Source organism: Parafilimonas terrae (assembly GCF_900115755.1).
In the GTDB taxonomy this organism is placed as follows: Bacteria; Bacteroidota; Bacteroidia; order Chitinophagales; family Chitinophagaceae; genus Parafilimonas; species Parafilimonas terrae.
Genome location: NZ_FOXQ01000019.1, coordinates 1 through 49,361, shown reverse-complemented (window position 1 = coordinate 49,361; position 49,361 = coordinate 1). Strand labels below are relative to the sequence as shown.

51 protein-coding genes are annotated in these 49,361 nt (G+C 39.1%); 29 read left to right on the top strand and 22 right to left on the bottom strand.

The features are described from left to right. Positions 1-278: 278 nt before the first annotated feature. On the bottom strand, positions 279-764 hold the full coding sequence (locus tag BM015_RS20550; protein ID WP_090663112.1) for a hypothetical protein: 486 nt from the start codon (positions 762-764) through the stop codon (positions 279-281). A gap of 4 nt (positions 765-768) precedes the next feature. Further along, positions 769-1,749 (bottom strand): hypothetical protein, encoded by a 981-nt coding sequence (locus BM015_RS20545; RefSeq protein WP_090663111.1) that lies wholly within the window; start codon positions 1,747-1,749, stop codon positions 769-771. A 455-nt stretch (positions 1,750-2,204) separates the two neighbouring features. Between BM015_RS20545 and BM015_RS20535 the strand changes: the two genes are divergently transcribed. From BM015_RS20535 to BM015_RS20520, 4 genes are read left to right on the top strand one after another with little or no spacing between them, the layout of a single operon-like run. Beyond that, positions 2,205-2,540 carry an ArsR/SmtB family transcription factor gene (locus BM015_RS20535; protein WP_090663108.1) on the top strand — a complete coding sequence of 112 codons (336 nt, stop codon included), beginning with the start codon at positions 2,205-2,207 and terminating at the stop codon, positions 2,538-2,540. After that, positions 2,537-2,878 (top strand): hypothetical protein, encoded by a 342-nt coding sequence (locus BM015_RS20530; protein ID WP_090663106.1) that lies wholly within the window; start codon positions 2,537-2,539, stop codon positions 2,876-2,878. Before BM015_RS20535 ends, BM015_RS20530 begins: the two co-directional genes overlap by 4 nt. Before the next feature lie 52 nt (positions 2,879-2,930). Then, entirely contained in the window at positions 2,931-3,776 is an 846-nt protein-coding gene (locus BM015_RS20525; protein WP_090663104.1) for an arsenite methyltransferase, read from the top strand. Positions 3,777-3,781: 5 nt separating this feature from the next. Next, positions 3,782-4,216: an arsenate reductase ArsC gene (locus tag BM015_RS20520; protein WP_090663102.1), complete on the top strand. Its 435-nt coding sequence runs from the start codon at positions 3,782-3,784 to the stop codon at positions 4,214-4,216. A 132-nt stretch (positions 4,217-4,348) separates the two neighbouring features. Here BM015_RS20520 and BM015_RS20515 read toward each other — a convergent pair whose 3' ends face one another. Continuing rightward, positions 4,349-5,344, bottom strand: coding sequence for a GlxA family transcriptional regulator (locus BM015_RS20515; RefSeq protein WP_090663100.1), 996 nt, complete (start codon positions 5,342-5,344; stop codon positions 4,349-4,351). Between the two features lie 130 nt (positions 5,345-5,474). On the opposite strand from BM015_RS20515, the gene BM015_RS20510 reads away from it, so the two are divergent. The 4 genes from BM015_RS20510 to BM015_RS20495 all read left to right on the top strand — a co-directional run bounded on the left by BM015_RS20510 (position 5,475) and on the right by BM015_RS20495 (position 7,361). Further along, positions 5,475-5,924 (top strand): SRPBCC family protein, encoded by a 450-nt coding sequence (locus BM015_RS20510; RefSeq protein ID WP_090663098.1) that lies wholly within the window; start codon positions 5,475-5,477, stop codon positions 5,922-5,924. Positions 5,925-5,979: 55 nt separating this feature from the next. Then, entirely contained in the window at positions 5,980-6,447 is a 468-nt protein-coding gene (locus BM015_RS20505) for a VOC family protein (RefSeq protein WP_090663096.1), read from the top strand. An 18-nt stretch (positions 6,448-6,465) separates the two neighbouring features. Continuing rightward, on the top strand, positions 6,466-6,885 hold the full coding sequence (locus BM015_RS20500; RefSeq protein WP_090663094.1) for a VOC family protein: 420 nt from the start codon (positions 6,466-6,468) through the stop codon (positions 6,883-6,885). A gap of 71 nt (positions 6,886-6,956) precedes the next feature. Continuing rightward, a complete protein-coding gene (locus tag BM015_RS20495; RefSeq protein ID WP_090663093.1) occupies positions 6,957-7,361 on the top strand; it encodes a VOC family protein in 405 nt (134 codons plus the stop codon). A gap of 358 nt (positions 7,362-7,719) precedes the next feature. Here the strand turns inward: BM015_RS20495 and BM015_RS20490 are convergent, their stop codons facing one another. Both BM015_RS20490 and BM015_RS20485 read right to left on the bottom strand, forming a co-directional pair. Further along, positions 7,720-7,935, bottom strand: coding sequence for a hypothetical protein (locus BM015_RS20490; RefSeq protein ID WP_090663091.1), 216 nt, complete (start codon positions 7,933-7,935; stop codon positions 7,720-7,722). Positions 7,936-8,042: 107 nt separating this feature from the next. Continuing rightward, positions 8,043-8,912, bottom strand: a complete 870-nt coding sequence (locus tag BM015_RS20485) for an SDR family oxidoreductase (RefSeq protein ID WP_090663120.1) — start codon at positions 8,910-8,912, stop codon at positions 8,043-8,045. Between the two features lie 324 nt (positions 8,913-9,236). Between BM015_RS20485 and BM015_RS20475 the strand changes: the two genes are divergently transcribed. Beyond that, the gene (locus BM015_RS20475) at positions 9,237-9,779 is read left to right on the top strand and encodes a CinA family protein (protein ID WP_090663087.1); all 543 of its coding nucleotides are present in this window, start codon (positions 9,237-9,239) and stop codon (positions 9,777-9,779) included. 162 nt (positions 9,780-9,941) lie between these two features. On the opposite strand, the gene BM015_RS20470 is transcribed toward BM015_RS20475, so the two are convergent. The 4 genes from BM015_RS20470 to BM015_RS20455 form a co-directional block, all read right to left on the bottom strand. After that, a complete protein-coding gene (locus BM015_RS20470) occupies positions 9,942-10,334 on the bottom strand; it encodes an HIT family protein (RefSeq protein WP_090663084.1) in 393 nt (130 codons plus the stop codon). 73 nt (positions 10,335-10,407) lie between these two features. Further along, a complete protein-coding gene (greA, locus tag BM015_RS20465; RefSeq protein WP_090663083.1) occupies positions 10,408-10,881 on the bottom strand; it encodes a transcription elongation factor GreA in 474 nt (157 codons plus the stop codon). Between the two features lie 388 nt (positions 10,882-11,269). Continuing rightward, positions 11,270-11,515, bottom strand: coding sequence for an Ada metal-binding domain-containing protein (locus tag BM015_RS20460; protein ID WP_090663081.1), 246 nt, complete (start codon positions 11,513-11,515; stop codon positions 11,270-11,272). Beyond that, positions 11,508-12,362, bottom strand: coding sequence for a bifunctional helix-turn-helix domain-containing protein/methylated-DNA--[protein]-cysteine S-methyltransferase (locus BM015_RS20455; protein WP_090663119.1), 855 nt, complete (start codon positions 12,360-12,362; stop codon positions 11,508-11,510). The genes BM015_RS20460 and BM015_RS20455 overlap by 8 nt, the downstream gene beginning before the upstream one ends. A gap of 308 nt (positions 12,363-12,670) precedes the next feature. On the opposite strand from BM015_RS20455, the gene BM015_RS20450 reads away from it, so the two are divergent. The 4 genes from BM015_RS20450 to BM015_RS20435 all read left to right on the top strand — a co-directional run bounded on the left by BM015_RS20450 (position 12,671) and on the right by BM015_RS20435 (position 17,669). Beyond that, the gene (locus tag BM015_RS20450; RefSeq protein ID WP_090663079.1) at positions 12,671-13,513 is read left to right on the top strand and encodes a type 1 glutamine amidotransferase; all 843 of its coding nucleotides are present in this window, start codon (positions 12,671-12,673) and stop codon (positions 13,511-13,513) included. Positions 13,514-13,615: 102 nt separating this feature from the next. Continuing rightward, entirely contained in the window at positions 13,616-16,171 is a 2,556-nt protein-coding gene (locus BM015_RS20445) for a ligase-associated DNA damage response DEXH box helicase (RefSeq protein ID WP_090663076.1), read from the top strand. Between the two features lie 170 nt (positions 16,172-16,341). After that, positions 16,342-17,202 carry a TraB/GumN family protein gene (locus tag BM015_RS20440; RefSeq protein ID WP_090663074.1) on the top strand — a complete coding sequence of 287 codons (861 nt, stop codon included), beginning with the start codon at positions 16,342-16,344 and terminating at the stop codon, positions 17,200-17,202. 179 nt (positions 17,203-17,381) lie between these two features. After that, complete coding sequence (locus tag BM015_RS20435) at positions 17,382-17,669, top strand: YXWGXW repeat-containing protein (protein ID WP_090663070.1); 288 nt, start codon at positions 17,382-17,384, stop codon at positions 17,667-17,669. Between the two features lie 65 nt (positions 17,670-17,734). Here the strand turns inward: BM015_RS20435 and BM015_RS20430 are convergent, their stop codons facing one another. From BM015_RS20430 to uxuA, 7 genes are all read right to left on the bottom strand, one after another. Further along, the gene (locus BM015_RS20430; protein ID WP_090663068.1) at positions 17,735-18,142 is read right to left on the bottom strand and encodes a hypothetical protein; all 408 of its coding nucleotides are present in this window, start codon (positions 18,140-18,142) and stop codon (positions 17,735-17,737) included. Positions 18,143-18,219: 77 nt separating this feature from the next. After that, positions 18,220-18,372: a hypothetical protein gene (locus BM015_RS21665; RefSeq protein WP_177191980.1), complete on the bottom strand. Its 153-nt coding sequence runs from the start codon at positions 18,370-18,372 to the stop codon at positions 18,220-18,222. 67 nt (positions 18,373-18,439) lie between these two features. After that, positions 18,440-19,408: a YihY/virulence factor BrkB family protein gene (locus BM015_RS20425; protein ID WP_090663066.1), complete on the bottom strand. Its 969-nt coding sequence runs from the start codon at positions 19,406-19,408 to the stop codon at positions 18,440-18,442. After that, the gene (gene mltG, locus BM015_RS20420; RefSeq protein WP_143075932.1) at positions 19,405-20,460 is read right to left on the bottom strand and encodes an endolytic transglycosylase MltG; all 1,056 of its coding nucleotides are present in this window, start codon (positions 20,458-20,460) and stop codon (positions 19,405-19,407) included. The genes BM015_RS20425 and mltG overlap by 4 nt, the downstream gene beginning before the upstream one ends. 108 nt (positions 20,461-20,568) lie before the next feature. Next, positions 20,569-22,713, bottom strand: a complete 2,145-nt coding sequence (gene pnp, locus BM015_RS20415) for a polyribonucleotide nucleotidyltransferase (RefSeq protein ID WP_090663117.1) — start codon at positions 22,711-22,713, stop codon at positions 20,569-20,571. 149 nt (positions 22,714-22,862) lie between these two features. Then, positions 22,863-23,135: a 30S ribosomal protein S15 gene (rpsO, locus tag BM015_RS20410; protein ID WP_090663063.1), complete on the bottom strand. Its 273-nt coding sequence runs from the start codon at positions 23,133-23,135 to the stop codon at positions 22,863-22,865. Between the two features lie 124 nt (positions 23,136-23,259). Continuing rightward, positions 23,260-24,429, bottom strand: coding sequence for a mannonate dehydratase (gene uxuA, locus BM015_RS20405; protein WP_218148588.1), 1,170 nt, complete (start codon positions 24,427-24,429; stop codon positions 23,260-23,262). A gap of 215 nt (positions 24,430-24,644) precedes the next feature. Between uxuA and BM015_RS20400 the strand changes: the two genes are divergently transcribed. Next, on the top strand, positions 24,645-27,122 hold the full coding sequence (locus tag BM015_RS20400; RefSeq protein ID WP_090663060.1) for a YfhO family protein: 2,478 nt from the start codon (positions 24,645-24,647) through the stop codon (positions 27,120-27,122). 71 nt (positions 27,123-27,193) lie between these two features. Here the strand turns inward: BM015_RS20400 and BM015_RS20395 are convergent, their stop codons facing one another. From BM015_RS20395 to rplU, 3 genes are all read right to left on the bottom strand, one after another. Then, positions 27,194-27,388 carry a hypothetical protein gene (locus BM015_RS20395; RefSeq protein ID WP_090663058.1) on the bottom strand — a complete coding sequence of 65 codons (195 nt, stop codon included), beginning with the start codon at positions 27,386-27,388 and terminating at the stop codon, positions 27,194-27,196. Between the two features lie 141 nt (positions 27,389-27,529). Next, complete coding sequence (gene rpmA, locus BM015_RS20390) at positions 27,530-27,790, bottom strand: 50S ribosomal protein L27 (RefSeq protein ID WP_090663055.1); 261 nt, start codon at positions 27,788-27,790, stop codon at positions 27,530-27,532. A gap of 80 nt (positions 27,791-27,870) precedes the next feature. Continuing rightward, complete coding sequence (rplU, locus tag BM015_RS20385) at positions 27,871-28,176, bottom strand: 50S ribosomal protein L21 (RefSeq protein ID WP_090663053.1); 306 nt, start codon at positions 28,174-28,176, stop codon at positions 27,871-27,873. A gap of 206 nt (positions 28,177-28,382) precedes the next feature. Between rplU and BM015_RS20380 the strand changes: the two genes are divergently transcribed. From BM015_RS20380 to rseP, 3 genes are all read left to right on the top strand, one after another. Beyond that, positions 28,383-29,813, top strand: coding sequence for a GH3 auxin-responsive promoter family protein (locus BM015_RS20380; protein ID WP_245751526.1), 1,431 nt, complete (start codon positions 28,383-28,385; stop codon positions 29,811-29,813). Between the two features lie 102 nt (positions 29,814-29,915). Beyond that, positions 29,916-31,070 carry a 1-deoxy-D-xylulose-5-phosphate reductoisomerase gene (locus BM015_RS20375; protein ID WP_090663049.1) on the top strand — a complete coding sequence of 385 codons (1,155 nt, stop codon included), beginning with the start codon at positions 29,916-29,918 and terminating at the stop codon, positions 31,068-31,070. Between the two features lie 260 nt (positions 31,071-31,330). Continuing rightward, complete coding sequence (rseP, locus tag BM015_RS20370; protein WP_090663047.1) at positions 31,331-32,683, top strand: RIP metalloprotease RseP; 1,353 nt, start codon at positions 31,331-31,333, stop codon at positions 32,681-32,683. A 37-nt stretch (positions 32,684-32,720) separates the two neighbouring features. Here rseP and BM015_RS20365 read toward each other — a convergent pair whose 3' ends face one another. Further along, complete coding sequence (locus tag BM015_RS20365; protein ID WP_090663115.1) at positions 32,721-35,066, bottom strand: glycoside hydrolase family 9 protein; 2,346 nt, start codon at positions 35,064-35,066, stop codon at positions 32,721-32,723. A 67-nt stretch (positions 35,067-35,133) separates the two neighbouring features. Further along, on the bottom strand, positions 35,134-38,109 hold the full coding sequence (locus tag BM015_RS20360; RefSeq protein ID WP_177191979.1) for a glycosyl hydrolase family 28-related protein: 2,976 nt from the start codon (positions 38,107-38,109) through the stop codon (positions 35,134-35,136). 229 nt (positions 38,110-38,338) lie between these two features. Between BM015_RS20360 and BM015_RS20355 the strand changes: the two genes are divergently transcribed. The 12 genes from BM015_RS20355 (at position 38,339) to BM015_RS20300 (ending at position 48,424) form a co-directional block, all read left to right on the top strand. Continuing rightward, positions 38,339-40,066, top strand: coding sequence for a phospho-sugar mutase (locus tag BM015_RS20355; RefSeq protein ID WP_090663045.1), 1,728 nt, complete (start codon positions 38,339-38,341; stop codon positions 40,064-40,066). Between the two features lie 465 nt (positions 40,067-40,531). Next, entirely contained in the window at positions 40,532-41,071 is a 540-nt protein-coding gene (locus BM015_RS20350; protein WP_090663043.1) for an RNA methyltransferase, read from the top strand. A 27-nt stretch (positions 41,072-41,098) separates the two neighbouring features. Further along, positions 41,099-42,184 carry an acyltransferase family protein gene (locus tag BM015_RS20345; RefSeq protein WP_090663041.1) on the top strand — a complete coding sequence of 362 codons (1,086 nt, stop codon included), beginning with the start codon at positions 41,099-41,101 and terminating at the stop codon, positions 42,182-42,184. An 88-nt stretch (positions 42,185-42,272) separates the two neighbouring features. Beyond that, positions 42,273-42,821 (top strand): Uma2 family endonuclease, encoded by a 549-nt coding sequence (locus BM015_RS20340; RefSeq protein ID WP_090663038.1) that lies wholly within the window; start codon positions 42,273-42,275, stop codon positions 42,819-42,821. 49 nt (positions 42,822-42,870) lie between these two features. Next, positions 42,871-43,758, top strand: coding sequence for a UbiA-like polyprenyltransferase (locus BM015_RS20335; RefSeq protein ID WP_090663036.1), 888 nt, complete (start codon positions 42,871-42,873; stop codon positions 43,756-43,758). 29 nt (positions 43,759-43,787) lie between these two features. After that, positions 43,788-44,204: a Holliday junction resolvase RuvX gene (gene ruvX / locus BM015_RS20330; protein WP_090663034.1), complete on the top strand. Its 417-nt coding sequence runs from the start codon at positions 43,788-43,790 to the stop codon at positions 44,202-44,204. Positions 44,205-44,222: 18 nt separating this feature from the next. Further along, entirely contained in the window at positions 44,223-44,405 is a 183-nt protein-coding gene (locus BM015_RS20325; RefSeq protein ID WP_090663032.1) for a hypothetical protein, read from the top strand. After that, on the top strand, positions 44,392-44,730 hold the full coding sequence (locus BM015_RS20320; protein WP_090663030.1) for a PIN domain-containing protein: 339 nt from the start codon (positions 44,392-44,394) through the stop codon (positions 44,728-44,730). Before BM015_RS20325 ends, BM015_RS20320 begins: the two co-directional genes overlap by 14 nt. Continuing rightward, complete coding sequence (gene def / locus BM015_RS20315; protein WP_090663028.1) at positions 44,727-45,305, top strand: peptide deformylase; 579 nt, start codon at positions 44,727-44,729, stop codon at positions 45,303-45,305. Before BM015_RS20320 ends, def begins: the two co-directional genes overlap by 4 nt. A gap of 79 nt (positions 45,306-45,384) precedes the next feature. Further along, complete coding sequence (locus BM015_RS20310) at positions 45,385-46,353, top strand: hypothetical protein (RefSeq protein WP_090663026.1); 969 nt, start codon at positions 45,385-45,387, stop codon at positions 46,351-46,353. A 57-nt stretch (positions 46,354-46,410) separates the two neighbouring features. Beyond that, the gene (gene trpA / locus BM015_RS20305) at positions 46,411-47,181 is read left to right on the top strand and encodes a tryptophan synthase subunit alpha (RefSeq protein ID WP_090663025.1); all 771 of its coding nucleotides are present in this window, start codon (positions 46,411-46,413) and stop codon (positions 47,179-47,181) included. A gap of 145 nt (positions 47,182-47,326) precedes the next feature. Further along, positions 47,327-48,424 (top strand): TlpA disulfide reductase family protein, encoded by a 1,098-nt coding sequence (locus BM015_RS20300; protein WP_090663023.1) that lies wholly within the window; start codon positions 47,327-47,329, stop codon positions 48,422-48,424. A gap of 248 nt (positions 48,425-48,672) precedes the next feature. On the opposite strand, the gene BM015_RS20295 is transcribed toward BM015_RS20300, so the two are convergent. After that, positions 48,673-49,110: an IPExxxVDY family protein gene (locus BM015_RS20295; RefSeq protein WP_090663021.1), complete on the bottom strand. Its 438-nt coding sequence runs from the start codon at positions 49,108-49,110 to the stop codon at positions 48,673-48,675. Positions 49,111-49,361 lie beyond the last annotated feature (251 nt).

Here is a 49,361-nt window from a genome sequence, read left to right as displayed (position 1 = left end):
AGTTGTCAAAGATGGTTTATTTAAAATATTGGTTTTGTAATCGTTTCCACTTTTTTTGCCACTGATATAAATTAAAAGCGCTACTAAGATTATAATTATGCCGCCGCTTGAATCTTTGGTCAGGTTACCTATTTCATCATAAAGATAATTGTTGGCGTTCTGGTTATCAATATTGGTTGCATAACCGTTTACGGTAAAGGCACAAGGAACCCTTTGCTCATTGCCTGCCCTGCATACCTTGCGCCGGCTTCCTCCTTTTTATGAGCATACTTGGACTATTAGGGGCTTAATACTTGTTTATATTTATTAATATTCGCAATCTCATTAATACTTTTAACTGAAACTGAAGGATAGATTGCATATGACTTTGCATCAACTAGTATAATGTTTAAAGAATCATCTTCATCATAAATTGTATCAAATCTTAAGTTTAAACTATCTAAACTTTTCGCTGCTTTTAAGATTAATTTATTGACAGTGGTGTTTTTATCCCAATCTTTATTTGAAACAATTTGACACACTTGAAAAGAATCATTTTTAGATAAAGAAAATGCTAGATAGTAATTACCTGCTTCCTGATTTTTATAACCAATATAATATCCATCATTTTTTTTTAAACTTATGGTTGATACAGGAAGTTGTTTATCTCCAAAATTTGCTATGATTTTTTTAATGTCATCTTCACTTTTATTAATACCACAGACACACTCTCTAAACGTTGCAAACAAAAATATAATCAAGGTTAACTTAATAGTAGAAGACATAATTTTAGTAATTGTTTGTATTAATAGTTTGGTCTTGCCATTTTGAACCTTTATTTATTGAAAGATTATACTGTTGAGAATATCGTCCTTGTGAGGTTGAAAATTTATCCAACTGAACTCTTTGAACTGATTGAAAAGTTGATAAAGTAAGTGCCTTTTTACCAAATTTATATCCAACAATAATTGCATGGCTATCAAACACATCATCAACACCTGTTCTTTGCAAAAGGTCTCCATCATGCAGTGCAGAGCTAAGACTTTCAAAATTGCTTATGACAGAACCGTAAAAAACATTCCCAATGTAATCCGATTCTGTCAAACCTACTCCTTCTAAATAGGTATATGTAAATGAACGGAGTTGTTTAGATTTAATATCATATTTACTACCGTTATTAAAATACTTAAGTTTATCAAAATCTAATGGAGATAGCCATCTGCCCTTTAACGTGGACACGGCTTCTTGACGTAAAGATTCAAGCGTTTGAATATTAATCGTCGCGATAGCGTTATTAAAAAAAGGCGAGTTGTTATTAATAGCTATTACTGATGCTGGAAGTCTGGAAATTCTCGCTCCATTTAAATAACCATAAGCCTGGTCTGTAGAAATTGAGTATTTATTATTAAAGTCACTTGAAAAAATTGAATATCTACGTTCGGTTGGATTGCCATTTGCATCGTTTGCTCCTGTTTTTTCAATCGAATATGCAGAAAATAAAGCCAACATATTATTTGCATCAAATCCTTTTTGCCCCTTCCTTTTGCCATTAACATCAAATACCCTCGATTTCACATCAAGTGTGTAATCACCATTTCTATCAGTAAATGAAATAGGATTATTCCCAAAAGCCGCATATGGACTTTCATAATATTTTTTAACTGGGTCCGTATTCCATCTTCTTCCTATCCTTGCATCATACTGCCAGAACTCTGCAGTATAACTATTACCGTTTGACTCTATCTCCGTAGATTTTTCCTGCCCGTTCATTCCATACCTGTAAGACAAAGAACTTGTAGCCGTGTACGTCCTCATTGGCATCTGCATACCGCCGGAATGCTATTCAAAGAACTTGTTTTGCTTATCTAAAATACAGAAAAAAAGCGTATGTTTTGCCTGTTAACCATCAATTTAATCCGATTGAAAAAATAGTAGAGCTCTACCAGCAAAAAATAGAACTCTACGAACGCATGCTCAAAGAAAAAAATGAACTTATTGAGAAGCTGATGAAGGAAAGACAATAAAAAGCTGCTGATGATTTCAACGGCTTCCTATCTTTTATCCATTTCGTGTCACCCTCATACTTTTAAAGCTTACAGCAATTAATAGCCACTTCAATATTATTAAAATATTTTAGCCTCCTTATACAACTGTACATCGAATGCCCGTTTTATTAAATTTTTAGCAATCACTTTTTATATCGTAATATTGCGATTTATAATATTATGGGCGCAGGTAAACACGAAGAATTTTCAGTAAAACACAATCGCATCTCAAAATATGCAAAAGCATTGGCACATCCGGCAAGGGTTGCTATTTTACAGTTTCTTAGTAAAAAAAAATCCTGCATGTGTGGAGATATTGTTGAAGAATTACCACTATCACAAAGTACCGTTTCGCAACATTTGAAAGAATTAAAAGAGGCAGGATTAATAAAAGGTGAAACAGAAGGCGTGAAAGTTTGTTACTGCATCAATGAAAAGGAATGGAAGGCAGCCCAATTGTGCTTCAACACGTTATTTAATAATTATAAGGAAACCCTTGAAAATTGTTGTTTATGAAAAACAATGAGTTGAATTTCATTACTTCTGAAAAGGCTGCTCCTCCACTAACCTGTACGTTAAGCTGCCGGAAGCTTAAAAAACGTAAGGCAACAATTTTTGCAGCACTAAATAAAAAAAGAATTTCAAAAACCGAGCTGGCAAACGGTTACCGTTTTGATTTTGTAATGAATGAAGAAACAGAAAAACAAATTGCCTTCTTCATCGAAAAAGAAAGAGAATGCTGCAGTTTTTTAAATTTTCATGTGACGAAAGACATTGACAATAAAGTTTTAAAGCTGGAAATTGAAGGACCTGATAATGTAAAGCCTTTTATTGATACGAATATAAATATTTGATTTTTTTTGATTTAAAACATCGTAATATAACGATAAATAAAAACATACAAATATGGAAACACAGAAACAGTTAAAAGAAATCGTAAAGCAGAAATACAGCGAAATTGCTTTGCAGGACAAAGAAACCAATCAAAGTTCATGTTGCGGCTCTGGCGGCTGCTCAACCGAAGTGTATAACATTATGAGTGATGATTATAGCTCAGTGGAAGGTTATAATGCAGATGCGGATTTAGGCTTAGGCTGTGGCTTGCCAACACAATTTGCCAAAATAAAAAAAGGAGATATTGTAATTGATTTGGGAAGCGGTGCAGGCAATGATGTTTTTATTGCACGGCATGAAACAGGTGAAACCGGTAAGGTTATCGGTATAGATTTTACACCGGCTATGATTGAACGGGCGAGGCAAAATGCAGAAACAAGAGGCTTTAATAATGTTGAATTCAGGCAGGGTGATATTGAGGATATACCTGCAGGCGGAAATATTGCTGATGTAATAGTGAGCAATTGTGTTTTAAATCTTGTTCCCAATAAGGATGGCGTAATGAAAGAAATGTACAGGGTATTAAAACCAGGCGGCCATTTTTCTATATCCGATATTGTTTTGGAAGGTGAATTACCAAAAGAAATTAAACAGGCGGCTGAAATGTATGCCGGCTGCGTGACCGGCGCTATTCAAAAGCAGGCGTATCTTGAATTAATAGAGTCCAACGGTTTTGAAAATATTATTGTTCAAAAAAATAAGGCAATCGTTATTCCCGATGATATTTTGCAACAATATTTATCAGCGGAAAAGCTTAAGGCATTTAAACAATCTGCTGCCGGCATCACAAGCATTACAGTATATGCTGAAAAGCCGTTGAAACAAAAAGCTTGTTGCGATACTGATTGCTGCAATTAATCTATATGAAAAAAATATTAGTACTATGCACAGGCAACAGTTGCCGCAGCCAGATGGCGGAAGGCTATTTAAAACATTTTGCAGGCAATAAAGCTGAAGTATTCAGTGCGGGTGTGGAAAGGCATGGCGTTAATCCAAAAGCGGTTGAAGTAATGAAAGAAGATGGCATTGATATTTCACATAATACATCTAAAAACGTAAGCCGGTTTCATAATATCAGCTTTGATTATGTAATTACAGTTTGTGATAATGCAAAAGAAAGATGCCCGGTATTTCCATCAACTGCAAAAAGGTTTCACCATAATTTTCCTGATCCGGCAAAAGCTATGGGAACGAAAGATGAGATCATGCAGCAATTTCGTACTGTAAGGGATTTAATTAAACAATACTGCGCTGCATTCATTGCACTCAATATATCGCCAGGGAACGAAACGCTGTAATCTCTTTGCATAAATTCAAAAATCTTTCTTATTACAAAACCAAAGTGAAAGATGGATGCCCTTAGATGTTTGCAAACGATGCAATTTATTTTACCTAACGTTCAATGTTCAAGCGCATAATAACCTTTCTTTTCATGAAATGTATTCAGGCTTTGCTATCACCATCTTGTTATATTTATTCCGGTACTCAATTGGCGAAAGGCCCGTTAGTTTTTTGAATAAGTCGCGGAATGCTTTAGTATCTGTATAACCCACATCATACATTACTTCATTGATATTTTTCCGGCTCGTTTCAAATTGCTTTTTTGCTGCTTCTATTTTAATCCGCTGAATATATTCCAATACAGAATTGCTGGTGGCCTGCCTGAATCTTCTTTCAAATGTGCGGCGGCCTATTGCTGTTATTTTTGCCAGTTCATTGGTAGAAATTTTTTCATGTATATTCTTTTCAATGTATTCCTGCGCTTTCAGTATTTCTTTATCCGTATGATTTTTTTGTCCTTTAAACATCGCAAAAGTAGCCTGGCTGTCCCTGTCAATATCAATAGCAAAATATTTTGAAGCAAGAATGGCAGTTTCCCTGTTCGTATATTTCTCCACAAGGTGCAAAAGCAAATTCCAGTAAGAGTTGGCGCCGCCACTGGAATAAAGCCTTTTTTCTTCCGTTACAATATTGCCTTCCACTACTTCTATATCAGGATACATTTCCCTGAACTCATTTTGAAAACCCCAATGCGTTGAACATTTTTTTCCATTTAATAAACCTGTTGAAGCCAATAAAAAAGCGCCCACGCAAAGTGACGCCACTTCTGCACCATTATTATATTGCTCCACTATCCACGGCACGGCCGCTTTGTTTTTTGCAACGGCGGCTGGCATATCGCCAAACAGTGCAGGAATAAAAACCAGATCGGTTTTGTTTACTTCTTTTAACTGCCTGTTTGTATGCACCGAAAACAATCCGTTATTCAGCTTCACTTCTTTTTTTACGCCCACAAGTTCCACATCAAATAAAGGTTCTTTTCCAGCAGAAATTAAAAACTGGTTTACCGTGGTAAATAAATACTGCGGGTCAGCAATAGCCTGCATCACAGAAGATTCAGGCACCAGGATGGATACTTTTTTCATGAAATAAAGATAACCTGTTTCCTGTCACAATTTACCCTCTAAACTGTCATGTATGCCACCTTTTAATATCATTTTTGATTACCATTTTTGTGTTGTCAATTTATTAAACAACAATTTAAAATTTTAGAACATGTCAACTTACAATGTACGACTACACAGAATTTTAGCAGCACCACCTGAAAAAGTATTCAGGGCTTTTACTGATGCGGATGCATTTGCCTCATGGCTGCCACCTTATGGTTTTGTTGCCAAAGTGCATGAGATGAACGTGAAAACAGGAGGCGTTTACAAAATGTCTTTTATCAATTTCTCAACGGGGAATGGCCATTCTTTTGGCGGCGAATACATAGAAATTATTCCCAACGAATTGCTGAAATATACAGACAAGTTTGATGATCCTAACCTTCCCGGCGAAATGATCACAACCATAAAATTAAGGGCGGTATTATGTGGCACAGAACTAATAGCTACACAGGAAGGAATTCCTTCAGCAATACCGGCGGAGATGTGTTATTTGGGATGGCAGGAATCATTAGACAAATTAAAAAGACTGGTGGAACCTAATATACCTGATGCATAATATAAGCGAAGCAAATTCAGTAAATAATATTCATTCATTTTAAAACTTAAAAAAAATGGCAAAGCAAAAAATAGCGCCATGTTTATGGATAGAAAAAGACGCAAAAAAAGCAGCGAAATATTATCTGTCCATTTTTAAGAATGGCAAACTGGTTTCTTATAAAGCCTATAAAAATTCAGGATCGCCAAGTGGTGATTTTGATGTGGCTGAAATGGAATTGCTAGGTATGAAATTTCAGATACTGGCTGCAGGCCCGATGTTTAAATTTAACGAAGCTGTGTCTTTTGCTATTATATGCAAAAACCAGGAAGAGGTGGATTATTACTGGAAAGCGCTTACTGCAAAAGGCGGCAGCGAAGGGCCATGCGGATGGTGCAAGGATAAATACGGCCTATCCTGGCAGGTGATACCCGAACAGCTTTACAAATTGGAAAATCATAAAGAAAAAGCAAAACAGGAATATGCATTCAAAGCAATGCTGAAAATGAAAAAAATAATCATCGCTGACCTGGAAGAAAAATAGCTGTTGTAATAATCTGAAATGAAAACCATTCACTCATACCTATACTTCAACGGCAATTGCCGTGAAGCAATGATATTCTATAAAAAATGCCTTGGCGGTGAACTTAGTTTTCAAACGGTTGGCGAATCGCCGCTATCAGAAACAATGCCCGAAAAAATGAAGAAATGTATTCTTCATGCTGTACTGGCAAATAAGGAATTTGTATTAATGGGCACAGATATGATTAACGAAAGCGGCCTGTTAAAAGGCAATGCCGTCTCACTTGTGCTTACCTGTTCAAGTGAAAAAGAGATACGGGAATGTTATAAAAAGCTTTCACAGGGTGGCGAACAAACACATCCTTTGGAAAATACATTCTGGAACGTATTGTTTGGTGGCTTAACAGACAAATATGGTAATACGTGGATACTTAATTACAACAGAGAAGAAATAAAATAGCAACAAACATGTATAAACACCCGGGCAATAATTTTCAAATAATCATTTATAACGATTAAAAAATAAACATCATGGCAACGTTAACGCCTTACCTGAATTTTTATGGCAAATGCACAGAAGCAATGAATTTCTACAAAGGAATTTTTGATGGCGAACTCAGCATACAAACAGCAGGAGCTTCACCGGCAAAAGATCAAATGCCGGCGCATTTACATAACCAGGTAATGCACGCTCATTTAAAAAGCAGCACCATTGAAATTATGGGATCTGATATGGCGCCCACACAACCTGTGGAGGGTAATACAGTATATCTTGCACTTACCTGTAAAGACGAACAGGAAATAAAAACGCTATTCGAAAAATTTTCACAAGGAGGAAAAATAGAACAGCCCCTGCAACAGGCATTTTTTGGATGGTTTGGCTCACTGGAAGATAAGTTCGGCAAACACTGGATGTTCAACTGCCCGAATCAATAATCAATACAACATATTTATCCGGAAGCATTGTTTAAGTTATGATTGCAATTGCATTTATTTTTTGTGCCGGTTGAGTTGCTCTTCGCCTTCAAGGCTCTCGTGATTGTCTTTGTTTTCAGGCCTTTTGGTTGTGTTTATTTGGGGATATGCTTGAGATTGGTTTCTTTTTATATTCGTCTTTATAACAATCATTTTATCATACAGCAAAAAAACTTCATGAGGAAAATGGTGGCTTAAAAAATGATTTCATTAAAGGAATTATTTTCCCATCGTTTGTGAAATTTATGCACCAGATTTATGATTGGATTGAAGGCAACGTTTAATTATTAAATGCTGCAATCAAAACCAAAGCTAACTTTTATTTCTCCATATTGTCAAGGCCTTCAAAAGCGCCTGCATCACCCTGCGATTTTTCTTCGTTCAACCCCTCCTGCTGCGCTGTTTTATGAATACTCTTTTCAGCCTTAGTCGTGTCCTTATGCTGTTTATTCCTGTTCACTTCTTCACCTAACTTACCAGGCGAACTTGCAGCCTGTGTTTTTTGATAGTCATCTTTTTTATCTTCTTTATTCATAACATTTTTTAATGCATGTTTTATAAATCAATGGAACGCGCAGAATAAAAGCTGCGATGAAAAAATATATTGTAACCGCCGAAGTTTATTCCTTAATGAATAAGAAATTAAATTGTGGGGCTGCCGCCTGTTACCTGTATAGTTGAGCTCGTCATATAACTTGATTCCTGCGATGCAAGCAATACGTAAGCCGGCGCCAGTTCTGCAGGTTGTGCCGCACGTTTTAAAGGCACATTCTTTCCAAAATTTTTTACTTTTTCAGGAGGCATGGTAGAAGGAATGAGCGGTGTCCATACGGGGCCGGGCGCAACACAATTTACCCTTATACCTTTTTCGGCCCAAAGCTGGCCAAGCGCTGCGGTGAAATTTTGTATAGCACCTTTTGTTGCTGCATACGCAAGCAAGCCCGGCGAAGGCTTATAAGCATTGATAGATGTTGTGTTTACAACTGTGCTGCCTGGCCTGAGATGCGGTTCCGCTAACCGGCATAAATAAAACATAGCAAAAACATTTGTTCTGAATGTGCGGTCTATTTCTTCCGCAGACAGTTCCTGTATAGATTTGTGCGACATCTGGAACGCGGCATTGTTTACAAGAATATCTATACCGCCAAGTTCTTTAACTGCACGTTCAATAATTTGCCGGCAATGCACTTCCTCCTGTATATCGCCCGGCATAAGCACGGCTTTCCTGCCTGCTTCGTTTACCCATTTTTCTGTTTCTTTTGCATCTTCATGTTCATTAAGATAAGAGATAAGCACATCTGCGCCTTCACGGGCAAAAGCAATAGCCACGGCACGCCCGATGCCTGAATCTGCGCCGGTAATAACAGCCTTTCTGCCCTTAAGTTTTCCGGAACCTTTATAAGAAGTTTCGCCGTGATCAACTTTCGGCTGCATTTCACTTTCCTTGCCCGGTACCGGTTGTTGCTGTTCAGGCTGGGGCGGTTTAGGATATTGCCCAAGGGGATTTTCCATGTTACTTTTTTTTGCTGTTGTTTGCATCATTTCTTTTAAAATGTTATGATGTTTCAGTTCCAGATATTGTGCCAGTAAAAACTTTGAACAGCATAACTGATGATACAATATTGAAAGAGGTATGGGTAATTTTTTGCAGCGCAGATAATATTAAAAAATTGACGGAGGTGCACGATAAAAATAAGTGTGGCAAATCTTCTATAAAAAATATTCAGCCCAAAATTAAACAGCAAAAGATCAATATAAATAACCGTTCTGCAAGTACGCTTTTACTTAAGGCATATACTTTGATTTAATTCGCCATTATAATTAAAATTATTTTCAATGGCCGAACAACAAAGCGCTTTTTATAAAGCATTTAAAAAAGAATTGCTTGAACCGTTAAAAAATTATCTGCTTAAAAATAATGAAACAATTGCAGTAGCTGAGAGTGTAACATCAGGCCTGCTGCAACTGGCTTTTGGCACCATTAAAGACGCAAGTTGTTTTTACCAGGGTGGAATAACTGCTTATAATTTGGGACAGAAATGCAGGCATTTATTGGTTGAGCCGGTTCATGCTGCGGCCTGCGATTGCATCTCTCAAAATGTTGCCAATGAAATGGCCATGCATGTTTGCACACTATTCAGGAGTAATTGGGGTTTAAGCATTACCGGTTATGCAGCGCCGGTGGAAAAAACCAATGAAGTTTTTGCTTACTGCAGCATCGCTTATAACAAAAGCATTGTTTTTGCTGAAAAAATAGTACCACAACACACAGAACCTTCCGAAATTCAACTTGAATATGCCCATAAACTTCTGCAACATCTTGGGTATTGTATGCATAACATAAAGAATGTGAAGGCACCTTCAATTAAGAATAGTTGAGTTGCAAATATTATCATCTGCCATGTCTGGCGTTTATCAAACACAGGATGGATAAATGGCTAACCAGTAACTCAAGCAGCATAATACCAAACTAATATCAAATGGTGGCAATGCTTTTAAATTCTGCTGCCAGTCGCTTTGTTATCTTCCAAATTCCTTCTCTTATTTCAGTTTCTCCAAAATTTTCTGCTGCGCTTCTTTTAATTCATCTTCGGTAAGCTTTAATTTACCTCTTGTAAAATTCAGGTCATCCATAGTATTAATAGGCACAAGATGCAGGTGCGCATGCGGCACTTCAAGGCCAACAACGGCCATACCGCAACGCTTGCAGGCAAAAGATGCTTCTATAGCTTTTGCTATAGGCTTTGCAAACACAAGTATTGACTGCAGATAATCATCACTTAAATCATAAATCTTATCCACTTCAATTTTTGGTATCACCAGCGTGTGGCCAGGCACAAGAGGGAAAATGTCGAGAAATGCATAAAATTTATCATCTTCTGCAATTTTATAAGAAGGAATTTCGCCGGCAATAATTTTTGAAAATATGCTCATAAAAATATTTTAAACACATCAAAAATAAAAAAGCTGCGCAATGTGCGCAGCTTTAAAGTATAAGCAAAAAAAATTAAATAGCTATTTCTTCAATTTTAAATTTCAGGATACCTGTTGGCGCTTTTACCTCAGCCACTTCACCTTTTTGCTTACCCAGCAACCCCTGGCCTATGGGTGATGAAACAGAGATTTTATTGGCTTTAAGATCGGCCTCTTTTTCACCAACAATCTGGTAAGTAACCGTTTTCTTGGAAGCGACATTGGTGATGGTTACCTTGGTTAAAATAGAAACCTTGCTGGTGTCAATTTCACTTGCATCTACAATTCTTGAATTGGCAATCTGGCCTTCAAGCAATGCAATCTTAGCTTCCAGAATCCCCTGGGCTTCTTTAGCTGAATCATATTCAGCGTTCTCTTTCAAATCGCCCTTTTCTCTTGCTTCGGCAATGGCACGTGAAGCTGCAGGCCTTTCAACAGATTTCATGTGTTGCAATTCCTGCCGCATTTTTTCAAACGCTTCTTTTGAAACGTACATAGTGTCACTCATAATATCTGGTTTTAAACGAGTAAAAAAAAATACAACGCCACAAATACATGCAGCGTTGCATATTACAAATATAGTAAAAATAACCTGTTAAACAAAAGCAACAAATAAAATATTACAGCCTGTTTCGGGCATCTTCACAAGCTATATTGTTTGTTGTAAATACCAATATAAAACAACGTTTTGATCAATAAAAATGGCAGTAAAATGTAATAACCTCAACAGGCAGTGATTTTCTTTTTATCACATAACAATGAAACTTAATCTTATGCAATATTTATAAGAATAATTACAAATTATTATTACTGTAAGACATGTTTCTGAAAAGATGATGTATGTTTTTATAGGGCTTCTAAGCTATGCAACCAATGGTGTGTTTATGGCAATATTCTCAAGCAGTTTTATTCTTCCATTTTTTATATTCAATTTTCATACAATGCCCGCAGGGCCTGTAATTGAGCGCAAGCGCTTCTTTTTCGCCGGTAAAGAAAACCCTGTTTTCCCGCTTCATTCTTTTACCTGAAGCACAACTTAATTTGCCATATATTTTCAGCTTTCTATTTCCTGCAAATGCAATCTCCTGCTTCATGATCTTATTTCGCAAATCAATGGCGGCTATTTCATCATGCTTAATCATTGCATTCCTTATTTGCTTTTGCGCCTTCCCAACCTATGATGGCCGCCTTTCTTGCTGGCCCCCACATATAACCGCCAAAATTTCCTGCTGACTGAATAACACGATGACAAGGAATAAGATATGCTACGGGATTATTACCGATAGCTGTTCCCACTGCTCTTGATGCTTTGGGATTACCTATTTGTTCAGCGATATTTTTGTACGTTGACAGTTTTCCCATCGGTATTTTCAACAGGCTTTCCCATACTTTTAACTGAAAGCCGGTTCCCTTCAAATGCAGCTTAATTTCATTTAGCCTGTTCCAGTCGTTTTGAAAAATGAATAAAGCATTCTGCTGCAATAAATCAAGCTTTCTTTGAAAAGCAGCATTGGGGAATTTATTTTTAAGATTATTGATAGCTTTTTCTTCATCGTCTTCAAAAGCCATGTAACAGATGCCTTTTGAAGTGGAGGCAACAATCAGGCTGCCAAAAGGGCTCTCGGCAAAGCTGTAATTGATAAAAAGATTTTTACCACCATTTTTATATTCGGCAGGCGTCATTCCTTCAATGTTTACAAACAAATCATGCAACCGGCTGGTGCTTGAAAGCCCCGTTTCAAACGTTGCATCAAACAGTGTTGTGCGGCCATCTGCCAGCGTTTTTTTAGCATGCTCCACGCTAATGTATTGCAGGAATTTTTTAGGGCTTGTGCCTGCCCATTCCGTAAATAACCGCTGAAAATGCGAAGGGCTTACATGTATCTTTTCAGCAACTTCATCAAGGTTTGGTTGCTTCCTGAAATTTTGCTGGATATAATCAATAGCTTCCGCTATACGTTTATAATTAATGCTTGCCTGCGTTTCCATTTCATTTAAGTTTTGTAACGCAAAAATCCGCATGATTTTGTTGTTATAAAATCCGAAACCTGCTAAGTTTTATTATGAATAATTCATTCGGTAAAATGGATTTTATTTAAGCCACAGATGCACAGATAATCTGTGCATCTGTGGCTTATAAATTATTAAACCCCGACAATTCCGGGAAGTTTTGAAAATCTTGCTGGTATTAAAAGAAATAGCTTAAAATACAACGTAATATTTAATCTTAACCCTATAAGTTAATGTTGAAAATTGCTGCTTAACCACCCTGCCAAAATTTTGTAATTTTGCAGCCGATGAATCAAACAAATAATAAAAAAATTAAAATAGCAATCCTCGATCTTTATGAAGGTGCTGCCAACCAGGGCATGCGCTGTTTGCAGCAGATCGTGGATGAATGGGCTTTAAAAAATAATAAAGATGTTCAGCTTGATATCTTTGATGTGAGGCTGAAGCTTGAACTGCCCGATCTTTCTTATGATGCATACATTTCAAGCGGTGGCCCCGGCTCGCCGACAGATACCGCCGGTCTTGAATGGGACAAAAAATTTATGCATTGGATTGAGCAGGTAAATAACTGGAATAACGATTTTGCTAACTATCCCAAAAAGCATGTGTTCTTTATTTGCCATAGCTTCCAGCTTGCATGCAGGCATTTTAAAGTGGGGAATGTTTGCGAACGTAATTCAACTTCATTCGGCACATTCCCTGTTCACATGACGCCTGATGGCGCCAACGAAATGGTCTTTGCCGGCATGAAAGACCCTTTTTATGCAGTTGACAGCCGCGATTACCAGGTTATTCAAGCCAATCATAACCGGCTGAAAGAAATGGGTGCTAAAATATTGGCCATTGAAAAAGAACGGCCGCATGTACCGCAATTCGAAAGGGCTATCATGGCTATCCGTTTTAATGATTATTTTATCGGCACGCAATTTCATCCCGAAGCTGACGCCGTTGGCATGACGGTACATTTGCATACGCCTGAAAGAAAAGAAACGGTTATTAAAAATCATGGTGAGCCTAAATGGCAAAGCATGATCGAGCACCTGAACGATCCTGATAAAATTCTATGGACATACAGCCATATACTTCCTAACTTTTTGAATATCGCTGTTGAAGAATTAGTAGAGAATTAATTTTTTGATGACCGGCTGTTGTAATGCTATTTAACTTCCCTGCCTGAACGCAGGCAGGGTTGTGCCACTCACTTCAACAATTGGTTTATTAATCAGCCGCACTTGAAACTTAAAAACACTAAAGGTTATTCCGTTATTCAGCAATGGCTTGCGTCCAGGAATATGCAGGCATTCCGTTTCCAGGAAGAAACATGGCAGCATATCATTAATAATAAAAGCGGTTTGGTAAATGCACCTACCGGTTGCGGTAAAACCTTTTCTGTTTTTCTTGGCAGCCTTATACAGTTCATCAACAATAATCCCGAGACTTATCAAAAAGAAAAAAATAGCGGCTTACAATTATTGTGGATAACACCATTGCGCGCATTGGCAAAAGACATTGGCCGTGCCATGGAAGATGTAGTGCAGGAATTAGGCATGCAATGGCAAACTGGTATCCGCAACGGCGATACCGATATAAACGAACGGCAAAGGCAAACCCGCAATATGCCCGAAGTTTTAATTATCACGCCTGAAAGTTTAATGTTGCTCCTCGCACAAAAAAACTATCCCAATTTCTTTAAATCCCTACATATAATAGCTGTTGACGAATGGCATGAACTGCTTGGCAGCAAACGCGGTGTGCAGGTGGAATTGGCGATAAGCAGGATTTTAGCTGTAAGCTGCAAGCTGCAAGCTGCAAGCGAGGAAAAACCGGCTGGGGTTAAGCGGCAGAAACCCGCAGCTCATAGCACACAGTTCACAGCTTCTGTTTGGGGCATCAGCGCAACCATTGGTAATCTTGATGAGGCGCGTGAGGTGTTGCTGTCGAGCTTAAGCTCTCCCCTCTATAGGAATGGAGTTGGAGGGGAGGTTGTAGTTAAGGCCCGCATGGATAAACGCATCGAAGTAATTTCAGTTCTCCCTGATGAAATTGAAAAATACCCCTGGGCAGGCCATCTTGGTATTAAGCTGGCGGAGAAAGTTGTTCCTATTGTTGAACAAAGCAATACCACACTCATCTTTATCAATACGAGAAGTATGAGTGAATTGTGGTATCAAACTTTGCTTACAATTGCACCACAGTTTGCAGGTGTTATTGCATTGCATCACGGCAGTATTGAACATGAGTTAAGGGTTTGGGTGGAAGAAGCTTTGCATGCACAAAAATTAAAAGCGGTTGTATGCACGGCCAGCCTTGATCTGGGTGTTGATTTTCGCCCTGTTGATACGGTGATACAAGTCGGCTCGCCAAAAGGTGTTGCCCGTTTTTTACAACGCGCCGGCAGAAGCGGCCATGCACCGGGCGACATAAGTAAAGTATATTTTCTGCCCACACATTCACTTGAACTGGTGGAAGCGGCAGCATTAAAATCAGCTATTCATGAACAGGTTATTGAAAGCCGGCAACCCATGTTGTTATGCTTTGATGTGCTCATGCAATACTTATGCACGCTGGCTATTGGCGAAGGTTTTAAGCAGGAAGAAATTTTTGAAGAAATAAAAAGCACTTATTGTTTTAGAGATATTACTGTTGAAGAATGGAATGAAATATTACAGCAGATAACAGGTGGCGGCAGGGCATTGGAAAATTATGATGAATATAAAAAAGTGGAGATTGATGAGAAAGGCCTTTATCGCATCAGAAACCGGCGCATAGCCATGCGGCACCGCATGCAGATAGGCACCATTGTGAGCGATGCCATGATGAAAGTGCGTATGATGAATGGCAGTTATATCGGCATGATAGAAGAATGGTTTTTAAGCCGCCTCGAACCTGGTGATGCATTCACTTTTGCAGGCCGAAACCTTGAACTGGTAATGATAAAAGAAATGACGGCGCATGTAAAAAAATCATCCAAAAAAAAATCTATTATTCCAAGCTGGATGGGCGGCCGCATGAGTTTAACCGCTAATCTTGGGATGATATTACGCCGCACTTTCAACAAAGCATTAAAGCCTGATTCACCTGAACTGAAAGCATTGCAGCCTTTGTTTAAACTGCAGCAACAGCTATCGCATATTCCGCAGAGTGACGAGTTGCTTATTGAACAAATTGAAAGTAAAGATGGCTTTCACTTATTGGTTTATCCTTTTGAAGGCAGGCAGATTCATGAAGCCATGAGTTCTATTCTCGCCTGGAGAATAAGCCAGATAACGCCTATTACTTTTTCCATTGCCATGAATGATTATGGCTTTGAATTATTAAGCGATCAGCCGGTGCCTGTGGATGATACCAATGTGCGTGAATTGTTTACCACAAATGATCTGATAGCCGATATTCAGCGCAGCGTAAATTCTGTTGAAATGGCTTCGAGAAAATTTCGCGATATAGCTGTTATTGGCGGATTAATTTTTACAGGTTATCCCGGCGAGCCAAAGAAAGCGAAACATTTGCAGGCGTCTGCATCATTGTTGTTTAAGGTATTCAGTGAATATGACCCGAATAATATTTTACTGAGACAGGCTTATCATGAAGTGTTTGAACAGCAAATGGAAGAAGTGCGTTTGCGCACAGCTTTGGAAAGGATTCAGCAGAATGAGATCATTTTAAAATTTCCGCAACGTTTCACACCGCTCTCCTTCCCTATTATTGTGGATGGATTAAGCCGTTATAACCTTTCATCAGAAAGGTTTGAAGACAGGATAAGGAAAATGCAAAACCAGTTGGAAGAATGATGGCTTTTATCAAATACCAATCGTCAGAATTTTAAAGCAAATAAATAATCAATGCTCAATATTCAATACGCAATGCTCAATTGGAAACAAACTGAATATTGATTATTGTATATTGAATATTGAGTGTTTCTATAAAATAGAAATCTTTGCAACACTTTAAAAAATATTAATTGAAAACATTTATATCAATCTTATTTGCGTTTGCTTCGTTCATTGCAAAAGCACAAACTGGTTCAGCTAAAACATTGCTCTGGGAAATAACAGGGCCGGGCATTTCAGCGCCTTCCTATTTATATGGAACTATTCATTTAATGTGCCCGGATGATATTGTGGTAAGCACGGAACTACGTGCAAAATTCTATTCAACCAAACAATTATACCTGGAGCTTGACATGGATGACCCGTCCATACTGATGAAGACCATGCAGCAAATGACTATGAAAAATGATACAACGCTTCAACAACTTTTACCTCCAAGGCAATATGATTCTGTTGTATCGGCCTTTCAGAATATATCGGGGCTTCCGCTTACCATGATGCAAAAGATGAAGCCGCAATTAATTGAATCTGCTATTTATCCAAAATTGCTTGGATGCGATGGCGCGCAGGCATGGGAGCAAAAATTTATGCAGATGGCAAAAGCCAATAATATGGAAATTAAAGGGCTTGAGCAGGTGGAAGACCAGTTAAAAATATTTGATGAAATTCCTTATAAAGCACAGGCCGAAGAATTTGCGCAATCTGTGCTGCACATTGACAGCGTTAAAAAAAGTTTTGATAAGATGCTTGCTTTATACAAGCAAAAAGACCTTGCCGCTTTAAGCAAAATGATGGATGAAACAAGCACTCCTTCTGATTTTATGGACATGCTGCTGAACAACCGCAATAAAAAATGGATACCTGAAATTATTGGGCAGGCCAAATTAAAACCCACATTTTTTGCTGTTGGCGCAGCCCATCTTGGTAATGACAATGGCGTTATTAGCTTGTTAATACAAAAAGGATATACCGTTACGCCCGTTTTCTATTAAAAAAATTTCAACACAATAAACCTTTTACATTTCTGCAATTCAATTGGTTTAATGTGGCATACTGTTGGTACTTATTAAATCAGCAAATTTTCTTATGAAACGCCCATGTAAAATTCTTCACACACAGGGGATTTTCATCAGGGCGTTCCATTAGACCATTGAAAAACAAATATATACGAATGAAAAAGCTATTTGTAATTTTTAGCCTTACTGCAAGCGCTTTAATTTTCAATAGCTGCAGCACTTCCCATTATGTTGCAGAACAACCTGTAGCGCCTGTTTATACAAGGCCTGTTTCGCCGGGACCAACATACGTGTGGGTTGACGGAGACTGGCGCTGGCGCAGAGGCCGTTATGTTTATGTAAACGGGCACTGGGCAAGGCCAAGGTCGCACCGGGCCTGGGTTAACGGCAATTGGGCAAGAGGGCCTCATGGTTTTTACTGGAGAAAAGGGCATTGGAGATAACATAATAAAAGGCTGCTTTCTGCAGCCTTATTTAATATTGTTTTTAAATAAACGATGTTGAATATTTATGAGATCGGCTCTGCTGTTAAATGTATCTTGGTCATTTGCAGGTAATGATTCTGGAGTTGATGAACGTATTGTATATTAGGATTAATACGCTTGTCATCACGGTACCATATATCCATGTGACTAAAATCGTCTGCTTTAGGTATCAGCATTCTGAATGAGCCTTTTTTATATTTCACAGAACCATCAGGCTGCACTTCTTTTACAAAATTTAATTTCAATAAGGCTGCATCGCTTACAGGCAGCGGGTAAAGGTCTTCTGTTTCAAACCAGAATTCCTGCACATCTGTTGCAAGGCAAACCTGCTTTTCATCACCATTTAAATTCACCACTTCGCCTTCCCATTTTTTGCCTTCATATTCTCCCAAAACGTAATCGCCGATTTTAATTTCATTGAACTTTATCATATAGCTTGTTTTTTGGAAAAGATTAAAATTAATTTTCGTTTTTAATGCAGCAGCTTTAGCTAATTAAATGCAATTGATTAGCTTCCGCGGTTTGCCCCGGTTGAACGCACTTTTTGTTTAGCGCCGTCAGGTTTGGAATTTGCTTTTATGAATTTGGAATTACTGCCCGACGCAGCCTGGCTTTTCTGGCCTTTATTTGCTGCTTTTTTGTTATTCACTGGTAATGACATAGCAATAGATTTAAATTAAAAATAGATTGTAAGATAGTGTTTTCTGTAATTTATAAACAAAGTGCCGTTAAACTTTTACTGAAGTCTTTTCTTCTTCCTGCTTTCTTTCTTCTGCTTTTTGCTTCAGGTAATTTATGCTTAAATTAAGTTCATAACCTATGAGCAACATCAATGAATTAATAAAAATAAGCAACATGGTTATAAGTAAAGCGCTGATGGAGCCATACACACGGTTATAGCTTGAAAAATTCTGCGCCCATATTGAAAAGCCCCAGGTGGCTAATACAATAAGAACCGTGGCAAACACTGCGCCCGGCGACCATAACCGCCATCGTTTTTGTACGGAAGGCGCATATTTGTAAGTATAGGCAATGGAATAAAAAAACAGGAATATTACAAGCAGCCAGCGCAATATTTCTGTCCAGAAATTTTTATTTGTTCCGCTCATGCCAATCCAGTTTAGGAAAGACGCAAACAATGCACCCTGCCCTATGCTTAATAATATGGTTGCAATTACCAGAAATATTACTACCACTGTAAGTTTGATAGCACGAAGCCTGCGCTGCATAAATTTTTTTGGGGTCTTAACTAACAGCGATGAATCGAATGTGCGAATAACACCAAGCATGGCATTAGACGAATAAAATAATGCCAGGATGAAACCTATGGACAATAGTCCTTTTTTAGGTTTATTAAATAAGTCGAGCATGGTGGTTATAATCAATGCCCGCGATTCTGAATTGGGCATTACGTCAGAAATGAATTTAAACAATTCATCCTGCATGTTTTGGGCCACCGGGAAATAAGGTATTAATGTAAAAAGAAAAATAGCCGCTGCAGGTATGGCCATTATAAAATTGAAAGCAATGGCCGCAGCCCTGTCTCTTATGCCAATCCTGTTTATCTGGCTTATTACAAACGTTACCACATCATAAAGGTATAAACCATAAAAACCAGGCAATATCATGGCCTTGCTTTTCCTTATAAGAAAAGCAACTGGTTTTAGCCCGGTAAGAAATTTTTCAAATTTCGTCAATGTGGTAATGTTTTATTTAAACTATCCTGTTGCCTTTTAGCTATTTGTTCATTCAAAGCCTGCTGGTACAGTTTAGCATATTTAGTATGTTCAGCAAAGTTATTGGAGAACTGATGGTAGCCGCTAAAATCGCTCTTTGCTACGAAAAACAAATAATCTGTTGCAGGCGCATTCAGCACAGCATCAATGGTAACCGGAGATGGCGTACAGATCGGCCCGGGCGGCAAACCTTTATTCCGATATGTATTATACGGCGATTCCGTATTAAGCTGGCCATAATAAATTCGCTTTAATGCAAAGTTCTTCAAGGCAAATTTTATGGTTGGATCAGCAGCAAGCGGCATGCCGCCGTTCAGCCTGTTTATATACACGCTGGCAATATTTCCTTTTTCATCGTTCTTATTGGTTTCTTCTTCCACAATTGAGGCCAGGGTATAAACCTGCTGCCTTGTTAAATTAAGCGCTTGCGCTTTTTGAATGCGGTCATTTTTGCTCCAGAATTTATCTTCTTCATCTTTTAAGCGCAACAATATTTTTCTGGTTGATGTATTCCAGTTAAGAAAATAGGTATCAGGAATAATAACCGTCATTAAGGTATTGGTGTCAACGCCTAATGTTTGCAAAGAATCATTATTAGTCAGATACAATAAAGCCTGCAGCGAATCGGTTGAAAAATTTTTGCCGATGATCTTTGCAAGGTCCTGCGGAACACGCAATTTGTTAATTACGAGGCGCACCGGGCTTTGTGTATTATTCCGCAGTTTTCGCAATACATCAAAAATACTTTCACCATTTTTTATTTCAAACCTTCCCGGCGTTATACGGTTCCAGGCCTTTGCAGGTTTTGCCAGCATCTTAAAAATAAAAACTGTACGAATAATATGCCCTGTATCTAATTGCCTTTCTATTTGCGTTTGCGCGCTGATATCATCCCGCACATATAAATATTTAGCCTTGCCTTCAAACTCTGTAGCAGCGCCAAATACAAGCCATGCAGCTATCAATGCCAGCAACACTATTATCAAAGCTGAAATGCCCAATGCTTTCTTCATATATAACAAAGTTAAGCGCCTGAGATTATTATACTTATCCTGATAATGAAACAAAAATCCCCTGCTGCTGCAAGGGATTTCTTATCGAAAATAGTGTTTTAAAAATGATTAATCTTCCTGAGGTTTTGGTTTAGGTTCAGGCTTAGGCATTAAAGCTTTGCGGCTTAATTTAAACTTGCCCGTTTTAGGATCAAGGCCTATAAGTTTCACCTTTACTATATCGCCTTCTTTAAATACGCCTTCCATGGTTTCAAGGCGTTTCCAGCTTATTTCGCTGATATGCAATAAGCCTTCTTTCTTTGGCAGGAATTCAACAAAAGCGCCATAAGGCTGTATGGTTTTCACCTTAGCTTCATACACTTCACCCACCTGCGGTACGGCAACAATTCCTTTAACCCATTTAAGTGCTCTTTCAACACTTTCTTTATTGGTTGAGAAGATGCTTACTTCGCCAAAGTTGCCAACCTCTTCAATGTTAATGGTGGTGCCGGTTTCTTTTTGAATTTCCTGTATCACTTTACCACCGGGGCCAATAACGGCGCCAATAAATTCTTTATCGATTATAAGTTTCTCCATGCGTGGTGCATGCGGTTTAACTTCTTCCCTTGCAACAGGCATGGCTTCATACATAGCATCTAAAATATGCAGCCTTCCTTTGCGGGCCTGTTCCAATGCTTCACGCATTACATCCATGCTCAGGCCATCGATCTTGATATCCATCTGCACACCACATATACCATCGCGGGTGCCGGTAACTTTAAAATCCATATCACCCAAATGATCTTCATCGCCTAAAATATCGGTAAGGATAGCATACTTGTTATCGCTTGATCTTGTGATTAATCCCATCGCAACACCGCCCACATGCTTTGGAAGGGGAACACCTGCATCCATTAATGCAAGAGAACCTGCGCAAACCGTAGCCATGGAAGAGGAGCCATTACTTTCCAGTATATCGCTCACCACACGCACGGTATAAGCATAATCATTGCCCGGCATCATTTGTTTTAAGCTGCGCATGGCAAGGTTACCGTGGCCTACTTCTCTTCTGCCCGGCCCACGCATAGGCTTTACTTCACCGGTTGAAAACGGAGGGAAGTTATAGTGAAGGATAAATTTACTGTAATCGCTTGTGGCAGCGCTTTCAACTAATAACTCATCTAAAGGCGTACCTAAAGTAACGGTGGTTAATGATTGCGTTTCGCCACGTGTAAATAATGCCGAACCATGCGGTGCAGGTAAAACATCGGTTTCCATATTCAGCGAGCGCACTTCATCCAGCTTACGGCCATCCAAACGTTTGCGGTCGTCCAGTATCATGTTACGAACCACTTCCCACTGCAAATCTTCATAATATTTTTTTGCAAGCTTACGGTGTTCGTCCGTTGTATCTTCCGGCAAGCTTAAAAGCAATTCATCTTTAACAAGCTTAAACGCTTCAGACCTTTCGTGTTTTGCAGTGCCACCCGCGGCTACCTGGTATAAGCGGTCTTTGCAAAAGGCTATTACTTTTTCTTTCAGCTCTTCATTTTGTTCAGGCAAAGCATATTCGCGTTTGCCTTTAACGCCCACTTTATCTCTCAACTCCTGCTGCGCTTTAATCTGAACGCGAATAGCGTCATGTGCAAGCTGTAAAGCCTTTACCAGGTCTTCTTCACTGCATTCCTGGCTTTCACCTTCCACCATCATTAAGTTCTTCTCGGTAGCGCCGATGATAAAATCCATATCAGCTTTGGCAAGATCGGAGCGTTTTGGATTTACAACCATTTCGCCATCAACCCTGGCCACACGCACTTCTGAAATAATTTCTTTTACCGGAACGTCAGAAACAGCCAGTGCAGCACTTGCAGCAAGGCAAGCCAGTGAATCTGGCATTACTTCAGGATCGGATGAAACAAGCGTAACCAGCACCTGCACATCGCAGAAATAATCGTCGGGAAATAAAGGGCGTAATGCCCGGTCAATTAAACGGCTTATCAAAATTTCATAATCGTTCAGCCTTCCTTCACGTTTAAAGAAAGAACCCGGGATTCTTCCGGCGGAAGCAAACTTTTCGTTGTAATCAACGGTTAAAGGAAACCAGTCCTGCCCTTCTTTGGGCTCTTTGGCGGCAACAACCGTTGCGAGTATAATACAGTTTCCCTGGCGAACGGTAACGGAACCATCGGCCTGGCGGGCCAGCCTGCCCGTTTCTATAATAACTTCCTGCCCGTCAGGCAGTTTAAAACTTGATTGAAATGGTTGAGATAACATAAAATTCATTTTAAAAAGAGAGAGAATAATACGTGCTGCGGGAGATGATAACAGTCACGTTAAGGTATTTGGCGAAACTACCGGCAAGAATAATTGCAAATAAAAGCAATCCCAACCATTGCAGTTGGGATTGCTTTTATTATCTATAATTATTTTCTTAAACCAAGCTTCTCAATAAGTGCGCGGTAACCCTGCAGGTCTTTTTTCTGAAGATAGGTTAACAGGCGTTTACGTTGGCCAACCATGTGCATAAGACCGCTATGTGTATCGAAGTCTTTTTTATTGCTTTGCAAATGTTTGGAAATACTTGAAATACGTTCAGTTAGTAAAGCGATCTGTGCTTCAATTGAACCGGTATTTTCTGCTTTGCCACCAAAATTGGCAAAAATTGTTTGTTTTTTTTCAGTAGTTAAATAAGACATCTTAATTAATTTAATTGCATCCAGATTTTTTCATCCTTCTATATAGGGGCGCAAAAGTAGCGCAAAAAGCTGAATTAACAGTTTTATTATAGTAAATTAATTGATAAAGAGAGCGGGAATTTCCTTATGCCCAGCCATTTGCCCTGCTTATTCCCAGCATTAATCCCCGCAATTCTGCCAAACCGCGCATGCGTCCAATGCAGGAATAACCGGGATTGGTTTGTTTGCCCATATCATCCAGCATCACATGCCCGTGATCGGGCCTGAACGGAATAGGCGCATTCACTTTTTGCTGAATGCTCAGCACTTCCTTTGCCACGGCATACATATCAGTATTGCCGCCAAGATGATCGGCTTCATAAAAATTACCAAATTCATCTCTTTTCGTATTACGCAGGTGCACAAAATGCAGACGATCGCCAATAGCCTGAACAATTTCAGGCAGATTATTTTTAATACCCGCGCCCAGAGAGCCTGAGCAAAAGCATATACCATTGCTTTTATTTTTCACAGAAGAAAGAATAAATTCAATATCCTCTTTGTTGCTTACAATTCGTGGCAGGCCTAAAATGTCAAATGGCGGATCATCCGGATGAATAGCCAATTTTATGTTTTCTTCATCAGCAACGGGTGCAATTTCCTGCAAAAAATATTTCAGGCTTTCACGCAGGGCTGTATGATCAATATCTTTATACCAATCCAGTTTTTCCTGCACTTCTTCCACGGTTATCTTTTTTTCACCGGGTAAACCAAATAACACGATGCGTGTAATTTCATCCAGTTGTGATTGCGAATATTGCTTAAACCTTTTTTCTGCTTCTGTAATAATAGTGCTGTTGTAACTTTCAGCAGCGTTTTTTCTTTTTAAAATATGTATATCAAAAACAGCCAGGTCAAACCAGTTAAAATACAAGGCACGTGAACCATCAGGCATGAGATAATCAAGGTTAGTACGCGTCCAGTCTGTAACCGGCATAAAATTGTAAGTAACGGTTTTTATACCGCAGGCGGAAAGATTGCGCAATGTTTCTTTATACTGCTCAATATATTTTTTATACCCGCCGGTTTGTGTTTTTATGGATTCATGCACTGTAACGCTTTCAACAACATCCCAGGTTAAGCCTGCGGCTTCAATAATGTCTTTTCTTTTTTTAATTTCATCAATCGTCCAAACATCGCCGTGCGGTACCTGGTGCAAAGCATTTACAATGCCAGTGGCGCCTGTTTGCAAAATATCCTTTAGTGTAACGGGGTCATCAGGACCAAACCACCGCCATGTTTCTTTTAACTGCATAATTTTTCCAGGTTAATTATTTGTTGAATAATTTTTATTGCTGCAAAAGTATCTTGTATTCATTACCAATATGGGCAATGTGATAAATAATATCATTTGTAAATTTTGTTATAAAGATGCCCCGTTTCTGTAAAAAATAAAATATAATCAACCAATTTACAGCCTGTAATACAATTACACATTTTCATTAGGTTTGCCACTCTTAAAATTCATGCATGAAGAAAATTAACTGGAGCAAGGTTACACCGCATCTTATTGCCATTGCTATTTTTTTAGTAGTGGCACTTATTTATTGCAAGCCTGCTTTACAGGGAAAAGTATTGCAGCAGGGAGACATCATTCATTGGAAAGGCATGGCGCAGAATTCTTTTAAATATAAAGAAACGCACGGGCATTTTCCTCTATGGACAAATGGCATGTTCAGCGGTATGCCGGCTTTCCAGATTACCCAGGACCCTTCCAATCCCTTTAACCTGATTTATCTGCATAAGGTTTTCTCATTGTTCCTTGGTAAACCGTTCCAGTTTTTCTTTTTGTTATGCCTGGGTTTTTATTTTTTAAGCCAGGTATATAAAGTTGATTACAGAATTGGCATTGCCGGTGCACTTGCTTATGCGTATGCATCGTTTAGTCCAATACTGGTGGTAGCGGGCCATGAATCGCAGGTGCTTGTAATGGCATATATGCCTGCATTGCTTGGCGCCGTATTGCTTGTATATCAAAAAAAATATTGGGTGGGCGCAGCACTTACAGCGTTGTTTACCAGTTTATTTATTGCCCTAAACCACTTGCAGGTAACCTATTATTTTTTAATAATTGCCTGTTTTATGACATTGTATTATGTCATAAAATGGGTTCGTGAAAAGGAATATAAACATCTTATTAAATCGCTGGTTATTGTTGGCATCATGGGTATTATAGGCGTGGCGTCAAACATGGTAATATTAGCCACTACTTATGATTTTTCCAAGGCCACCATGCGTAATGGCGTATTGAATTTAGATTCCAATAATACGTCAACAAAATCAACAGGCTTGCCTGTTGATTATGCTTTTCAGTGGAGCTTTCAGAAGTCAGAAGTTTTATCAATGCTCGTTCCTGATATTTATGGCGGGGTATCATCAGGCGGTAATGGCCTTGATAAAAATTCACATTTTGCAAAACTGGCAATACAAAGCGGTGTACCGGAAGACCAGGCTGTTCAACTTGCATCATCAATGCCAACATATTGGGGTGAACAACCATTTACTTCAGGGCCTGTTTATCTTGGTGCTATTATTTGCTTTCTGTTTGTTTTTGGAATGGTCTACCTGAAACGAAAAGATAAATGGTGGATACTGGCAGCCAGTGTTCTTGCCATCATGATGAGTTGGGGCAGGTTCTTCCCTGAATTCAATAATTTTCTATTTAACTACCTTCCCCTGTATAATAAATTCAGGGTTCCAACATACACACTTATTATTCCGCAATTGTTATTTCCTCTTCTTAGTATAGTTGCTTTACAGCAATTATTTTTTAGCGAAAACGACAAAACTTATGTGTGGAAAAAATTAAAGGTTTCAGGGCTTGTAATGATTGGAGCGTTTCTCCTGGCTGCCATGTTTTATTCAAGTTTTACGTATGAGTCATCAACAGATGGTTCAACCGTAAATTATCTAAGCCAGTTGACTGGTGGCAATAAAGATGTTGCCAATAACTTTTACAATGCATTAAAACAAGACAGGCAATCATTATTTGGCAGCGATATTATACGGTCATTAATATTTGTTGTACTTGCTTTTGGGCTTATCTGGTTGTACACAAAAGATAAACTCAAATCTTCATACGCAATGCTTGCAATTTTATTGTTAAGCTCTATTGATGTATTGGCCGTAGGAAGAAGATATTTAAATGATGAAAAATTTCAAACAAAAGAAGACCAGCAGGCACAAAGCTTTACACCTTCGGCTGTTGACCAGCAGATAATGCAGGATACAAGCTATTACCGCGTGCTTAATTTAACAGCCGATGTATTTAACGATGCCATGACGTCTTACTTTCATAATTCCATTGGTGGTTATAACCCGGCCAAGCTTGCTATTTACCAGGATTTAATTACCTACCAGTTAAGCAGCAAACTAAACATCAACGTGCTTAACATGCTCAACACAAAGTATGTGATTAACCGCGGTCAACAGGGACAGGCCGAAGTTCAAATCAACCCTGGTAATCTTGGGCCTTGCTGGTTTGCAAAACAGGTAGCTTATGTGAAAGATGATGCAGCGGCTATGCGGGCCCTGGATAATAACAATCCTGCTGACAGTGCAATTGTAGAAGAAGCTGAAAAAAGCAAAATTCCGTTTACACCGGCGTTCGATAGCACAGCATCTATTCATTTAATAAAGAATGATAACGATGTAATAACATACTCAAGTAAAAGCAATGCCAACCAGTTTGCAGTATTCAGCGAAATATATTATGATCGCGGATGGAAGGCATACATTGATGATAAAGAAACCCCGATTGTAAGAACAGATTATGTGCTGCGTGGCCTGGCTGTGCCCGCAGGCACTCACAATATCCGCTTTGAGTTTAAACCTGCATCATTTTATAACAGCTTAATTATTGCCATTATTGCATCCGCTATAGTATGGTTACTGTTAGCAGTTGCAGCATTCGTGCAGGTAAAGAAAAAATCAAAACAAATTATATAAATAAAAAAAAGTCCCCCCGATATGTAATCGGGAGGACTTAAAATTTCTATTAACACTAAAGTTAAAACTGCTTATTTTTTCTTTGCAGCTGCTTTTTTAGGAGCCGCTTTTTTTGCAGCTGCTTTCTTGGGAGCTGCTTTTTTAGGAGCTGCTTTCTTTGCTACTTTTTTAGGAGCTGCCTTTTTAGCGGCTGCTTTTTTAGGAGCAGCTTTTTTTGCTACCTTCTTAGGGGCTGCTTTTTTTGCGGCTTTTTTTGCTGTTGCCATAGTTTTGAAATTTAATGGTTAGTAAAATAATTTGACTAAAGTATAAACTATATTACTATGCGCCAAAAAAATTATCCATATAAAGTGGATAACTCATTTATATGGATAATACTATGGATGTAAAAATAAACTATAAGTAAGCTATGCCTGCGCAGGCATTACAGATACTGTAGTTTTATTGGCCTTTGTTTTCTTAAATTCAACAACGCCATCTGTAAGTGCAAACAAAGTAAAGTCTTTACCAACACCAACATTCTGACCAGGATGATAAACTGTTCCCCTTTGACGAACAATTATATTACCCGCAATAGCAGGCTGGCCACCATAAATTTTTACTCCTAAACGTTTGCTTTGCGAGTCGCGGCCATTTTTTACGCTGCCTTCACCTTTTTTATGTGCCATAATATTTTATTTAAAAACATTAAATAACAAATTTCAAAATCAAATCTCGTTTGTTATTAATGCGTGGTTTTGAAATTTAATTAAGCTATGCTTTCAATTTTAATTTGTGTGTATTGCGTTCTGTGGCCATGTTTCTTGCGAAAGCCTTTTCTCCTTTTCATCTTAAAAGCAATTACTTTATTGCCTTTAACCAGATCGTTTACAATTTCAGCCTTAACGGTTGCACTTGCATCTTTACCTGCAGAAAGTTTGCCATCAGCATTTACTAATAATATATCTGAGAATTCAACTTTATCTCCACTTTTACCTGCAATATGTGGTACATACAGGCTTTGCCCTTCCTGCACTTTGAATTGCTGACCGGCAATTTTAACTATAGCGAACATAACTTTTAAAAATTTGGACGGCAAAGGTAATGTTTTACTGCATATTTATGAAAAGAAATTTGCAAATATTCTCCTAACCTTCTTCTAAAGGCGGTTTTTAAAAGCACTTACTATTAAATTTGCGGCTTTAGCGTTTGCTTATGTATCTAAAATCCTTGTTAGCACGTCCGTTATCTACTTATGTTTCCGCCAAGACAAAGAAATGGATGGAATCCGCCGTTGAAGACCAGGAAAAAATAATGAAAACGCTGGTAAAATCAGCAAGGCAAACTGATTTCGGCAAAGATCATGGCTTTGATAAAATTGAATCTTATGAAGATTTCAAACGGCAAATCCCTGTGCGTGATTACGAACAACTTAAACCTTATGTTGAAAAAATTAAAGAAGGCAGGGAAAATGTACTCTGGAAAGGCAAGCCTATTTACCTCGCCAAAACCAGTGGTACCACGAGTGGTATAAAATATATACCCATTTCAAAACAATCAATTTCCAATCATATTGAAACAGCGAGAAATGCTTTGCTGTGTTATATGGCCGAGAGTGGCAACTCGCTTTTTGCTAACGGTAAAATGATTTTTCTGAGCGGCTCGCCTGAGCTGGAGCGCATTGGAGGCATACCCACCGGCAGGTTAAGCGGCATAGTAAACCATCACGTTCCAAGATATTTAAGAGGCAATCAACTCCCCACTTATGAAACAAATTGCATTGATGACTGGGAAACCAAACTGGATGCCATTGTAAAAGAAACCATCAAAGAAGATATGACGCTTATCAGCGGCATTCCGCCATGGATGCAAATGTATTTCGACAGGCTGATGGAAGTCTCCGGCAAAAAAGTGGGCGAACTGTTTAAAAATTTGTCGGTGCTGGTTTATGGCGGCGTAAACTTCGAACCTTATAAAAGCAGGATTGAAGAAAGCGTAGGCAGAAAGATTGATTCCATTGAATTGTTTCCTGCAAGCGAAGGTTTTTTTGCTTTCCAGGATTCACAGAAAGCAGAAGGCCTGTTATTAAATACCGATTCAGGTATCTTCTTTGAATTCATTCCGGCAAATGAAATTGGGAAGCCTGATCCGCAGAGGCTGCAGTTAAAAGATGTAAAGGTTAATGAAAACTATGCAATGATCGTAAGCAATAATGCAGGCCTCTGGGCTTACGATGTTGGCGACATGATAAAATTCGTAAGCGTTAAACCTTACCGCCTTGTGGTTACCGGAAGAACCAAACATTTTATTTCAGCTTTTGGCGAACATGTAATTGGAGAAGAAGTGGAGTTTGCATTAACCCATGCAGCGGGAAAATTAAACACAAACGTTATTGAATTTACCGTAGCGCCAATGGTAGCGCAAAAGGAAGGCAAAAGTTATCATGAATGGTTCATTGAATTTGAAGACATGCCTGAAAACATTACAGCGCTTGCTGAAGAAATTGATAACACCCTTCGGGAAAAAAATATTTACTACGACGACCTGATAAGCGGTAATATTCTTGAACCTTTAAAAATAGTGCCCATACGAAAGAATGGTTTTATAGATTATATGAAATCAATTGGCAAACTGGGCGGCCAGAATAAACTTCCACGCTTAAGCAACGAAAGGATAATTGCAAACGCTTTATATAATTACAAAGCCAATTAACGTTGTTGTTTCAGTAAATACATTTCATTTTACTTTCAGGTATTGTATTTGCTTAACGGCGTATCTTAATTCTTTTATCTTTACAAAATTCAAGCAGCAGCTATGGTTAAACGTATTGCAATTTTTGGTTCAACAGGTTCAATAGGCACACAGGCTTTGGAAGTAATAGAGGCAAACCCTGATAAATTTTCCGTAGAAATTCTTACCGCTTATACCAATGATAAATTATTAATTGAACAGGCGCTGAAGTTTAACCCCAATATTGTTGTAATTGCAGATGATAGAAAATATGAAATAGTAAAAGACGCTTTATCCAATACGCCCATTAAAGTATTTGCCGGCGAAAAGGCTTTGAATGAAGTGGCGCTGATGGATTCATACGATTTAATGCTGGCTGCCATTGTGGGCTATGCCGGTTTCCAGCCAACGTTTAATGCTATTGAAGCAGGAAAACCCGTTGCACTGGCCAACAAAGAAACGCTGGTGGTAGCAGGTGATATTGTAATGCAAAAAGCCTTTGAAAAAAGGGTTCCTGTTATTCCTGTTGACAGTGAGCACTCGGCTATTTTTCAATGTTTGGTTGGCGAAGGCAGGAATAAAATTGAAAAGATAATCCTCACCGCAAGCGGCGGTCCGTTTCTTGGTAAAAAACCGAATTTTTTAGTGAATGTAAAACGCGATCATGCATTGCAACATCCCAACTGGGCAATGGGCGCTAAAATAACTATTGACTCTGCCACCCTTATGAATAAAGGACTGGAAATGATAGAAGCCAAATGGCTGTTCAGTCTGCATCCCGACCAGATACAGGTTATGATCCATCCGCAAAGCATTATACACAGCATGGTGCAGTTTGAAGATGGCAGCATAAAAGCACAAATGGGCTTGCCTGATATGAAACTGCCCATTCAATATGCGCTGGCATTTCCGCAAAGACTACCTAATCAATTTCCACGATACGATTTTAAAAAACCTTCTACCTTAAACTTTGAAGAACCCGATTTACGCACGTTCCGCAATCTTGTGCTTGCAACAGAGGCCTTATACAAAGGCGGCAATATGCCCTGCATTTTAAATGCAGCTAACGAAATTGCTGTTTATGCTTTTCTGCGTAATAAAATAGGCTTCCTTGATATTACTGCTGTTATTGAAAAAACAATGGAGAAAATTAAATTTATAGAAAAGCCTGTGCTTACCGATTATTTTGAAAGCGATGCCGAAGCCCGTCAATACGCCGCATCATTAATACAATTATAAATTGACAACTGCGCCATTTATCCGGCTTATATTATTTGATTAACAAATGAATTGCTATCATTGCAAAATTTTTAAAGTTGTTTGAATGTATTCAGTATTATAAGCTCTAATGCTAAAACTGAATAAACGAATCAACAGTTGAAGTGTTGCGACGCAACAGGCGATGCCATAAAAACAAAAGCTGGTATCATAAAAAAATTGCGAAGCAATCTTAAAACATTTACAAACTTAAAAAGTCCGCCGTGGCGGATTAGGCTACTATGACATTATTAGCAATCGACTGGACAAGTGTTGGCGTTAAAATACTTCAGTTTATTTTATCATTTTCTATATTGGTTACACTGCACGAGCTGGGCCATTATGCCACTGCAAAATGGTTTAAATGCCGTGTTGAAAAATTCTACTTGTTTTTTGATCCGTGGTTCAGCATCTGGAAAAAAAAGATCGGTGAAACCATTTACGGAATTGGCTGGGTGCCTTTTGGCGGCTACGTGAAAATTTCGGGCATGGTGGATGAGAGCATGGATAAGGAACAAATGAAACAACCGCCAAAACCTTATGAGTTCAGGAGCAAACCCGCATGGCAACGTTTAATAATAATGGTGGCCGGTGTGTTTATGAATGTGGTGCTGGCAATCGTAATTTTTATAACAATTACATGGGTTTGGGGCGACCGTTATATTCCTGTTGAGAATTTAAAATATGGCGTATATGCTGATAGCCTTGGCACTAAAATAGGCCTGAAAGATGGCGATAATATTGTGCTTGTAGATACAACAAGAATTGAAAAAGTGGGCACGGTTGGCTCCACTATTATTATTAACCAGGCTAAATCTGTTACAATTAACCGGAATGGGGAGTTGATTAAATTGCCGCTGCCGCCGGGTTTTATCAGCCAGTTAAACAAAAACAGGCTGGGCGGTTTTTCGTATGTGCGTTTACCGCTTATTGTTGACTCTGTTTTAGAAAAAGCAAAAATTAAATCGGGCAATTTACAAAAAGGTGATTCTGTTATTGCCTTTAATAATTCTCCTGTACATTATAATGCCGATTATGTAAGGCTTGCAAAAGAATATAAAAATAAAGACGGCGTTATAACTGTTTTGCGCAATGGCAAAGACACCGTTAATGCAACCGTTACTTTTGATGATAACGGTAATAACTATATTGGCTTTAGAGGCGCTGATAAGGTTTTAGGCATCAAACAAATTAATTATACTTTTTTTGAGGCCATTCCTGCAGGCATGAACAAATGCTGGGAAACACTTGACAAATATGTACGTAATTTAAAACTGCTTTTTACTTCATCTGAAGTTAAAGTAAGCGATTCACTCGGCAGCGTAATCAGTATAGGCGATGCTTTCTCCGGCGTTTGGGACTGGCAAAGTTTCTGGACGCTTACTGCAATCTTTTCCATTCTTCTTGCATTCATGAATATACTGCCCATACCGGCCTTGGATGGCGGCCACGCATTGTTCTGTATTTATGAAATTATCACCGGGCGCAAACCAACGGATAAATTCATGGAATACGCACAAATGTTTGGTATGATCTTATTGCTTGGTTTAATGGCCTATGCACTGGGATTGGATATTTTCAGGCTGTTTAAATAATATAATTCGTTTACAGCATTAGCTGTAACGACAGTATTTATTCTTTCATAATCTTCGACAGCAGCCATATCACATTGCCGGTAGAGTTTGTCCAGATTTCTTTATAGGTAGCATTCACCTGCATGGGCATGTAAGGCGCATCTTCATTTTCAAAAGTCTCAATGCCCACGGGCACAGCACCTACCACATCGCCGGCATAAGCGCCATAGAGCGGCGGATAATTATATCCATCGCCATAAATCGTACTCATGGCAAAAGGATTGTATCCAACAATATATTCCAATTGCCTTGTGCCAATGTTTCGCAAGGTATCGTCATGCAAAGCATCCGCCAGCACAAAAGCCGCTTTTGCCTTTTCCATCAGCACAGAATGAAAACCCCTGAACTGGTAAGCCACAGGAAACCTGCGCAGGTAAAAATCGCCACCCAAATGAATGCCGTTTTTTGTTTCCGCATTATATTCTTCCATAGAAGGCATGCCCACAGCATCGCCTTCGTGGTAAATACCTTCAAAGTCTGCATTGTTCACTTCATATATCGCCGCAGGAAGAATACCATAGGGGGACATCACGGTGGAAGTTTCTTTTAAATAATCAGAATAGGCTTCGCAGCTTGCTTTCCATAAATGAGCATCTGCATTATCCGGCGCATCATGCAATAACATGGTTAGCCCGAGCATCATCATCTCTTCATTGCTGCGATGAAAATATTCGAGTATTCTTTTCTTCTTAGCAGATTCATAAAAGAAACCATGCAATGGCATTCTCCAATCGGTTCTTCGTTCCATTTGCTGCGCCTGCATCACCACGCGTGCATGCCGGGCAGCATCATTCAGATAGCGATCTTCTTTTGTCAAACGGTATAAATACATCGCCGCTACCACCGCCTGCGCATTCATCTCGGTTTCATTTTTTTCGTTGATGTCCGAATCAAATTTTGCGACTGCAAAACCATAATCCTCAATAGCCGCTTTTTTTAATAAATAACTAAAAGCCGCATCGTCTTTATAAAAAGGAACAGCAAGTGCGCAATAGGAAGCGGCAATAAAATTATCAGCCGGGGTATTAGTGGCTTTGTTTTCCATATCATCCTTGGTTCCTGTTTCATTGTCGCTCCAAATGCCAATGATGATGCCGCTTTCGCGGTAGCCATCGCCAAACCGGGTTTGCAGCGTCCAGTCCAAACCCCAGCGCGCTTCTTCCAGCAGCCGCTTATATAACTCAGGTCGTTTGTGCTGAATGGTGGAAGCCAACTCCAGCATACTGATACCCGCTCTTGCTGTATTGCCCACGCCCTGCGTTAAATCAGCCGCATCATGCCAGCCGCCGCTTACATTGATTTTTCTTCCGTCGGGACGCACACAATAAACATCCTGGTGGCAGATTTGATGAATGCCCGGTTGGTCGTAGCCACAGCGCTCCGCAAAAAAGAAATTCAGCGTATGCCATGCCGTGGCTAAGTAAGCATCATCGCCAATTAGAAAAGGTTTTGTTTCAAGCGAACCGATCTTTAATGTATAATAACCGGGTTTTTTAAAATTGGTGAAATCCATTGTTACAAAACCATTCCCTGTTTTTCTTCCATCACCGTTAAAAACGATTTTATGTTTTGCATCGAGCAATTGAAATTTGATGGTGTTTGTATGTTGTGCCAATGCCTGCTTGGCTGCATTGGTTCTATAGCCGCTATTGCTGAACGCAATGGCATTCCTTCGAAGGTCAAAGCCACGCGTGTTTTCCGCCGCCACTTTATCAATGCTCATATTGTCCACATACAACTTCAGCGTGTCTGAAGCACCTTTGGGAGAGCCCGTAAGCATGATATTCACCGAAAAGCCGGTGACTGCATCGCGGTATAAATCAGGTATTTCCCAAATAATGTGCGTCCATTTATTGGGATAGACTGTCACAAAATGCTGTCCTTCAAAACGGCCAGGTGTTGGCATTTCATGCTTTCCTTTGTTATACAATGTGCAGCCAACAAAAACCGAATTAAAGCCCGGAGCATCGGCATATACCCAAACAGAAAAACGATTGTATGCTTCCAGGTTTTCCCTGTTCAGGGGGCGCACCAGTTCGGCAGATGCATAACTCCTGTTGGTCGGATTTTTTTTAGCAAGCGAGGAAGGTGTTGTAATGAGTACACTGCCCTGGCCCGACACCGTATTGTTTTTATCCACGCTGATAGCGCCCGGCCCCTGCAGCTCCAGTGATTTGAAATCAGTAGCCAAAGGAAGGTAGCGTTGTAAGGTAGCTCTCTTTTTTTCCCACCTTGTGAAACCCATATCAGCAGAATCGGGCTTCATGGTAAAACGCAGGTATTGACTTTGATGAAGTTGTTTTTGCAATAAAGCATCCTGTGCATACGCGCAATGGATTACCATTCCAAAACAAAAAATAAAAAACAAAAATTTCTTAAAAACTGAATTTGATTTTATCATAAAATTTATTCTAAATCTTACTAAACAAAGAGCCGGCGCTCGTATAATAAATAATGTTGCCATCATCACTAATCACAACAGAAGTGGGCCGTTCGGGTGTTTTAATTTCTTTGATGAATTTGCCCTGCGCATCATACACATAAATTTCTCCGTCTGCTATATACACATTTCCTTTATCATCTTCTGCTGTTCCAAACTCGCCTTTCTCTGCAAAATATTTTAAGTTGCTTACATAGCCTTGCGCATCCACATCGAGCTTCACCGTGCGTTTATCATATTCATCAGTAACATAAGCGGGCTTGTTCGGAAACGCTTCAGACAAACAACTGGCCCTTGCAAGGTCATATACTTTTGGAATGATGGTAACGCCATCGGGCGCAATGAAACATTCCTCAGGCCTGTTTACAGTTACGGTATTGAAGTCGTGATAATCTCTCCAGCGATGGCCGGGATACAAGGCTTTATAAACATTTTGAACGCTGCTCATTTTTACTGTATCCAATAAATGAATGGTTTCATCAGGATTAGATGGATTAACTGAATACACCCACGTTGCAAAACCTGAATTACCCCAACCGCTGAATGAGGTTCCGCGGGCATCAGGCGGATTGGTAAATGCTTCCTGCTTTCCATTCACGATATAACCTTTCTGCGGATTGTATTTAAACACGACGAGTAAATTATCATTTTTATCACAAGCCAATGAAAGCGGCTCCCATGGATAATCTGCGAGCAATGTTGTTTGTTTCGATGAAGCATCATATTTATAAATTCTCTTCATTCTTGAATCGCAGAAATAAATATTGTTTTTGCTGTCGCGACAAATGCCTTCTGCAAATTCAAATCCTGTTGCAAGCTGATTTACTTCATTATTATTTGTAACAACCGAAGTGGCTTTATCAATATACAACCGGTTAAATTCCCACGGACGAACAGTTGTATTCGAGTTCACATCATACAAAGGATTGCTGGTGGTATATTTTATCTGGCTGTAATTATGCACGTTTAAAAATTCAATGTTGGACGAACCAAAATTTCTTATAGAATACGGATAAGGAACATTCACTCTTATCACACGAAACATATACAAATTGGCAAACACCATGTTTTTACAATGCTCTAATTCCATCGGCTGGCATTCAGAACTTTCGCGGCTTTCTTCTTCTAACTGCAATGCGTACACTTTAAAATTGGAAACATTGCTGAAACGAATTTCATTATGCACATGATGTTCGATAGACATGGCATAAATGCGTCCCGGTGTTGATGTATTGGAAATGTAAGCGCCGTTGGTGGCCCAGGTGTTTGCTGTCCAGATATTTTTAAATGTTCCGCCGCCGCCATCAGTAATCCACAAACTCCAGTATTGCGTTGCCCACAAAGGGTCGAAACCATTCACAAGGTTGTCGCCATAAATATCTTTCTCTTCGCTTTTGTGTTTCCAAATCCATTGCATTGTTCCGTGGCCGCCGATAAACTTCACATCATTCATGTAAGAATGTTCGCCCGCCATCCACTTGCATGCAACGGCGCGATAATTGGCAAAGCCTGTTGTAAGCCCGATGCCCGTTACAATATTGTTGCCGCCTTTGGAACTTTCAAGCAAAGGTTTTGGTGCGCCAAAGCCGCTGAATGCAGGCGTGCTTTCTGCTAGAATAAATTGAGTGCCGATTGGCGTCAATCCAATCAAAGCCGTATTGGGCTTTAGTTTGATGGTTTCACTTACGCGATACCAGCCTTGCGGCACATAAATGGTTTCGTATTTATCAATCGCATCCTGAATGGCTTTTGTATCATCCGTAACGCCATCGCCAACAGCACCCAGCGTTTTTAAATTTACCCAGCTATCTATAGCCGGAAAATCAGGAATATCTTTTTGCGCAGGCGCGGGTAAAGTTTTTAATGCTTCCATTTCAGCAATCGTTTTTACAACCGGGTCTGCATGCAAACTGTCCATTTGTAATCCCTGCATAAATGCTTTCACTTTATACACCTTTCCTTTTCCTTCCACTTTTTTTGTATCGTCGCGATAATTTACAAGCACCGGCACATTGCTGCAATCAATATTTTTCAAACTGATTTGATTGCCTGCATTATCCGGAAGGCTCACCAGAATCGCTTGTTGTTTTACATTTTCAAAACGGCAATCTTCCATGAATAATTTCTCTATATAATTCGGATTGATGTCAATAACCGACGGAACATTTTTTGCCTGCATGCGCACAATCGTCAAACCTGCTTCCTGTGTTTTGATAGCGGCTTTGCGCTGGCCTTCAAAATAAGTATCCACCATCATGAATTGCCAGCCCGGCGAAGGTTTCGTGGTATAGATGCCATATTCACCGCCAAAAAATTTTACATCTTCCATTTCATTGCCTACATCAAACATGCCGGCAAAACCATTGTTGATGTGAATGTCAACATGCGCAATAAAACTATGCTGCGCATAATGTGTGCGCAACGCCACTGCATACGGATTGCCATTTTCAATTTCCAGATCCACATTGCTCATAGCGCTGTAAAACGTTCCTGCGCCTGCATCTCCGGGTTTATGCCCCGGCCTGGGTACGCTGTGAATAAACCAGAACATGTATTTTGCATTGCCTTTGTCTGATGAATCAATCTCATTAAATCCCGGCGAATTTTTCTTCAGCACAATCAACGGGCGATTGGCGCCATAACCAATAATGCGAATGGCCTGCGGCACATAAATCGTTTTGCTGATGAGGTATTTTCCTTCGGGCAAAAAAAGTATTCCGAAATTGTGCGTGGTTTTTAATTCGTACAAAGCCTGTTGCAACACATCGCTCACATCCATTGAACCATCCGCTTTGATATTGAAATTTTCAGGCGTGAAATACACCGCATCCGAATCCATCAATTGTTTTGTATAAAACGATTTGCTTTTGGGTGTTGTATTTTTTTGTGCCTGGCTATAATTGATACAAAATAAAAAAGCTAAAAATGTTGCTGCAATAATTTTCATAATAGTGAATGTTATTGCAACAAACTTAAACATGATTTTGATTGAAGTCTGCAAATTGCTCTTTACAAAAAAACCGTTGCTTTTATAAACATGACAGGCTGTGCATTCAAGCTTAGCCTGCCGAAAAAAATTCCGGAAAGTAATAAATCAATTAAAAACTTCCGTTGAGGGTATGGAGGCTTTTTTTATATATTTACAACCTTTAAATTAAACCTGTAAATAATCAGATATGGATGCCGCCGTAAAACAAAAAGTTGACACCTGGCTTAATGGCAATTACGATAAAGAAACTAAAAATGAAATAAAAAAACTGCAAAGCAGTAAGGAAACAGAATTGATTGAATCGTTCTACCAGAACCTTGAATTTGGCACCGGCGGTTTGCGCGGTTTAATGGGCGTTGGCACCAACCGCATGAATAAGTACACGATTGGTATGGCCACGCAGGGTTTTGCCAACTATTTAAAGAAAACTTTAGGCGATGTTGAAATTAAAGTAGCTATTGCGCACGACAGCCGCAACAACAGCCGTTTTTTTGCAGAAACAACCGCTAATGTTTTTGCAGCCAATGGCATAAAGGTTTTTTTGTTTGAAGCGCTACGCCCTACGCCTGAATTAAGCTTCACCATCCGCCATTTAAAATTGAACGGCGGCGTTGTAATAACCGCTTCCCATAATCCGAAAGAATACAATGGTTATAAAGCTTATTGGAATGATGGCGGGCAACTGGTTCCGCCACACGATAAAAATGTAATTAAAGAAGTAGAAGCCATTAAAAGTGTGGATGATGTTAAGTTCAGCGGCGGTGAATCAAACATTACTATCATCGGTAAAGATATTGATGAGGCTTATATTAAAATGGTAAAAAGCCTGAGTGTTTATCCTGATGTTATTCAAAAACAGCACGATCTTAAAATCGTTTATACGCCCATTCATGGCACAGGCATAACACTGGTGCCAAAAGTGCTGAAAGAATTTGGTTTTGATAATGTAACGGTTGTGGAAGAACAGGAAACACCCGATGGCAATTTTCCAACCGTTGTTTATCCTAATCCGGAAGAAAGTGAGACCATGAGCATCGGCCTTAAAAAGGCTGCTGAACTGGATGCTGATATTTTATTAGGCACCGACCCGGATGCAGACCGCGTTGGCATCGGCATAAAAAATCATAAAGGCCAATGGGTGTTAATGAATGGTAATCAAACAGCGGTGCTGGCTATTTCTTACATGCTCGAAGCACGCAAAGCCAAAGGCATTGCACAGGCAAATGATATGGTTATAAAAACGATTGTAACCACTTATATGATTGACGCCATTGCAGAAAAAAATAATGTTGCATGTTATAATGTGCTTACCGGTTTTAAGTGGATTGCTGAATTAATAAAAGAGAAAGAAGGCAAGGAAAATTATATCATCGGTGGTGAAGAAAGTTTTGGTTTGATGGTGGGCGATAAGCTGCGTGATAAAGATGCTGTATCAGCCGTGGCCTTCTTATGCGAAATGGCGGCTTATGAAAAGAATAAAGGCGTTAGCTTATATGATAAGCTCATCGATCTTTATATTCAATATGGTTTCTTTTATGAAGAACTGATAAGCATTACTAAAAAAGGTATGCGCGGGCAGGAAGAAATTGCGGAGATGATGAAAGCTTATCGAGATAATCCGCCTACAACTATTAATAACTCCCCGGTTGTTGAATTACTCGATTATCAAACACAGGAAGGCAAAAATTTAAAAACCGGTAACTCCTGGAAAATTGATTTGCCGAAAAGCAATGTATTACAGTTTAAGCTGGAGGACGGTTCAAAAATTTCGGCAAGGCCAAGTGGTACTGAACCGAAAATTAAATTCTATTTTAGCGTGCGCACTACGCTTAAAAACAAAGAAGCGTTTGATGATGCACTGGCTTCACAAAAACAAAAGATACAGGATATTATTGTTGACATGAAGCTGAAATAATTTTTTAAGCCAATTGCTATACTTACTGCCTCGCATTTAGCGGGGCAGTTTATTTTTGCGCCATGCGTAAACCGGATTTGCGCTGAGAAGCTTTTGACTTCAAATTAATATGAGCGTTGTTGAATAACCGACTCCAAACCTTTAATATCAACAGATTGCCACAGATGCACAGATTTTTTTTGCTTTGGTGATAACATTTATATCTGTGCATCTGTGGCAATAAATATCTTAAATTGCTGAATAAATTAGCCTCAGGCCTTTAATATCAAACCCATGAAATTTTCCGCTAAAAGAAGAAACTTATAAGATCATAGGCCTTTGTATGGAAGTAAATAATAACACGGCCCTGGTTTTTTCGCAATTGTTTATAAGATGCTTTGGAATTGAACTCAATAATGAATTTTATGGATTACACGCTTAAAATAACTATTGCATAATTGTTACCTGCAGTTTTATTTTTGCGCCATGCGTAAACTAAGCATGGATGAACTGAACCGTAAAACAGTTGAAGAATTTAAGCAGGCGGAAAAACATAAGATAATTGTAGTGCTCGATAATATCCGCAGCGCTTACAATGTGGGCAGCATCTTCCGCACATCGGATGCCTTTTTAATTGAATGCATTTTTGTTTGCGGTTATACGCCGCCGCCAACGCACCGGCAGGTTGATAAAACGGCGCTTGGCGCATCTGAAACAGTTGACTGGATGCAGTTTGACAATATTGTTGACGCCATCAATCAACTCAAACAAAATGATTATAGAATTTATGCCGTTGAGCAGGCTGAACAAAGTATTTCACTTGAAAATTTTTCTATCCCCCACAACCAAAAAACAGCCGTTGTTTTTGGCAATGAAGTAACCGGCGTGCAGGACCTGGTGATGCAGCAATGCGACGGCTGCATTGAAATTCCGCAGCAGGGTATGAAGCATTCTTTAAATGTAAGCGTTGCCGCCGGTGTTGTATTATGGCAGCTGGTAAAAAGTATAACATACGCTGATCTTTGAAATTAAAATAAACTTCTCTTCTGCAGCATGACAGTTGAAAACACGGCACCTTCCGTTTTAAAAACAAAACCGCATTTTAATATACTTGATGGCTTAAGGGGCATAGCAGCACTGGCTGTTGTTATATTTCATTTTATGGAATGGGTTTTCCCGGATTACAACCAAAACTTTATAGGCCACGGTTTTCTCGCAGTTGATTTTTTCTTCTGCCTTTCCGGTTTTGTTATTGGTTATGCTTATGATAACCGCATGCCGCAAATGGGTTTAAAAAATTTCTTCGCTCTGCGTTTAATACGGTTGCATCCGCTCGTTGTATTGGGTACTGTACTTGGTGTTGCGGGCTTCCTGCTCGATCCATTTTCCAATGCTTATACCAGTTACAATACAGGCAGGGTTTTATTGCTCTTTATGAGTTCAATCATGCTTATTCCAATGCCTGCAATGGAAGACCGCGGTTTTAATTTATTTGGCCTGAATGCGCCATCGTGGTCGCTGTTTTGGGAATATATCGCCAACATTATTTATGCATTTATTTTATGCAGGATAAAGCGAAGCCTGCTTATTATAATAACAATATCGGCGGCTATACTTTTATGTTATGTAAGCTATCGTTCGGGTAATTTATTGGGCGGCTGGTCAGGGGAAACTTTTTGGGATGGCGGCACAAGATTGGCCTATTCATTTTCTGCAGGAATTTTAATATATCGCAGTAACTGGATCATTAAAAACAATATCGGTTTTATTGGCCTCACAGTGTTGTTAAGCCTGGCTTTTATTATGCCCGGAACAAGTTTTAACTGGTTAACAGAATTGCTTGTTGTGTTGTTTTATTTTCCCTTGATCGTATCGCTTGGCGCAGGCGCTGCACTTAATCCGAAAATGAAAAACATCTGCGTGTTTTCAGGCAACATATCCTATCCTTTATATATGACACATTATGCCGCAATATGGATATTCGGCAATTATTACACCGGCTTCAAACCATCAATGGATAAACTTCCTTTCATTATTATTCCCGGTATATTTTTTTTAGTTGCATTTGCCTGGCTGGTGATGAAATTTTATGATATCCCGGTAAGAAAATATTTGAAGAAGAAGTTTGTGGATTCGTAATAACATTTACTTTGGCTTGCAGCCAGGTTCGAATCGTCTTTGGGTTACCAGCCAAGATATTTAAGAAGAAAAAAAGTAACTTTAAGTTATGGAAACACAAGCCATTCCAAGAACTATAAAGCAGGTGTTTGACATGTTGCCGCAAGGCACATTGGCACAACTCATAAACAATAACATTATTATGTCTCCCGCACCCACAGAAGCGCACCAGCGCATGTTGATTTTTTTGTCTACTGAAATAAATGTGTACGTAAGGAAAAATAAATTAGGCAGGGTTTATTTTTCACCTTTAGATGTAGAATTAAATTATGGCAATGTGTATCAGCCCGACTTATTATTTATCAGCAATGAAAACGCCGGCATCATTCATCAAAAACGCATTTATGGCGCTCCTGATTTAGTAATAGAAATTTTATCATCAGGAACTGAAAAATATGATTTAGGCAAAAAGCTTGAAGTATATGAAAAATCCGGTGTGCAGGAATATATTATAATTGATTTTATGCAGGAAAAACCAACTGCAAAAGCTTTTCTTTCAGATGTATTTAAAACTCAGTTTAAAGTTGAGTATGAAAATTCATCAGTTGTAACCATCCGCACTTTAAATAACCTGCAAATAAATTTGGAAGAGTATTAACTCCCTTTCCCAAAGAGAGTGTATAAAAACTTCAACCTATTTTTGCAGCATGACCACGGTTAAGAACTATTTATCACTCGTAAAATTTTCACATACAATATTTGCATTACCGTTTGCATTGATTGGATTTTTTTTGGGAGTAATGTGGAAACAAACTCATACCATAACTGCTGTTCCATATTATATTTATTATGGCTTACCTTTTATAGGAGTCCTCATCTGCATGGTTTCCGCCCGCAGCGCCGCCATGGCTTTCAACCGTTATCTCGACAGGAGCTTCGACGCCAAAAATCCAAGAACCGCCATTCGCGAAATTCCCAAAGGCATTATATCGCCGCAAAGCGCGTTAAGGTTTGTAATATTGAATTGCGTCATCTTTATAACAGCAACATTTTTTATCAATGAAATTTGCTTCTTCCTCTCTCCTATAGCTTTGTTTGTGGTATTGTTTTACAGTTATACAAAACGTTTTACACCCCTTTGCCACCTGGTATTAGGTTTAGGTTTATCACTTGCGCCCATTGGCGCTTACCTGGCCGTAACAGGCAGGTTTGATGTATTGCCCATATTATTTTCATTCGCTGTAATATTCTGGGTGAGCGGTTTTGACATTATTTATGCTCTGCAGGATATTGAGTTCGATCAATCACAAAAACTCTATTCTATTCCTGCTGTTGTGGGCAAATCAAAAGCCCTGCATGTTTCTGAATCATTGCACCTGTTGAGCGCAGCCTGTGTGATTGCCGCCGGTTTCTATGGTCATTTTCACTTTGTGTACTGGATAGGCATTGCTGTTTTTTGCGGCATGCTATTGTACCAGCACTCTATCGTTAAACCAAACGATTTAAGACGGGTAAACCTCGCCTTTATGACGGCCAACGGTATTGCAAGCGTAGTATTTGGAGTTCTTGTAATCGCAGATCTGTTTATAAACTAAACTGTCATTTATCATCCGTTAACAATTTTATGCCCCGAATTCTCTGCATAGATTATGGTAAAAAACGTACCGGCCTCGCCGTAACCGATCCTTTTAAAATTATTGCATCGGCATTAACAACCGTTGAAACAAAAGACCTGTTTTCTTTTCTTAAAAAATATTTTCAGCAGGAAGCAGTAGAATTGGTATTGGTTGGCGAGCCCAAAAACTGGGATGAAAGCGATACACATGCCACGCCACTGGTGCATCAGTTCATACAAAAATTTAAGAAAGATTTTCCATTGATGAAAATTGAAACGGTTGATGAACGTTACACTTCCAAACTGGCTTCGCAGGCAATGGTTGAAATGGGCATGAAGAAAAAAGACCGCCAAAAAAAGGGAAATGTTGACCAAATAGCCGCCACCATTATGTTGCAGGAGTATTTGAAAGCTCTTAACTTTTAATTTTTTACTTTTGTTGCTATGGCAACTATTATTACCATAACAAAGGATGATACAAAAGACTCTATAAAAAAGAAAGTAGAAGCCGTTGGCGATTCATCTAAATTTATTAATGGCCTTGATGCAAAAAAGTTTACAGGCAAAATAAAATCTTTTGGTGATGGCCTTGATTTTCAAAGAAAACTGAGAAATGAGTGGAATTAAAATTCTTGCAGATACCAATGCCATTATTTATCATCTTGCAGGAAACCAAAAGATTGAAACCATCCTGAATAATAATCTTATCTATATTTCATCTATAACGTACGCTCAATTGCTTTCAAAGCAATATATCAGTTCTATACATATTATTCATACAAACGACCTTATTTGCGAAATTGCCGCTGGCTTAAGAAAAAACTTTAAAATTAAACTTCCTGATGCTATTATTGCCGCAACGAGTTTTTTCCTGAACACTCCTTTAATAACGTTTGATGAAGTTTTTTATAAAATAGATGATTTAAAAATATTAAAGTTAGATCTCTCATGATTTTACCTATCGTAGCATACGGCACACCGGTTTTAAGAACGGTTGCAAAAAATATAACGCCAGATTATCCCAATCTCGAAAAGCTGGTTGCAGATATGTGGGAAACACTCTACGCCAGCAGCGGCGTGGGTTTGGCTGCACCGCAGGTGAATAAAGACATCCGCCTGTTTCTTGTGGACAGCGAGCAGCTTTTTGCCAACCAGGAAGATGATGAAAAAGGTAAGTATCCCGATGAACCAGGTTTTAAAAAAGTGTTCATTAATGCAAAGATCATTGAAACCAATGGTTTGCCCTGGGATTATAACGAAGGCTGTTTAAGCATTCCTAAAATAAGGGAAGATATTTCAAGGCCGGAGAGCGTAACCATTGAATATGATGATGAAAATTTCAATCATCATATTGATACATTTAATGGTATCACAGCCCGCATCATTCAGCATGAATACGACCATATTGAAGGCAAACTTTTTATAGATTACCTTAAGCCATTCAGAAAAAAATTATTGCAGGGTAAGCTTACTGACATTACTAAAGGAAAGGTGAAAGTGGATTATAAAATGGCATTCCCCAAATAAAACGCCCTATGTAAAATATATTTTTCAAGCAGAAGACCCAGGGCGTTGCATGAGACCATTAAAAAACAGACTTGTACGAATGAAATTAATTTATGTAGTCTTTGTCTTAACCCTGTTGCCTGCCATTACTTTTTCTCAGCAAAAAGATTCTTTTATTGTTGAAGGAAAAGACACTACTATTATTATTGATAAAGGCACTTTTACGCTTAAACCGGTAATTGTGCAAAGCGGCATTGACTATGAAAGCCTCCTGCGCCGCATTCAAAACGATACTACTTTTTATAAAGCATTCCGCAACCTGCATATTGTTGCATTCACATCATACAACAATATAAGCATGCTGAATAAAAGCGGCGGCGTGCAGGCAAGCTATTACAGTAAAACAAAGCAGCACCGTGAAAACGGCTGCCGTTATATGGAAACGCTCGATCAAAAAACCACCGGCGATTTTCTTAAGCCTAACGGCGACTTTAATTATTTAACGGGTGAAATGTATGCATCCATTTTTCTTACCAAAGGCAAAACCTGCGGTGAAGATAATATTGTTGCAGGCCGCGAATTTTCTACCGCCGGCAAAAGCGGCACCGAAAAACACAAAGAACAATTAAAGATGCTGTTCTTTAATCCCGGCAGAAAAATTCCGGGCATACCGTTTATTGGCAATAAGCTCGACCTGTATGATGAAGATGCGCATAAGCTTTATGATTATGCACTTGATTACGATACTTACAAAGGCAATTCCGTTTATATTTTCAGCATAAAACCTAAAGAAGGCCTCGGCTTTTTTAGCAGGAAGAATATTGTAGTGGATGAAATGACAACAAGGTTTGATGCTGCAACAATGGAAGTGGTAAGCCGCAGTTATTCATTAAGCTATAAAGCGGGGCTTTATGATTTTAATGTAACGATGGAAGTAGAGATGACGCATGTTGGTAATTTGCTGGTGCCTGAAGCCATGCGTTATAAAGGCAACTTCAGTGCGATAACCAAAAAAAGAGAACGCGGAGAATTTACCGCAACATTATTTGATTTTAAGCCGGAACTTTGACGGGTTACCACGTCAGGCAGTCAAAGCCCTGAGATCATTTAAACATCCCAATTTCACATGAACAGGTTAGAAGAATTATTTCAGCGCAAGAAAGAAAAAATATTAAATGTTTACTGCACCGCTGGCTTTCCTGAACTGGACAGCACATTAACAGTGATGAAAGCTTTGCAGGATAATGGCGCCGATATTATTGAGCTTGGCATGCCTTACAGCGATCCGCTGGCTGACGGGCCGGTTATACAGGCAAGTGGCACAAGGGCTTTGCAGAACGGCATGACGATTGAAAAACTGTTTGCCCAATTGCAGGATTGCCGCAAAGAAATTTATATACCCATTATTTTAATGGGCTACATGAACCCTGTGCTGCAATATGGCTTTGAAAGGTTTTGCCAGCATGCCGCCGCCATTCCGGTTGATGGTTTAATTCTTCCCGATTTGCCGGAACATGAATTTGAAACGGAATACGGCCCCATCATTAAGCGCTATGGCCTTGACTTTATTTTTTTGGTAACGCCAGAAACATCGGAAGAAAGAATAAAAAAACTGGATGAATTAAGCACTGGTTTTTTATATGCGGTTTCCTCTTCATCCACAACAGGTAAGCAGCAGGATTTTGATGCAGTTGAAAAATATTTGCAGCGCCTGCAAGGCATGAACTTAAAAAATCCTGTACTGGTGGGTTTTGGTATAAAAGATAAACAAAGTTTTGAAACCGCCTGCAAGCATGCCAGCGGCGCTATTATCGGCACGGCTTATATTAAAAATATTGAATCGGCACAAGATATTAAGGCAGGTACCAAAGCATTTTTGCAGCCGATTATTGGTTAGTAATTCAATATGCGGTACAAGTGAGTGACCAACCCTGCCTGCGTGAATGTAGTTCGGGCAGGGAAGATGCCATGCAATACCATAGCTGGCAACATAATAAACTAAATCTTTGCGAAGCAATGATTTTTAAATTTGAACAGTAAATATGAATGCTATTATGATGCGGAAATGGATTTTTATGTTGTTGTTATTACCTGCAATTGCAAATGCACAGGATAAGAAGAATTTTTTGATAACAGGCCATATCACATCTGTTCCAGAAAGCACGCAGGTTATTTTACTTGGCTTTAATGGCACCGATACGCTTGCCACTTCTACCGTGCAAAATGGCATTTTTAAATTGAGCGGCGCAGTTGATAATATTGATGCCCGTATTATTCTTTTTCCATCATTGCAGCGCAGGGTTGTGGTATTTATGGGCGGCGATACGGTGAACATTAACGGCAGCAGCGAAAATGATATGGTAATTACCGGCTCGCCCAGCAATATTGAATATGAAGAATTTTTATACGACATTAAGCCTATAAATGATTACGTAAGTTATTACCGCAACCAGGTAATGTCGGCTACATCGCAGGGCCTGCATGATTCTGCTTCTATTATGCTGAACACAGCTTATAATATTTATCAAAATTCAATTGACCGTTTTCTTCAGCGTAAAAAAAATTCTCCCGTTGCAGCTTTATTGCTGGCATACAGCTATGATACCGACCCTAACCGCGATGTATTATTGCTTGAAAAGAGATATGCGCAGCTTGGCGGCCCTGCATTAAAAAGCCAGTTTGCCACAAACCTTTCAGAAGTAATTAAACGTGATAAAATAGGCGCTGTGGGTACGCAGTCAATTGAGTTTTCGCAACCGGACACATCGGGTAAAAAAGTTTCTTTCTCACAGTTTAAGGGAAAGTATGTGCTGATTGATTTTTGGGCAAGCTGGTGCAAGCCCTGCCGCCTGGAAAACCCTAACGTGGTGGCTGCTTACAATAAATACAAAGACAAAAATTTTACGGTGCTCGGCGTTTCGCTGGATGCCGATAAAGCAAGCTGGCTTAAAGCCATTCACGCCGATAATTTAAGCTGGACGCACGTGAGTGATTTGAAACAATTTCAGAATGCGGTGGCAGAAATGTATCATATAGACATGATACCTCAAAACATACTCGTTGACCCCAATGGTAAAATTATTGCCCGCAACCTTCGCGGCGATGCATTGGAACAAAAGCTGAAGGAAGTGCTGAATTGAAAGCTGCTAAAAAGCTGTGAGCCATGAGCTGCGTGCATTCACTTATTACATCATCCATAACTGATTATTTATTGCTCATTCAATGTCGTTCATTTAAGAAAATATTCAACAAAACAATGTTCAATTGCAAACTCAGCAAATTGAGCATTGAATATTGATTATTGATTATTGTATTTTTCAAAAAATTAAACCTTAAATCAACGACATTGATTGCTCATTGGTTATTTTTCTTCAAGCTGCAGGCACCCCTAAAAAATAAGATTGGTTTTGTTCTTTATCTTTTCGGGAGTAAGCTCGGTTACAAGCTGCACGCCGTTTATTTTTTTCAGGTTTTGCTGCAGCAGCAAGAAATCTTCATCATTCAGGTTGGCAGATTTGGCAAGCCATAAAAAATCGAAATGCTTAAATTCAGGTAAAAGGTGTTCCCCTTCAAACTGGTTGTGATAAATATAATGTTCGGTTTCACAGCCCGGCTCGCAAAACTGGTACACTTCAAAAAAATAATTCCTGCCTTTTTTGTTTAACTGAATTTCAGCATCGGCATTCAGCCTGAAATCTACATGCAAATGCGTATTCACCAGCCAGCAAAAGCGGAAATTCTTGGTTTGCGACATTATGCCCAGCATTCTTGCACCGGTAAAAAAATCATCTTCAATGCCATCAATATTTAAAACCAGTTTTGCCATAAAGAAAGCAAGTAACTAAACATTTTTGTTTCGGGAAAGAGGTTGATTGTATTTTTCTGATGGCTGCTGCTCTTATGCTGCCTTACAAATACGGGCGAAGTTGAAATCCATTTGTATAAAGGAAAGGCAACAACCGGCAATCCGGTAATAATTCAAGCTACAGAACAGTTTGGAATACAGAAAGGATTCAGCACCGTTACAGTTGTAAACCCTTCCACCCTGCAGGAAGCAAGGTTCACGGCAATGGTGAG

Bases quoted from the DNA above. Each gene is read 5' to 3' on its own strand.
- BM015_RS20455 (WP_090663119.1), bottom strand. From the start codon at position 12,362: ATGGAAACGCAGGCAAGCATTAATTATAAACGTATAGCGGAAGCTATT.
- BM015_RS21665 (WP_177191980.1), bottom strand. From the start codon at position 18,372: ATGTCATTACCAGTGAATAACAAAAAAGCAGCAAATAAAGGCCAGAAA.
- BM015_RS20550 (WP_090663112.1), bottom strand. From the start codon at position 764: ATGTCTTCTACTATTAAGTTAACCTTGATTATATTTTTGTTTGCAACG.
- BM015_RS20505 (WP_090663096.1), top strand. From the start codon at position 5,980: ATGGCAAAGCAAAAAATAGCGCCATGTTTATGGATAGAAAAAGACGCA.
- BM015_RS20460 (WP_090663081.1), bottom strand. From the start codon at position 11,515: ATGATTAAGCATGATGAAATAGCCGCCATTGATTTGCGAAATAAGATC.
- mltG (WP_143075932.1), bottom strand. From the start codon at position 20,460: ATGAAGAAAGCATTGGGCATTTCAGCTTTGATAATAGTGTTGCTGGCA.
- BM015_RS20450 (WP_090663079.1), top strand. From the start codon at position 12,671: ATGAATCAAACAAATAATAAAAAAATTAAAATAGCAATCCTCGATCTT.
- BM015_RS20375 (WP_090663049.1), top strand. From the start codon at position 29,916: ATGGTTAAACGTATTGCAATTTTTGGTTCAACAGGTTCAATAGGCACA.
- BM015_RS20475 (WP_090663087.1), top strand. From the start codon at position 9,237: ATGGCCGAACAACAAAGCGCTTTTTATAAAGCATTTAAAAAAGAATTG.
- BM015_RS20395 (WP_090663058.1), bottom strand. From the start codon at position 27,388: ATGGCAACAGCAAAAAAAGCCGCAAAAAAAGCAGCCCCTAAGAAGGTA.
- rpsO (WP_090663063.1), bottom strand. From the start codon at position 23,135: ATGTCTTATTTAACTACTGAAAAAAAACAAACAATTTTTGCCAATTTT.
- BM015_RS20340 (WP_090663038.1), top strand. From the start codon at position 42,273: ATGGAAACACAAGCCATTCCAAGAACTATAAAGCAGGTGTTTGACATG.
- BM015_RS20380 (WP_245751526.1), top strand. From the start codon at position 28,383: ATGGAATCCGCCGTTGAAGACCAGGAAAAAATAATGAAAACGCTGGTA.
- BM015_RS20350 (WP_090663043.1), top strand. From the start codon at position 40,532: ATGCGTAAACTAAGCATGGATGAACTGAACCGTAAAACAGTTGAAGAA.
- BM015_RS20530 (WP_090663106.1), top strand. From the start codon at position 2,537: ATGAAAAACAATGAGTTGAATTTCATTACTTCTGAAAAGGCTGCTCCT.
- BM015_RS20295 (WP_090663021.1), bottom strand. From the start codon at position 49,110: ATGGCAAAACTGGTTTTAAATATTGATGGCATTGAAGATGATTTTTTT.
- BM015_RS20355 (WP_090663045.1), top strand. From the start codon at position 38,339: ATGGATGCCGCCGTAAAACAAAAAGTTGACACCTGGCTTAATGGCAAT.
- rplU (WP_090663053.1), bottom strand. From the start codon at position 28,176: ATGTTCGCTATAGTTAAAATTGCCGGTCAGCAATTCAAAGTGCAGGAA.
- BM015_RS20485 (WP_090663120.1), bottom strand. From the start codon at position 8,912: ATGGAAAATCCCCTTGGGCAATATCCTAAACCGCCCCAGCCTGAACAG.
- BM015_RS20360 (WP_177191979.1), bottom strand. From the start codon at position 38,109: ATGAAAATTATTGCAGCAACATTTTTAGCTTTTTTATTTTGTATCAAT.
- BM015_RS20545 (WP_090663111.1), bottom strand. From the start codon at position 1,749: ATGAACGGGCAGGAAAAATCTACGGAGATAGAGTCAAACGGTAATAGT.
- ruvX (WP_090663034.1), top strand. From the start codon at position 43,788: ATGCCCCGAATTCTCTGCATAGATTATGGTAAAAAACGTACCGGCCTC.
- BM015_RS20490 (WP_090663091.1), bottom strand. From the start codon at position 7,935: ATGAATAAAGAAGATAAAAAAGATGACTATCAAAAAACACAGGCTGCA.
- BM015_RS20345 (WP_090663041.1), top strand. From the start codon at position 41,099: ATGACAGTTGAAAACACGGCACCTTCCGTTTTAAAAACAAAACCGCAT.
- uxuA (WP_218148588.1), bottom strand. From the start codon at position 24,429: ATGCAGTTAAAAGAAACATGGCGGTGGTTTGGTCCTGATGACCCCGTT.
- BM015_RS20515 (WP_090663100.1), bottom strand. From the start codon at position 5,344: ATGAAAAAAGTATCCATCCTGGTGCCTGAATCTTCTGTGATGCAGGCT.
- BM015_RS20535 (WP_090663108.1), top strand. From the start codon at position 2,205: ATGGGCGCAGGTAAACACGAAGAATTTTCAGTAAAACACAATCGCATC.
- BM015_RS20495 (WP_090663093.1), top strand. From the start codon at position 6,957: ATGGCAACGTTAACGCCTTACCTGAATTTTTATGGCAAATGCACAGAA.
- BM015_RS20310 (WP_090663026.1), top strand. From the start codon at position 45,385: ATGAAATTAATTTATGTAGTCTTTGTCTTAACCCTGTTGCCTGCCATT.
- BM015_RS20325 (WP_090663032.1), top strand. From the start codon at position 44,223: ATGGCAACTATTATTACCATAACAAAGGATGATACAAAAGACTCTATA.
- BM015_RS20510 (WP_090663098.1), top strand. From the start codon at position 5,475: ATGTCAACTTACAATGTACGACTACACAGAATTTTAGCAGCACCACCT.
- BM015_RS20470 (WP_090663084.1), bottom strand. From the start codon at position 10,334: ATGAGCATATTTTCAAAAATTATTGCCGGCGAAATTCCTTCTTATAAA.
- greA (WP_090663083.1), bottom strand. From the start codon at position 10,881: ATGAGTGACACTATGTACGTTTCAAAAGAAGCGTTTGAAAAAATGCGG.
- rpmA (WP_090663055.1), bottom strand. From the start codon at position 27,790: ATGGCACATAAAAAAGGTGAAGGCAGCGTAAAAAATGGCCGCGACTCG.
- BM015_RS20335 (WP_090663036.1), top strand. From the start codon at position 42,871: ATGACCACGGTTAAGAACTATTTATCACTCGTAAAATTTTCACATACA.
- pnp (WP_090663117.1), bottom strand. From the start codon at position 22,713: ATGTTATCTCAACCATTTCAATCAAGTTTTAAACTGCCTGACGGGCAG.
- trpA (WP_090663025.1), top strand. From the start codon at position 46,411: ATGAACAGGTTAGAAGAATTATTTCAGCGCAAGAAAGAAAAAATATTA.
- def (WP_090663028.1), top strand. From the start codon at position 44,727: ATGATTTTACCTATCGTAGCATACGGCACACCGGTTTTAAGAACGGTT.
- BM015_RS20365 (WP_090663115.1), bottom strand. From the start codon at position 35,066: ATGGTAATCCATTGCGCGTATGCACAGGATGCTTTATTGCAAAAACAA.
- BM015_RS20430 (WP_090663068.1), bottom strand. From the start codon at position 18,142: ATGATAAAGTTCAATGAAATTAAAATCGGCGATTACGTTTTGGGAGAA.
- BM015_RS20525 (WP_090663104.1), top strand. From the start codon at position 2,931: ATGGAAACACAGAAACAGTTAAAAGAAATCGTAAAGCAGAAATACAGC.
- BM015_RS20520 (WP_090663102.1), top strand. From the start codon at position 3,782: ATGAAAAAAATATTAGTACTATGCACAGGCAACAGTTGCCGCAGCCAG.
- BM015_RS20300 (WP_090663023.1), top strand. From the start codon at position 47,327: ATGAATGCTATTATGATGCGGAAATGGATTTTTATGTTGTTGTTATTA.
- BM015_RS20500 (WP_090663094.1), top strand. From the start codon at position 6,466: ATGAAAACCATTCACTCATACCTATACTTCAACGGCAATTGCCGTGAA.
- BM015_RS20320 (WP_090663030.1), top strand. From the start codon at position 44,392: ATGAGTGGAATTAAAATTCTTGCAGATACCAATGCCATTATTTATCAT.
- BM015_RS20400 (WP_090663060.1), top strand. From the start codon at position 24,645: ATGAAGAAAATTAACTGGAGCAAGGTTACACCGCATCTTATTGCCATT.
- rseP (WP_090663047.1), top strand. From the start codon at position 31,331: ATGACATTATTAGCAATCGACTGGACAAGTGTTGGCGTTAAAATACTT.
- BM015_RS20435 (WP_090663070.1), top strand. From the start codon at position 17,382: ATGAAAAAGCTATTTGTAATTTTTAGCCTTACTGCAAGCGCTTTAATT.